Origin of the sequence: Protofrankia sp. Cj5 (assembly GCF_917627405.1) — a bacterium.
Taxonomy (GTDB): domain Bacteria; phylum Actinomycetota; class Actinomycetes; order Frankiales; family Frankiaceae; genus Protofrankia.
Window position 1 is genome coordinate 1 of the sequence record NZ_CAKJTO010000038.1, and the last position, 41,353, is coordinate 41,353.

Genomic DNA, 41,353 nt, shown 5'->3' on the forward strand with positions numbered 1-41,353 from the left:
GCGCGCGCTGTTCGAGCACCGCGCGGTGGTGGTGGCCGCCGACGCGAAGGGCTTCACCGCCGGACTCGATGCCCTCGCCCGCGGCGAGACGGGGCCGAACATCGTCGCGGGCTCGTCCGCCGGAACGGGCCGGCTGGCTTTCCTGTTCACCGGACAGGGCAGCCAGCGAATCGGCATGGGACGGCAACTGTACGATACCTATCCGGTATACGCTCGGGCCTTTGACACGGTGTGCGCCGAACTGGACCGGCACCTGGGCCACGGAGCACTGAGCCGGCATGTCGAGGGCTCGGTTCGCGACGTCGTGTTCGCAACCGAGGACACCGGCCTCCTGCATCAGACGGTGTACACCCAGACGGCGCTGTTCGCGGTCGAGGTCGCGCTGTTCCGACTGCTCGAATCCTGGGGTGTCCGGCCTGATTTCCTTGCCGGGCACTCCATCGGCGAGCTCACCGCGGCACATGTCGCGGGCGTCCTGGCCCTTCCCCACGCGGCCGCGCTCGTCGCCGAGCGAGCCCGGCTCATGCAGGCGCTGCCCACCGGTGGCGCGATGATCGCCATCCAGGCGGCCGAAGAGGACGTACTGCCCGCGCTGGCCGGGTATGAAGACCACGTTGGAATCGCCGCCGTCAACGGGCCCGAATCGATCGTCATATCCGGCGACGAGGAACACACCCTCCAGATCGCCCACGCCTTCGAAAGCCGGGGCCGGAGGACCAAGAGGCTGCGGGTCAGCCATGCCTTCCACTCCCCCCATATGAACGGCATGATCGACGATTTCCGGCGGGCAGCCGAGGGCCTGTCCTACGCCCCGCCGGTGATACCGGTCATCTCCAACCTCACCGGTGCGGTCGCCACCGCCGACGAACTGGGCAGCGCCGGATACTGGGCACGCCACGTCCGCCACGCGGTGCGGTTCCGCGACGTCGTCCGCCGGCTGGAAACCCTCGGTGTCACCACCTACCTCGAGCTCGGGCCGGACGGCGTACTCACCGCCATGGCGGCGGAATCACTCAGCGAACAATCCGGGAAGAACACGCCGACGCTCGTTCCGGTGCTGCGCCGCGAACGCTCCGAACCCGACACCATGATCACAGCACTCGGCCACGCTCACGTTCATGGTGTCGCGATCGACTGGGACGCGGTGTTCAGCGGCCCGCGCCCCCGTCGGGTCGCCTTGCCGACCTATGCCTTCGAGCACCAGCGATACTGGCTGGACGCTGCCGGGAGCACGGCCGAGCCCAGCGTGGCGTCCGCCGGGCTCGGCTCGGCGGACGCCCGTTTCTGGGAATCCGTCGAACGCCAGGATCTCGATGAGCTGGCAACCGAGCTGGGTATCCGCGAGGAGGAACTCCAGACCTCGCTGGGCGCCGTGCTGCCGGCCCTGGCGTCGTGGTGGGACGAGCGCCGTGTGCACGCCACCGTCGACTCCTGGCGCTACCGCGTCACCTGGCGGGCCGCACGCGAGACAGCCAGGCGTCCGCTCTCGGGCAGCTGGCTACTGGTGATTCCCGACAGTCATGTCGGCACCGGACGGGTGCGGTCCGTCGGACGGATGCTGACCGAGCAGGGTGTTCACATCCGCCAGGTCGCGGTGACCGCGCGGGACTGCGACCGGCGGCGCCTGGTGGAGCTGCTGGGCGAAACGCTCAATGATCCGACGCCACCAGGCGAAGCGACAGCCGGCGTCCTGTCACTGCTGTCGCTGGCCGAGGAGCGCCATCCGAACCACGCCGCCGTTGCCTGGGGAGCCGCCGCGAACGTCGCGCTCATCCAGGCGCTCGACGATGCGAACGTCACCGCGCCGCTGTGGTGCGTGACCAGCGGAGCTGTGTCGACCGGCCCGTCGGATCCGGTGACCAGCCCTGTTCAGGCGCTCATCTGGGGTCTGAGCGGGATCGTCGCGGCCGAGCACCCGGACCGCTGGGGCGGCGTGATCGACCTGCCCGCGACCGTGGACGAGCAGATCGGCGCCCAGCTGGTCGCCGCGCTCGGCGGCCTGCGCGACGAGACCGAGATAGCCGTACGCGGATCCGGGCTCTTCGTGCGGCGGCTGGTGCGAGCGCCGGTGGACGGTGCGCCCAGGGCGCGCCGCTGGCAGCCGCGAGGCACAGCCGCGATCACGGGTGGAACCGGTGCGCTCGGCGGTCACGTCGCGCGCTGGCTCGCCCGCAACGGAGCGGAACACCTACTGTTGATCAGCCGTCGTGGCCGCGACGCCCCCGGCTCGGCCGAGCTGGAAGCCGAACTGAACGCGCTCGGCGCAAAGGTCACGATCGCCGCGTGCGACGTAGCCGACCGTGGCGCGCTCGCCGACGTGCTGGCCTCGATACCCACGGCATACCCACTGACCGCGGTGGTGCACACAGCGGCCGTGCTGGACGACACCCTGGTTGCGAACCTGACCACCGAGCGGATGGACCGGGTGTTGCGGGTGAAGGTCGGGGGCGCTCTGAATCTGCACGAGCTGACCAGGGAAACGGAGCTGTCGGCGTTCGTGTTGTTCTCGTCGCTCGCGGGAGTCCACGGTATTTCCGGACAGGGCAACTACGCGCCGGGCAACGCGTTTCTCGATGCCCTTTCCGCCCATCGACGCGCACACGGGCTGGTCGCCACATCAATGGCATGGGGACACTGGGACGGCGGCGGTATCGCCGAGCCCGACGTCGAGCAACAGTTCCGCCGTCAGGGGCTTTCTCCCATGGCCCCGGAGCTGGCTGTCACCGCGCTCGGGCAGGCTCTCGACCACGACGAGCCCCACCTGGTCGTCTGCGACGTCAGCTGGGAAACGCTCGCCCAGACCCGGCGGAACGCGCTCCTGGGAGAACTCCCTGAGATTGCGCGGATGCTCCGCGGCACGGCTGGCAACGCGGCCGAACCAGGCGACGCGGGCTCGTCCGACCTGGCCCGGCAGCTGGCGCACGCGGCCGAGCCGGAGCGGCGGCCGATCCTGCTGCAACTCGTTCGTACCCAGATGGCCGCGGTACAGGGGCACGCCTGCACGGACGCGGTCGACATCGGCCGGACATTCCGCGACCAGGGATTCGACTCGCTCACGGCGGTGGAGCTACGCAACCGGCTGAATGCGGCAACCGGGCTGCGGCTGCCCACCACCCTCGTGTTCGACTACCCCTCGCCGACAACGCTGGTCGATCACCTGCACCTGGAACTACAGCCCCGAGCCACCACGGCGGTGCCGGCGGTCCTGACCGCGATCGACACCATGGAAGCGCTCCTGTCCGCCCTTCCCGCAGACGCGCCGCAGCGGGAGACGGCCGCATCCCGCCTCCAGGAACTGGCAACGACCTTGAACCGTGGTGCCCGTTCCTCCGGCACCACCGAGATCACTGATGTGCTCTCCAGCGCGACCGACGACGAGCTCATCAGCTTCATCGGAAACGAACTCGGGATCTCCTGACCGCGCCCGACACAAAGAAGGCGGAAATATGAGCGACGATCAGATCAGATACCTCCTGAAGCGAGTTACCGCCGAGCTGCACGACACTCGTGAGCGCCTCCGGGAGACCAGGGCGGAACAGCATGAGCCGATCGCGATCATAGGGATGGCCTGCCGATTGCCGGGTGGCGTGGAATCGCCGGATGATCTGTGGCGGCTGGTGGCGTCCGGGCAGGACGCGATATCGAAATTCCCCACCGACCGAGGGTGGGATGTTGAGGATCTGTTCGACCCGGACCCGGCGCGGGCGGGCAAGTCCTACACGCGGCATGGTGGCTTCCTGCACGACGTGGCAGATTTCGACGCCGAGTTCTTCGGAATGTCGCCGCGTGAGGCGTCGGCCACCGATCCACAGCACCGGTTGTTGCTGGAGGCGGCGTGGGAGGTGTTCGAGCGGGCGGGTATCGACCCGGCGTCGCTACGCGGAACGAACACCGGGGTCTTCGCCGGCATGAACGGGCAGGATTACGCCACTCGCCTGAATCCGGTACCCGAGGCGCTGGAAGGCTACCTGAGTATCGGCAACGCGAGCAGTGTGGCGTCAGGCCGGATCGCCTACACCTTCGGTTTCGAGGGCCCGGCGGTAACCGTGGACACGGCCTGCTCGTCCTCCCTGGTAGCGCTGCATCTGGCCACGGGGTCGCTGCGGTCGGGTGAATGCGGCCTGGCGCTGGCCGGCGGGGTGACAGTGATGACCTCGCCACAGGGGTTCGTGGAGTTCTCCCGGCAGCGGGGCCTGGCCGCCGACGGCCGCTGCAAGGCATTCGCCGCGGCGGCGGACGGGACCGGCTGGGCCGAAGGCGTCGGGCTGCTGCTGCTGGAACGCCTCAGTGATGCCGAGCGCCTCGGGCATCAGGTGCTCGCGGTGGTGCGTGGCTCCGCGGTGAACCAGGACGGCGAGTCCAACGGGCTGACCGCGCCGAACGGCCCCGCGCAGCAGCGGGTGATCCGCCACGCCCTGGCCAGCGCGGAACTGTCCCCCGCCCAGGTGGACGCGGTCGAGGCCCACGGGACCGGCACCACCCTCGGCGACCCCATCGAGGCACAGGCGCTGCTGGCCGTCTACGGTGCGGGCCGCCCCGATGACCGGCCGCTATGGCTGGGGTCGTTGAAGTCGAACATCGGTCACACCCAGGCCGCGGCCGGGGTCGCAAGCATCATCAAGACGGTCCAGGCCATCCGCCACGGTCTGCTGCCACAAACCTTGCACGTCGATGCGCCCTCCCCCCACGTCGACTGGTCAGCCGGCAGCGTGCGGCTGCTGACCGAGCCGCGACCATGGCCACGGACCGGTGAGCCCCGCCGCGCCGGGGTGTCCGCCTTCGGGGTGAGCGGCACCAACGCGCATGTGATCCTCGAGCAGGCCCCGGCCGTGGAGGAACCGGCGGAGGAGAACGGCGATCCGCCGCATGCGACGCTGCCGTGGGTGCTGTCCGGCAGGACTCCGGACGCGCTGCGCGAGCAGGCCGCGCGTCTGGCTTCCTTCATCACCGGCGACAGGGATCAGAACCCGGGCGATCCGAACCCGGTGGACGTGGCCTATTCGCTGGCGACCACGCGGGCGCTGTTCGACCACCGCGCGGTGGTCGTGGCCGAGGGGCGGGACGGGTTCCTGGCCGGCCTCGGCGCCCTGGCCCGCGGCGAGGCCGCGCCGGGGCTGGCCGCGGGCTCCGCGACGACGGTGGGCACACTGGCCTTCCTGTTCACCGGACAGGGCAGCCAGCGTCCCGGGATGGGCCGCGAGCTGTATGAGGCGTACCCGGTCTTCGCGGCCGCGTTCGACGCCGTAAGCGCCCAGCTGGACCTGCACCTGGCCGGCTGGGTGGACCACTCGGTCCGCGACGTCGTGTTCGCGCCCGAGGACACCGGCCTGCTGCACCAGACCGTGTTCACCCAGACGGCGCTGTTCGCGGTCGAGGTCGCGCTGTTCCGGCTGCTTGAGTCGTGGGGGGTACGGCCGGGCTTCCTCGCCGGACACTCCATCGGCGAGCTCACCGCCGCGCACGTCGCCGGGGTGCTGTCGCTCGCCGACGCGGCCGCGCTCGTCGCGGCGCGCGCCCGGCTCATGCAGGCCCTTCCCACCGACGGCGCGATGATCGCCATCCAGGCGGGCGAGGAGGAAGTTCTCGCCGCGCTCGCCAGGCGGGACATCGGCGACGCCGTCGGCATCGCGGCGGTCAACGGACCCACCTCGGTCGTCATCTCCGGCGACGAGAGCCTGGCGGTCGACATCGCCCGCGAGTTCGGCGAATCCGGCCACAAGACCAGGCGGCTGCGGGTCAGCCACGCCTTCCACTCGTCCCGGATGGACGGCATGCTGGACGGGTTCCGGCGTGTAGCCGAAGGGCTTTCCTACCATCCACCGCGGATACCGGTCGTCTCCAACCTGACCGGTGGCATCGCCGGCCCCGAGGAGCTCGGCAGCGCCGAATACTGGGTGCGCCACGTCCGTCACACGGTCCGGTTCGCCGACGTCGTCCGCCAGCTGGAAACCGCCGGTGTCACCACATACCTCGAACTCGGCCCGGACGGCGTACTCACCGCCATGGCGCAGGAAACACTCGCCGGACAATCCGGCGGTACCGACGCCGCGGCGCCGGTGCTCGCGCCGGTACTGCACCGCGGCCGCCCGGAACCCGGCACGCTCCTCACCGCGCTGGCCCACGCCTTCGCCCACGGCACCGCCGTGGACTGGCACGCGCTGTTCTCCAGCCTGAACCCGCGGCGGGTGGAACTGCCGACGTACGCCTTCCAGCGCCAGCGGTTCTGGATCGACCCGTCACCGGCGACCGGGGACCTCTCCGCGTTCGGTCTGGGGCCGGCTGGGCATCCGCTGCTCGGCGCGGCGGTAGCTCTGGCCGACGTCGACGGGTTCCTGTTCACGGGACGCCTGTCGCTGCGGACACATCCATGGCTGGCTGATCATGTTGTGCACGGGGCGGTCGTGGTTCCAGGTACGGCATTCGTAGAACTGGCGATCCGCGCCGGTGACGAGGTCAGCTACGACACCCTGGAAGAGCTGATCATCGAATCGCCGCTGATCCTGCCGGAACACGGCGGGGTGCAGGTGCAGGTGGCCGTGGGAGCGCCGGAGCAGCAGGCGGGCCGACGCCCGGTCACCGTGTACTCGCGGCCGCAGGACGCCACCGCGGACACCGACTGGACCCGGCACGCCGGTGGGTTCCTCGGCACCGGCGCGGCAGAGGCATCCTCCGCTCTGAATGAATGGCCTCCGCAGGGCGCGGACCCGGTCGACGTCGGGGAGATCTACCAGAATCTGGCAACGGCGGGCCTGCCGTACGGGCCGCTGTTCCAGGGGCTGCGCGCCGCGTGGCGACGCGACCGGGAAATCTTCGCCGAGGTCGCTCTTCCCGACGAGCTGCAGGCTGACGCCGCCTCCTTCGGCGTGCATCCGGCACTGCTCGACGCCGCCCTGCACGCCGCCGCCGCCGGATCGCATGACACTCCGGCGGGATCCAGTCGGCTGCCGTTCGCATGGACGGATGTGCGCCTGTACTCCTCCGGCGCGTCGGCGTTGCGGGTACGGCTGTCCGACGCCGGTTCCGAGGCCTTCTCCGTTCAGGCGGCCGACGGAACCGGCGCACCGGTGATCTCCATCGGGTCGTTGCTGTCACGGCCTGTCTCAGCCGGCCAGCTGGGCGCCGCGCGCACGGCACGTCAGGACTCGCTGTTCCGCCTCGACTGGGCGACGGTGGCCGTGGCCGTGGCCGTGGCCGCCCAACCGTTGCGGCCGGTGTGGGCTGTCGTCGAAGACGATGCACAGGCGCTGCGCACTGTGCTACGGGACGCCGGTGCCGAGACGAGGGTCCTCGCCGGCCTCGCTGCGGCTTTGGAGCCGGCTGAACCCGCACCCGCGCTGGTCTTCGTATCGGGCCTCCCGCCGTCGCGCCCAGACAATGTCGAAAGCCCGGATGTCGCGCGGGCGGCGCACGCTACGACGCACCAGGTGCTCGCCCGGGTACAGGAATGGCTCGCTCACCCCGGCCGTGAGTCGTCGCGCCTCGTCGTCGTCACCAACCGCGCGGTAGCCGTCGGCAACGAGACGCCCGATCTCGCGGCCGCCCCCGTCTGGGGCCTGGTCCGTTCGGCCCAGTCCGAACATCCTGGCCGGATCATCCTGCTCGACATCGACGATGACGAGCGGTCCATCCGAGCGCTAACGGCCGCGCTGGCCACGGCCGGCGACAGCGACGAACCACAGCTCGCGGTCCGCGCTGGCGCCGTGCACGTGCCGCGGCTGGCCCGGGTACCCGCCCTCAGCGCCACCACCGCAGCCACCGCCAAGAGCGACAGTCACCACACCGACGACAGTGGTGACCCTGGCAGCGAGCACCTCGACGGGACGCCCTGGGAGCCCACGGGCACGGTACTGATCACCGGTGGTACCGGGGCGCTGGGCGCCGCGCTCGCGCGGCATCTGGTCACCGAGCACGGTGTCCGTCATCTGCTTCTGACCAGCAGACGGGGTGCCGACGCCCCCGGTGCCGGCGAGCTGCACGCCGAACTCACCGGGCTCGGCGCGGCAGTCACCATCCGCGCCGGCGACGCCGCCGACCGCGCATCCCTCACCGGCATCCTCGCCACGATCCCCGCCGGCCATCCCCTGACCGCGGTCATCCACACCGCTGGCGTGATCGACGACGGTGTCGTCGAATCGCTGACCCCACAACGGGTGGACGGGGTACTGCGCCCCAAGGTCGACGCGGCCTGGAACCTGCACGAACTCACCGCCGGCAGCGATCTCGCCGCGTTCGTGCTGTTCTCCTCTGCCGCCGGGATTCTCGGCAGCCCAGGCCAGGGGAACTACGCCGCGGCCAACACGTTCCTGGACGCGCTGGCCGCCTACCGCCGCGCGGGTGGGCTGCCCGCTGTCTCGCTCGCCTGGGGCCTGTGGGGCAACGCCAGCGGGATCACCGGCGACCTCACCGAAAGTGACCACGACCGGATCGCCCGCGCCGGGATCAAGCCGTTGTCCTCCGCCGAGGGCCTGGAGCTGTTCGACGCCGCGTTGCGCCTCGACCACGCGCTCCTGGCGCCGGCCCCGCTCGACCTCGCGGGCCTGCGCGCTCGCGCGGCGACGCGGACGGTGGCTCCGCTCCTGCGTGGACTGGTCCGGCCCGCGCGGCGGACCGCCCAGGCCGGGGTGGCCGTCACCGGATCGTCGTCGGTCGCGCAACGCCTCGCCGGCCTTCCGGAATCCGAACGGGACGCCTTCCTCCTCGGCCTCGTACGCACCGAGGTGGCCGCTGTTCTCGGACACGCGGACACGCGGGCGCTCAGCGCGGAACGCGCGTTCTCCGACCTCGGGCTCGACTCCCTCACCGCGATCGAACTCCGTAACCGCCTGGGCGCCGCCACCGGGCTGCGGCTGCCGTCCACCCTCACCTTCGACTATCCAACGTCGGCGGCGGTCATCACCTACCTGCGATCGGAACTGCTGGGTGCCCATGGCGCGTCGCAGGTGGCCGCCGTGGCCGCCGCGTCCGGGCCCGGGTCGGACGAGCAGATCGCGATCGTGGGGATGGCCTGCCGCTTTCCCGGCGGGGTGGACTCGCCGGAGGCGTTGTGGCGGCTGGTCGCGGCCGGCGGGGACGCGGTCTCGGCTTTCCCGACCGACCGGGGCTGGGACATCGAGGAACTGTTCGACCCGGACCCGGACCACACCGGCACGTCCTACACGCGGCACGGCGGCTTCCTGCACGGCGCCGGGGATTTCGACGCCGGATTCTTCGAGATCTCCCCACGCGAGGCATTGGCGACCGACCCGCAACAGCGCCTGTTACTGGAAACCACCTGGGAGGTGCTCGAGCGGGCCGGTATCGACCCATCCTCGCTGCGCGGGAGCAGGACCGGGGTCTTCGCCGGTGTCATGTACCACGACTATGCCCCGCGGCTGGATGAGGCGCCCGCCGCGCTTGAGGGATTCCTCGGCAACGGCAGTTCGGGCAGTGTCGCGTCGGGCCGGATCTCCTACACGTTCGGCTTCGAGGGCCCGGCGGTGACCGTGGACACGGCCTGCTCCTCGTCGTTGGTGGCCCTGCACCTGGCTGCGCAGTCGCTGCGCACGGGCGAGTCCGACCTCGCGCTGGCAGGTGGTGTGACGGTGATGTCCTCACCAGCCGCCTGGGTGGAGCTCTCGCGGCAGCGTGCCCTGTCACCGGACGGCCGGAGCAAGGCGTTCGCCGCCGCGGCCGACGGCGTTGGCTGGGGCGAGGGGGTGGGCCTGCTGCTCCTGGAACGGCTCTCCGATGCCCGCCGCCTCGGCCACCGGGTGCTGGCGGTGGTCCGGGGCTCGGCGGTCAACTCCGATGGCGCGTCCAACGGGCTGACCGCGCCGAACGGCCCGTCCCAGCAGCGCGTCATCCGCCAGGCGCTGGCCAACGCCGGGCTTTCCGGCGCCCAGGTGGACGCGGTCGAGGCGCACGGGACCGGCACCCGGCTGGGCGACCCGATCGAGGCACAGGCGTTGCTGGCCACCTACGGCCAGGACCGGCCCGGCGACCAGCCACTGTGGCTGGGATCGCTCAAGTCGAACATCGCCCACGCGCAGGCCGCCGCCGGCGCGGCCGGCGTGATCAAAATGGTGGAGGCGATGCGGCACGGCGTGCTCCCCCAGACCCTGCACGTCGACGAGCCCTCCCCGTACATCGACTGGTCAGCCGGCGCCGTACAGGTGTTGACCGACGCGCGGCCGTGGCCGCGGACCGGCCGGCCTCGGCGAGCCGGAGTGTCCTCCTTCGGGGTCAGCGGCACGAACGCGCACGTCATCCTGGAGCAGGCCCCGGCGGTCGAAACACCAGAACCGGTAGCCAGCACGGTGACGCCCGCGCCGGCGGCCCTGCCGTGGCTGATCTCTGCTAGGACACCCGAAGCGCTTCGGGCCCAGGCGGGACGGCTGGCCGCACTCGTTGAGCAGGACGGCGAACTCGTCCCGGCCGATGTCGCCTACTCGCTGGCGACGACCCGCGCGGCCTTCGAGGAACGGGCCGTCGTCATCGGCCGTGACCGGGCGGAGTTCCTTGCCGGTCTCGGCGCGCTGGCCCGCGGCGAGTCCGCGTCGAACCTGGCGCGGGGAACCGCCGACACCGCGGGGAAGATCGTGTTCGTCTTTCCCGGTCAGGGTTCCCAGTGGGCCGGCATGGCGGCCGAGCTGCTGGACCGCGCGCCGAGGTTCGCCGAGCAGATCACGGCCTGCGCGGAGGCATTGGCGCCGTTCGTGGACTGGTCGCTGCTGGACGTCCTGCGCCAGACGGCCGGGGCACCGTCGCTGGACCGGGTGGATGTCGTCCAACCGGTGCTGTGGGCGATGCTCATCTCCCTGGCCGAACTGTGGCGTTCGTTCGGCGTCGAACCCGCCGCTGTGGTGGGGCAGAGCCAGGGCGAGATCGCCGCGGCCTACATCGCCGGCGCGCTGTCGCTGGAGGACTCCGCCCGGATCATCGCCCTACGCAGCCAGATCTCCCTCGCCCTGGTCGATCACGGCAGCATGGCCGCGGTCGCGCTGCCCGGCGACGAGGTGGGCGCCCGGATCGCCCCCTGGGAGGCGCGCGTCTCGATCGCCGGGGTGAACAGCCCGTCGTCGACCACGCTGTCCGGCGAGTCGGACCTGCTCGCCGAGCTGGTCGCCGAGTATGAAGCCGCGGGCGTGCGGGCCAAGCTGTTCCCCGCGTCCTTCGCCTCCCATTCCCCGCAGGTCGAGAAGATCCGCACGGAGATCCTGGAAGCGCTGGCGCCGGTGACGCCGCGCACCGGCGCCATCCCGCTGGTGTCGACGGTCACCGGGGGGCCCATCGACACCGCTGGCCTGGACGCCCACTACTGGTACACGAACCTGCGGGAAACAGTGCGGTTCGAAACGGCGGCCCGGACGCTGATCGACCGGGGCCATGACGTGTTCATCGAGGTCAGCCCGCACCCGCTGCTCAACTTCAGCATCCAGGAGATCCTCGACAGCGCCGGGAGGCCCACGGCGGTGGTCACCGGGTCACTGCGCCGCGACGAGGGCGGACTCGAACGGTTCCTCATTTCCCTCGGTGAGGTGCACGCACGCGGGGCTTCGGTCAACTGGGCAGCGGTGTTCAGCGGCCGCAGCCCCCGCCGGGTGGAACTACCCACCTATGCCTTCCAGCATCGGCGGTACTGGCTCGACATCGCGCGCTCCTTTGCCGGCGAGAGGTCCGCCCGCGCGGTGCTGGGCGCGGACGGGACACCGGCCGGGGACGAACCATCGCCGCTGTCCGGACCGCCGCTGCTCCAGCTGCTGGCGAGCCTGACAGCGGCCGAACGCGACGAGGTCCTGCTCGCGGCCGTCCGCGCGGAGACCGCCGCGGTCCTGGGCCATGACGGCGCGACCGAGATCGACCCGGACCGGGCGTTCCGGGAGCTCGGGCTGACCTCGCTGACCGCGGTCGACCTCCGGAACCGGCTGAACGCGGCCTCGGGGCTGCAACTACCCGCCACCCTTGTTTTCGACTACCCGACGCCCACCGCGATCGCCGAATACCTGCGATCACAACTGGCCCTGGACGCTGCGGCATCCGTTCCTTCGCCGCTGGCCGCCCTTGATCAGCTGGAGGCGTCGCTGGCGGCCGGGAGCACCGACGAGGCCGACCGCGGCGAGGCCATCTCCCGGCTGCGTGCGCTGATCGATCGATGGGAAGGCAGCAGGAACAACGGGAGCGCCTCCTCCGGTGACGGCGGGATCGACCTCGATGCGGCGACCGACGACGAGCTCTTCGCGCTCATGGACGACAGCGCCAAAGGTCGCCGAGCTGACGAAGAAAATTCATGAGGGAGCTGTTCCAGAATGGCGAATGAAGAGAAGCTTCGCGAGTATCTGAAGCGTGCACTCGCCGATTCCCGGCAGGCGCAGAAACGCCTCCGTGAGGTCGAGTCGAGCCAGCGGGAGCCGATCGCGATTGTCGGGATGAGCTGCCACTATCCGGGCGGGGTGGATTCTCCGGAGGATCTGTGGCGGCTGGTGGAGACCGGCGGCGACGCCATTTCGGAGTTCCCGGCCGACCGTGGCTGGGACGTCGAGGAGCTGTTCGACCCGGACCCGGACCAGCTGGGCCGGACCTATACGCGCCACGGCGGCTTCCTGCCCGACGCGGCGGAGTTCGACGCGGATTTCTTCGGAATCTCACCGCGCGAGGCACTCGCGATCGACCCGCAGCAACGGCTGTTGTTGCGGACGGCGTGGGAGGTGTTCGAACGGGCGGGCATCGACCCGGCCTCACTGCGGGGAAGCAAGACGGGTGTCTTCACCGGAATAGCCGGCCGCGACTATGCCGCGGGATTTCATCAGGTACCCGACGAGCTGGAAGGCTACGTGCTCACCGGCGTCCTGAGCAGCGTCGCCTCGGGTCGGATCTCCTACACCCTCGGGCTGGAGGGCCCGACGATGACGCTGGACACGGCCTGCTCCTCGTCACTGGTGGCCCTGCATCTCGCGGCGCAGTCACTACGCTCGGGCGAATCCGACCTGGCGCTGGCCGGCGGCGCCACGGTCATGACCTCCCCACTCGGGTTCATCGAGTTCGCCCGGCAGCGTGGCCTGGCACCGGACGGGAGATGCAAGGCGTTCGCCGCCGCGGCGGACGGTACCGGCTGGGCCGAAGGCGTCGGGCTGCTGCTGCTGGAACGCCTCAGTGACGCCGAGCGCCTCGGGCATCAGGTGCTGGCCGTGGTCCGGGGCTCGGCGGTGAACTCCGACGGCGCGTCCAACGGCCTGACCTCGCCGAACGGCCCGTCCCAGCAACGGGTGATCCGTACGGCACTCACGAACGCCCGGCTGTCCCCCGCCGACATCGACACCGTCGAAGCCCACGGCACCGGCACCACCCTGGGCGACCCGATCGAGGCGCAGGCTCTGCTGGCCACCTACGGTCAGAACCGGCCCGACGACCGGCCCCTGTGGCTCGGGTCGTTCAAATCGAACATCGGCCATGCGCAGGCCGCTGCCGGTGTCGCGGGTGTGATCAAAACAGTGCAGGCCATCCGGCACGGTGTGCTGGCGAAAACTCTGCATGTCGACGAGCCGTCACCGTTCGTCGACTGGTCCGCCGGTGGGGTGCGGCTACTCACCGAGGCCCGGCCATGGCCGGAGACCGGCCGGCCACGGCGCGCTGGCGTGTCCTCCTTCGGCGTGAGCGGCACCAACGCACATGTGATCATCGAGCAGGCTCCGGCCGCCGAAGGGAGCGCCGCGGACGAGACCGAGAAGGCGGTGGCTGACGAGACCGGGAACGCCGTTGCCGGACCGCTTCCCTGGGTGCTGTCCGCCAGGTCACCGCAAGCGCTGCGGGCGCAGGCGGCACGTCTGGCGTCGTTCGTGGAAGCCGATGGCGACCTCGCCCCGGTCGATGTCGCGTATTCGCTGGCCACCACCAGGGCCGCGCTTGAGCACCGCGCCGTCGTCGTCGCCGACGACCGGGACGGCTTCCTGGCCGGCCTGGGCGCGCTCACCCGCGGCGAGGCGGCACCGAACGCGGCCGCCGGCCCCGCGCCGACGGCGGGGAAACTGGCGTTCCTGTTCACCGGCCAGGGCAGCCAGCGGCTCGGCATGGGCCGGGAGCTGTACGAGGCCTATCCGGTGTTCGCGAACGCCTTCGACGCTGTCACGCATGAGCTGGACGAGCAGCTGACGGGGCAGGTCACCCGCACCGTCCGCGATGTCCTTTTCGCCGACGGCGACACCGGCACAGACGGCGACACCGGTCTCCTCCACCAGACCGTGTTCACCCAGGCCGCGCTGTTCGCCGTCGAAACCGCGCTGTTCCGGCTGCTCGAATCCTGGCGCGTCCGGCCCGACTACCTCGCCGGGCACTCGATCGGCGAACTCACCGCCGCCCACGTCGCCGGCGTCTGGTCCCTCGCCGACGCGGCACGGGTCGTCGCGGCCAGGGGCCGGCTCATGCAGTCTCTTCCGCCCGGCGGTGCGATGATCGCTATCCAGGCGACGGAGGACGAAGTGCTCACCGCACTCGCGGCGCACGACGACAGCGTCGGTATCGCCGCCGTCAACGGGCCGAGCTCCGTTGTCATCTCCGGCGACGAGATCCCGGCCCTGCGCATCGGCGCCGAGTTCGCGGCCCAGGGCCGCAAGACCAGACGGCTTGCGGTCAGCCACGCCTTCCACTCCCCCCATATCGACGGCATGCTCGACGAGTTCCGCCAGATCACCGAAACGCTCGCCTACGCCGAGCCCCAGATACCGGTCATCTCGAACCTGACCGGCCGGCTCGCCACCGCCGACGAACTCGGTAGCGCCGAGTACTGGGTGCGCCACGTCCGCCACGCGGTCCGCTTCTCCGACGCGATCGCCAGCCTGGACACCGCCGGGGTCACCACCTACCTCGAGCTCGGCCCCGACGGCGTCCTCACCGCTCTTGCCCAGGAAACGCTCGCCGACCGACATGATCGCGTGGCAGCGGCGCTCACACCCACACTCCGCCGGGACCGCCGCGAACCCGCCGCGCTGGTGACCGCGCTCGGCCAGGCCCACATCCACGGAGCCCCGATCAACTGGGACGCCGTATTCAGCGGCCGGCGCCCCCGACGCATCGACCTGCCCACCTACGCCTTCCAGGAGCAGCGGTACTGGCTTGACCCGGTAACGTCGAACGGCAACCCCGCCACGCTGGGGCTCGGGCCCGCGGGGCACCCGCTGCTGGGCGCCACGGTGGGACTGGCCGACGCCGACGGACTCCTGTTCACCGGACGGCTGTCGCTACGGACCCACCCATGGCTGGCCGACCATGCCGTGATGGGTTCGGTGCTGGTTCCCGGTACGGCGTTCGTGGAACTCGCGCTCCGCGCCGGCGACGAGGCCGGCTACGAAAACCTCGACGAACTGATAGCGCAGTCGCCGTTGATACTGCCTGAACGCGGTGCGGTCCAGCTACAGCTGGCCGTCGGACCGCCGGACGCGGGGCGGCGCTCGATCACGGTGTACTCACGGCCGGCGGACGCCCCGGCCGGTTCGGAATGGACCCGCCACGCCAGCGGTATTCTCAGCGCCAGCGGTATTCCCAGCGGTATTCCCAGCGGTATTCCCAGCGCCACCGTCCAGGACGCGCCCTTCACCCTGGACGAATGGCCCCCAGTGGATGCCACCGCAGTGGATATCGAGGACATCTACAGCATTCTGACCACGGTGGGCCTGGAATACGGGCCGGTGTTCCAGGGCCTGCGCGCCGCCTGGCAGCGAGAGCACGAGTTTTTCGTCGAGGTCGCGCTACCCGGCGGACAACGTGCCGACGCCGCGCTGTTCGGCGTGCATCCCGCGTTGCTCGATGCCGCGGTGCATATCACCGCCTACGACGGGTTGCGAAACTCGCCGGAGGGCCGGACCTATCTGCCGTTCGCGTGGACGGGCGTGCGCCTGCATGCGTCGGGCGCCTCGGCCCTGCGTGTACGGCTGGCGCTGAGCGGCCCGGAGAAACTGTCCATCCAGGCGGCCGACGAGACGGGCGCACCCGTTCTCTCGATCGAATCACTGGTCGGGCGCCAGGTCTCGGCTGAGCAGATCAACGCCGCCCGGCCGGTGAACCAGGACTCGTTGTTCCAGGTCGACTGGACGGCGATCACCCTACCGGAACCACCGTCCACCAAAGCGTGGTCGGTCATCGGTGACAACGACCAGAACCTGCGCTCCGTTCTTGCCAAGGCCGGTGCCAAGACCAGGGTCTTCACCGATATCGCCGCTCTCGGCACAGCTGTTGACCTGGGTGAGCCCGCGCCCACCCTGGTATTCGTCTCGGGCATTCCGGAAGCGGTTGCCGACGACGAGGACCGCCCGGCTGTCGTGCGCACCGCGCATACGACGGCACACCAGGTGCTCGCATGGGTACAGACGTGGATCGCCGAGCGACGGGTCGAGTCCTCACGGCTCGTGGTGGTCACCCGTGGCGCTGTCTCCGCCACGGACAGCGAGGCGCCGGACCTCGGCTCCGCCCCCGTCTGGGGCCTGGTCCGTTCCGTCCAGGCCGAGCATCCCGACCGGATCATCCTGCTCGACATCGACGACAGCGACGCGTCCGCCCGCGCGCTGCCGGCCGCACTGGCCGCGGCCGGCAGCGGCGGCGAGGCGCAACTGGCGATCCGCGGCGGTGTGGTGTCGGTGCCACGGCTCGTGCGGGTCACGACCTCCGGGCAGCCAGCGGCGACCAGCGTCCCGCGGGACGTCCCGGCGCTGGAGAAACACGATGATCATGCGCCCGTTGGCCTACCAGAGTCCCTGGACCCGAACGGCACGGTGCTGATCACCGGCGGTGTCGGAGTACTCGGCGGTCTGCTCGCACGGCACCTGGTCACCGCACACGGTGTGCGCCACCTCGTCCTCACCAGCCGGCGCGGGCCCGACGCCCCTGGTGCCGGCGAACTCCGCGACGACCTGACCGGCCTCGGCGCGCAGGTCGTCGTCGTGGCCGGCGACGCGGCCGACCGCGGCTCCCTCGCGGCCATCCTTGCCGCCATCCCCGCCGAACACCCCCTGACCGGGGTCGTCCACACCGCCGGAGTGATCGATGACGGTCTGGTCGGATCGCTGACCCCGCAACGGCTCGACGGGGTGCTACGTCCGAAGGTGGACGGCGCCTGGAACCTCCACGAGCTCACCCGGAACGACGACCTGGCCGTTTTCGTCCTGTTCTCCTCGCTCTCGGGGCTGACCGGCGGCCCGGGGCAGGCAAGCTACACCGCCGCCAACACATTCCTCGACGCCCTCGCCGGGTACCGTCGTGCCCACGGTCTGCCGGCCACCTCCCTCGCGTGGGGCCAGTGGGCACAGGCCAGCGGAATCACCGGCCAGCTCAGCGAGGCCGACTGGAGCCGGATCAGCCGCGCCGGTCTGAGGCTGCTGTCCTCGGCCGAGGCCCTGGAGCTCTTCGACACGTCGCGGACGCTCGACCGCGCGGTCCTGGCCCCGGCCCCGCTCGACCTCGCGAGCCTGCGTGCGCGGGCGGGGACCCACACGATTCCGTCACTGCTGCGCGGGCTGGTCCGGCCCGGACGACGCGCCGCGCGGCCCGGCGCGATCGGCACGATCAGCGCGGCATCGTCGATCAGGACGCGCCTCGCCGGCCTCGGTGAATCCGAGCGTGACGCGGTCCTCCTCGATCTCATCCACACCGAGGTCGCTGGAGTGCTGGGCCATGCCAGTACGGACACGCTCGGTGAGGGACGTGCATTCGTCGAACTCGGGCTGGACTCCCTCACCGCCGTCGAGCTGCGCAACCGTCTCAACGCCGCCACCGGGCTACGGCTGCCGGCCACCCTCACCTTCGACTTCCCCACACCAACGGCACTCGCCGGGTTCATCCGTGCGGAACTCGGCGATGCGGGAGACCAGTCGGCCGGACGACCGGCGCCCGGCACCGCCGGAAGGGAACAGCACAGGGACAGCGGCGGGCTCGCTTCGCTGTACCAGCAGCTGATCAAGGCGGGGAGGGCGGACGCGGCAGCACAGCTGATCATCCTCGCGTCCCACCTCCGGCCGGCCTTCGACGCAGCCGCCAGGCACGAGCACGCCCCGCACCCCCTGCACCTGAGCAGCGGGGAGGCACGGCCGAAGCTGGTGTGCTTTCCCGCGCTCAGCGCACTGTCCGGTCCCCATGAGTACTCACGGTTCAGCAACGCCTTCCAGGACGACCGGGACGTGTTCGTGGTGCCGGCGCCCGGCCTCCCGGAAGGGGACGTCCTCCCGGACACCGACCGGACGTTGATACAGATGCACGTGGAAGCGGTGGAACAGATCGTCGGTGACGAGCCCTTCGTGATCCTCGGTCGTTCGATGGGTGGATGCGTCGCGAACTCCGTGGTTGCCGGCCTGGAAGCGCGCGGGATATTCCCGGCCGGGCTGGTCCTGGTCGACTCCTACCCCATCGACGCCCCGCTCGTCCCGGGCATGGAATGGTGGAACACCGCTTTGTTGACCGCCCTGCTGGAGCGGCTCGACCGCTACGACATGACCACGCATGACACCAGGCTGAGCACGATGGGCACCTACAACCGGATCTTCGCCGGCTGGCAACCGGAGCCGATCTCGGCGCCTACCCTGCTCGTCCGCGCGGAGGAACCGCTGGTGGGGATGCCGAGTGATCCCGACAGCAAGCAGGACTGGCGGGCGTACTGGCCCCTGCCCCACGACGTAGCCGATGTCCCGGGCGACCACTTCACCATCCTGGAGGAGCACACGGGGACGACGGCCGCGGCGGTCAGGAAATGGATCGACGCACTCGACTGATCCCGGTTGCCCCGGCAACAATCGACTTGCGCCGTCTCCTCTGGTCGTGATACCGCTGCCAGCGCGGCGGCGCAACGTCGGCCGCGGCCGACCACAGCCACCTCACAGGTCAGCTGGGCCGCCAGCGCGAGGTCCTTGGAGACGAAGAAGCAGCGGCCTCACGGAGCAGCCCGGGTGATCGCGCTCGGTCCGTCGGGAAGCGGCAGACCGAGGTGATCACGTAGGGTCGTGCCTTCGTACTCGCCGCGGAACACGCCCTGTTCCTGCAGCAGCGGCACGACCGTGTCGGCGAACTCGTCCAAGCCACCAGGGGTGATGTGCGGGACGAGGATGAATCCGTCGCTGACGTCCTCCTGCACGAACCTGTTGATCGTCTCAGCGACGGTGGCCGGCGTGCCGATGAACGACTGCCGGCCGGTCACCTCGATGACCAGCTCGCGGATGGAGAGTTTCTTCGCTTCAGCGAGTGCACGCCACTGTGCGGCGACCGCCTGCTGATCGGAGAACATCCGTACGCTGGCGCGGCCCCGTGCGACAGTGTTCTCGCCCGGCTTGGGGTCGATCTCGGGCAGTGGGCCGTCCGGGTCATAGGAGCTCAGGTCACGGTTCCACAGCTGCTCAAGGAGCCGGATCGCGGTCTGCCCGCTGACCTGCTGCTGGCGGACGATGGCGGCCTGTTCGTGGGCGTCGGCGTCGGTGTCGCCGAGGACGAAGGTGGCTGCTGGCAACACGAGCAGCGCCTGCGGTGGCCGGCCGTAGCGGGCCAGCCGTCCCTTGACGTCGGTGTAGAACGCCTTGCCGGCCGCAACGGTGCTGTGCCGGCTGAAGATGGCGTCGGCCGTCGCCGCGGCAAATTCACGGCCTTCGTTCGAATCGCCGGCCTGGAAGATCACCGGCCGGCCCTGCGGGCTGCGGGGAACATTGAACTGGCCGGCAATGTCGAAATGGCCGCCGTGATGCTCGAACGTACCCGCCGACGCGTCGGTGACGAAGATTCCCGATTCCTTGTCCGCGGCAATCGCGTCGTCGCGCCAGGAGTCAAACAGTTCCCACGCCGTCCGCAGGAACTGCTCGGCTCGTTCATAGCGCTGCTCTTCGCGCAGAAAGCCGCCGCGGCGGAAGTTTTCACCGGTGAACGCGTCCCAGGAGGTGACGACGTTCCACGCGGCCCGGCCACCGGAGAGATGGTCGAGGCTGGCGAACTGCCGGGCGACCTCGTAGGGCTCATTGAACGTGGAGTTGATCGTGCCGGCGAGCCCGAGCCGGTCGGTGACGGCGGCCAGCGCGGCGAGCACCGTGAACGTGTCCGGGCGGCCGACCACGTCCAGGTCGTAGAGGCGGCCGGCCTGCTCACGCAGGCGCAGTCCTTCGGCCAGAAAGAGGAAGTCGAACTTCGCTCGTTCCGCGGTCCGCGCGAAATGCACGAATGAGCTGAACTCGATGTGGCTGCCCGACCGCCGGTCGCTCCACACGGTCGTGTTGTTCACGCCCGGGAAGTGCGCGGCCAGGTGGATCCGCTTGCGTGGTCTGCCCATCTGGGGTCCTCTGGAATCCTTGAAGGTCAGGCAACGTCAGGCAACGGCGTAGCGGCTGGCGGGGCGGCGTAGACCAAGCAGGCCGCGCAGCGTGCCCGCCTCGTACTCGCTACGGAAGGCTCCGCGGCGCGCCAGCTCCGGCACAAGCCCACGGGTGATCGCTTCGGAGTCATGCGGGATGGCGGCTGGACGCAGCCGGAAACCGGTCAGGCCGGCCTGCTGCCACTCCTGCAGCAGATCGGCCAGCTCGACTGGCGTACCGGTGAAAACACGCGCGTCCGAGCTGTACCCGGTACCGGCGAGGGAATCCAGCCGCGCCTTTCTCTCGGCCGCCTGCCCCGCATCGACGTCGAGGAAGACGACAAGGTCGCCGAAAACGTGCAACGGCTCATCCTCACGGCCGGCGGCAGCCTGTTCCGCGCGGACCTCCTGATCGATCGCGCGTGCCTGGCCGGCATCATGCGGGGTCACGTACACGACATCGGCTGCCCGCGCAGCGAGCCGGTAGGCGACGGCGGCATGCGCGAGTACGGTGACCAACGGCTGGCCCTGCGGCGGGCGCGGCGTGATCGACGGACCGCGGACCTTGAACCATCTCCCCGCGAAGTCGATATGGTGCAGCTTGTCGCGGTCGATGAACCGCCCGGTTGCCGCGTCGCGGATCTCAGCGTCGTCCTCCCAGCTGTCCCACAGCCTGCGGACCACCTCAACGTAGTCGGCGGCCTCGTCAAACAGATCCCGGATCAGCTCGGCGACTTGGGGCGCATCCCGGTCCGCGAACCGGAACGCGGGGATATCGCGCCGGCCGACATGAGCCGCCTCGGCCTGGGCCGCGCTGACCTGGATGCGCGAGCCGGCACGGCCGGTGCTGACATAGTCGAGGGTGGCGATCGCTGTGGCGATGTGGAACGGCTCGGTATGGGTGACCCGCACGGTCGGTACGAGCCCGATGCGGCTGGTCCGCGGGGCGACCCGGGCGGCGACCAGAACCGCGTCGAGGCGTCCGCGGACCTGGTCCGTGCGGCCGTCCGGGCCGTGGTAACGCGAGGACTGCCACGCCAACGAGTCCTCGATCGTCACAAAATCGAGCAGGCCGCGTTCGGCCTCCTGCACCAGGTCGACCCAATAGCGGGCGGTGAACAGCTCGTCGGCCCGGGCATCCGGTTCCCGCCACGCCGCGGGATGCCAACCCGCGCCGTCAAGCGCAACGGCGAGGTGCAGTTCGGACGATGTGGTCATCGGGTCTCTTCCTGCTCTGACTGGGTCCTGCCCTGACCGGTGGGAATCCGCCGGGACAATGACCGTGCGGGGCTGGCTTCGGGCACAGGGGCACAGGGGCACAGGGGCACAGGTAGGCCGTCAGTCGGGCCGTGCCCATGCCTGGGCGAGCAGCTCATAGGACCGCACCCGGTCGGCGTGGTCGTGGGTGATCGTGGTGATGAGCAACTCGTCGGCTCCGGTGGCATCGCGCAGTATGCGCAGCCCCCGCACAACGGTCGCGGGCGAGCCGACGAACTGGGTGTCGAGCCGATCGGCGACCAGCGCACGCTCCTGGTCGGTCCATGGGTAGGCCGCCGCCTCGGCAGGCGTGGGGTAGGCGGCGCCTTCGCCGGAGCGGATGTTCGCCACCCACGGGCCGTACCCGCTTGCCAATCGGCGGGCGGTTGCGTCATCGCCTGCGACAACGACATCCGCGGAGACCATGACCCGTGGTTCCCGCAACGTCGCCGACGGCCGGAACGCGGCCCGATAGGCCACGACGGTGTCGAGCACGGTGGACGGGACGATGTGGTAGTTCGCGGCCAGCGGCAGCCCCAGTTCGCCCGCGGTCCGCGCACTGTCGCCAGCGCTCGCGGCAAGGATCCACAGCTGCGCATCGGCGTCCTCAGCGGCCGGCGACCGCAGGTGCGTCCCGTCCGGTGTGCGGTAGTCGCCGCGGATGAACGCCTGAATGTCCCGGACGTCCTGTCCGTAGCGCTCGGCCGCATCGTCGCGATGGCCGACCACATCCAGCTGCCGCTGAAGCCGACCGGGATCGAACACGATTTTCGCTGGCGCCGGGATCAGCAGGCCGTCGATCACGGAAGGCCTGGCGGTCGTACCGCCTCGCGGCGACGACTCGGCGGCCGACCGGTTCGCCCGTTCGATCAACCTGCCCACGCCCGACCGACCGAGACCGAGGTCGATACGCCCGGGATGGATGTGCGCGACGGTCCCGAACTGTTCCGCGACGATGACCGGCGTGTGGTATCCGGTCTGCACCGCACCGGACCCGACGCGGATCGTCTGGGTGGCGTCGGCAACCAAGGCGATCAGCACGGCAGGCGCGGCGGAGACGACACCCAGAGTCAGATGGTGTTCGGCGAGCCAGTACCGGGCATAGCCGAAACGCTCCGCGTGCCGGGCAAGGTCGATCGTGTTGCGTAATGCCTCAGCGGCGCTCGACCCAGAGGTCGAGGGCGCGAGGTCGAGCACCGACAACGGGATGGGGCCTCGGACAGGCATGCACGCCACCGCCGGCCCGTCAGTGATCCGTATCCGTGGCGGCGATGCCGCGGCGTCGGCCGTGACAGGTCAGCGGTGCGATCGACGGCGGCATTCTCCGGCCTTTCGTTCCTCGTTCGAGCGGCGAGTGGAAAGGTGCCCCGGGCGGTACCCGCCGCGCGCGGCGGTCGGGCCGCCCGGGGAGTGCGGAAAGATGTTTCGTTCGATGTACGACCGGGTCGCGCGACTGGTGGGCCAGCTGGTGAAGCAGATCTACCCGGCGATGGCCGGCCTGCCGCGCCCCGGCACGCGCGGCCTGCTGGGGCGCGGGACTCCCGAGCCTGGTGGACTGACGGATCAGCGACAGCGAGCGCTCGCGCTCCGCCCGAAATCGACGCAGCGCCGACACGTCAGACGCGGAGAAGCGAGCATATCCAACACTTTCGGTAAAAGAACATTGTCGAGTCAATAAGTAGAGAAGTGATTTACATCACAATGTTCGCTTGGAAATCCGTCCAGAGATCCAGCCAGGACGCCCGACTACAGGAAAGTGGATCAAGAAATGGGGCTGGAGTGCGTGCGACGCGAGAAGCACAGGGAATCACCCTGGCCCTTGGGGTGTCACCGACGAGCAGGGGCACCCGTGCATCGCGCGGTGATCGATGGGAAGCGATGCGACGAGAGGCGTGCCCCAGCCCCGCTCCCTGATCCACGCCCCTGTTGCCGGGCGCTCTTGCCGGAGCGGGCGCGGATGAGCCGCCCACTGGCCGAACGCCCTGTCCTCGGGCGCTCTAAATAGCAGCTCATTTTGGACAAACAACGAGCGGGCGGAGATCTCCGCGTGGGCTCCCGCGGGCCCCTGCGCACGATCTCCTCAAGCGATCCGCGGTTATCGCGGGCACGCCGCGGCTCCTCACCATCTCCATGACGGCCAGGTCAGCGGCCTCGAGCGGACGACCGGACCCGAGTAGCACAAGTGCTATCCTGGGAGCGTGGACGAGATAGGACTGCGTGAGGTGCGGCAGAACGCAAGCGAGCTGGTGAGACGGGCCCAGGCCGGCGAGCGACTGACCATCACGGTCTCCGGCCGACCAGCAGCCGTTCTAGGCCCAGTGGCCCCACGCGCGTGGCGGCGTTGGGACGATCTCGCCGAGGTCATCGCCCTGCCGGCCGACGCCGACTGGCCCGCCGATCGCGCACTCGTGGACAACACCGTGACGGACCCTTGGGAAGATCGATGAATCGGGGTGTCCTCGACACAAGCGTACTGGTGGCCACGGACGTCCTCCCGATCCCTGGCGAGCTGGCCGTCAGCGTCATCAGTATCGCCGAACTCCAGTTCGGTGTTCTCGTCGCCAAGACACCCGAGGCCCGCGCGAACCGACTCGCCAGACTCAGCGCACTCCAACGAAGATTCGACCCGCTCCCGGTCGACGACGCCGTCGCCGACAGTTATGGACGGCTGGCCGCCCGAGTGGCCGAAATCGGCCGCCAGCCACGGGCGCGGACGATGGACCTGTTGATCGCGGCAACGGCGCACGCACACGGAGCCAGCCTTTATACCCGCAACTCCGCTGACCTGGCCGGCCTCGAAGATCTCATTACAATAGTGATAATCTAGGAAAAATCGCCAGATGCCGGCCCAGCCTCCCGCCGTGGTCCCTGGTGGTGGTCACCGTGACCTCCCAGCGGATCACCCGGAATTCGACCGGGCCGATCCGCGAGATCCACGACCCGTCGGGCAATGTCCGTAACACCGGTAGCCGCCGGTTACCCGTGACCCGGATGAGCAGGTCGGCGCCGGTCACCGCGATCGCCTTGATCGTCGAGGTGCCAGCGGACCCGCGGTCCGCCACCCCGGCCAGCGCCGCACCGTGGCCATATACCCCGATATACCCCGACGGGAAAGTGCTGCTCAACCCGGTCCGGATCCTCCCGGCACGCCAGCGTCAGCCCGTCCGCACCCGGCTGCTTGCCCCGCTTCTTCAGTTCCTTCGTGGAACGGAGTGCCGCCCGGTGGGGCTGCGTCGCCGAAGATTCCCGCCGGGATGCTCGCCTCGAACGGGATCATGCGGTCCAGGAGAGAACCGCGACCTCACGCATGGCCAGATCCTATCGCATATTGACCTATATCCTCCTTTCCAGGCCGCGGGCGATGAGAAATCCTTGTGGGGTGGATACGGGCAACGCACGAGGCGGAAGATGCGGCGTGGGCAGCGGCGGCGCCGCATCTTCGCCGGGTGCGAGCGCCGAGCCCATGGTCCCGGGATGAGCCGGTGGCCGGTGTGGTACCAGCATTGAGTTACGTGCGGTAACTGGCCGGCTCGGTCCCGGACGTGGCGGCCTCATGCTTGTCCTGGCAGTTTCCGGCGGCGGGAACACACCCGAGCGGTGGCAGGCCAGCGGGCACAGGCTCCTCATGATGTGCCGCTGGGCCCGAGCATGCGGGAATGATGGGGACGGTTCGAACGAACTGACGAATGGAAAACTGTATGTGCGGCATCGCAGGCTGGGTAGATTTTGACCGGGATCTGACCAGGGAACGGACTACGGTGTCCGCCATGACCGCGACCATGGCCTTGCGGGGACCCGACGACACAGGGATTTGGTTAAGTCCGCACGCGGCGTTGTGCCACCGGCGGTTGGCGGTCATCGACATTGCGGGCGGCCATCAGCCCATGGCCGCAGAGGACATGGCAGTCCTCACCTATAGCGGCGAGGTGTACAACTTCCGCGAGTTACGGACGCAGCTGGAGTCGAAGGGGCATCATTTTCGTACCCACAGCGACACCGAGGTCGTGCTACGCGGTTATCTGGAGTGGGGCGAGGGCATTGCCGAGAGGTTGAACGGCATCTACGCGTTCGCCCTGTGGGACTCCCGAAGCGAGGAACTCCTGCTTGTCCGCGACAGGATGGGTGTCAAGCCGCTCTTCTACTACCCGCTACCGGGTGGCGGGCTGCTCTTCGGGTCGGAACCGAAGGCTATCCTGGCGCATCCGCGGGTCGATCGGGTGGTGGACGCCGACGGCCTGCGCGAGGTATTCACCATCGCCCAGACGCCCGAGTTGTCAATCTATAAGGGCATGCACGAACTCAGGCCCGGGCAACTGCTGCGGTTCAGGCGGGAGGGCCTGCGCAAGTGGCGATACTGGGCGCTCCAAGCCCACGAGCACACCGACGATCTCCACACGACCATACGCGTGGTGCGCGAACTTCTCGAGGACATCGTGGAACGGCAACTGGTGGCGGATGTGCCGTTGTGCAGTCTGTTGTCGGGTGGCCTCGACTCCAGCGCGATCACCGCGCTGGCCCTCAAGCACGGGGACATCCGTTCATTCTCGGTCGACTTCGCCGGGTACGGCGACCACTTTCAGCCCGATGAGATGCGCGGTTCCCCCGACGGGCCGTTCGTACAGGACGCCGTGCGGTATCTGCGCCCCGAACACACCGACATCATACTCGACACCGCCGAGCTCACCGATCCACGATTGCGCTCCAGTGTGATGCACGCGTGGGAGTATCCACAGCTCAGCGGGGACATGAACACCTCGCTGTACATGCTGTTCCGAGCGATCCGCGGTCACTCGACCGTCGCGCTGTCAGGGGAGTCAGCCGATGAGGTGTTCGGCGGATACGCCTGGTTCCACCTGCCGAAAGTGGTGGAAGCCCCCACGTTCCCCTGGCTTGTCGTCATGATGCAGAAGCAGCGTCCCGACGACCTCTTCGACCCGAGGCTACGTAAGCAGCTCGATATTCTCTCCTACGAGCGCGACAGATACCACGAGGCACTGACAGAGGTGCCTCATGTATCCCGGGCGGACTCCCGTGAACGGCGGATGAGGGAGATCTCCTATTTCCACCTGACCCGTTTTGTGAACATGCTGCTCGACCGCAAGGATCGACTGAGCATGGCCCATGGCCTGGAAGTTCGTGTGCCATTCTGTGACCATCGACTGGTGGAGTACCTCTTCAACGTTCCCTGGTCGTTCAAGACCTTCGACGGGCGGGAGAAAAGCCTGCTGCGCGCCGCGGTCTCGGATCTGTTGCCGCAGTCGATCCTGGAGAGACGCAAGAGCCCGTACCCCGCTACACAGGACCCCGCATACGGGCTCGCTTTGCGTGGCACTCTCACCGAACTGATCGCCCACGGGAGCGCCCCGGTGCTGCCACTGCTGGACCAGAAGGCTGTCGAAGCGCTGCTCGCGACACCAGCCGAGGCGACGTCGAGTACCGTCACACGCGTCAGCCTGGAGATGGTGCTGGACCTGAACGCCTGGCTGGAATCCCAGGCGCTCCGCGTCGATGTGTGACGAGCCCCGCTACCCGCGCCGCAGCACGGGTAGCCACATCGCTGGTTCATCGCATGCCGCCGAATCGGGAAATTCCACATCCATTTTTTCCTTGCGATCATGCAATGCGCCCTGTTCGGGGAGCCCACACCACCCGCCGTCACCTGTCCGATTGGAGTGGTTTCTATATGCGTACGCATGAACTGAAGACCGGAAGGTCGTTTGGCGTCAATTTCGATCACGGAGAAGATTTCTTCCAGGCGTTGGCGGATTTCTGCCGGGAGAACGATGTCCGGCAGGGATACATTCCGATGTTCCTCGCAGCCTTCGCCGAGACCGAGATCGCGGGAACGTGCCAGCGGGTCGAGGACCCGGCAGCGCCGGTGCGTCTTCCTGTCTATCTGGAGAAGGTCGAAGCCGTTGGATCCGGCACTTTCTCCTACGCGCCCGAAAAGAACGAGACCGTGCCGCACGTCCATGTCACGGTTGGTCTGAAGCAGCACTCGGCGCTGGCGTACTCGAGCCACCTCATATCCGCCAAGGTTCAGTACCTCACTGAAATGCTCGTCACCGAGGTCCTCGCGCCCGAGATGCGCCGTCCGGTGCACAGCGAGCTCTGGGACGTCCCCCTCCTCACGTTCGAAAGCTGAGTGTCGTGCCACCTGAATCCTTTCCCTTCCCGGAAGAGCCGCTCGGTAAGCGTCCGCCGAGCTGCATGTGGCGCCGTGAGAACGATCCGCTGGGGCAGGTTGAACTGCCAAGTGGTGACGTCGTGCGGCTTGCGGTGCGCTTTGACGACGTCGAGGCCGTGCTCACCGATCCACGATTCAGCCGGGACCTGAGCAAGCCTGGGGCGCCCCGGCTGCAGCCCGGTGCGGACATGTCCGACGACCGCGATACTCTGATCAACCTGGATCCGCCACGGCACACACGGGTACGTCGCATTCTCAGCCGCGCGTTCTCCGCGCGCAGTGCCGAAGGATGGCGGACGCGCATCCGGAAGATCGCGCAGGACCTCGCCGACAGCATGCTGGCAGCCTCGCCACCCGCCGATCTGATGACGGCATTCGCGGAACCGCTCCCGCTTATGGTGATCGCTGAAATACTCGGAGTCGCCGACAGCGATCTCGACCAGTTCCGTTACTGGTCGGCTGTGGCCATGCGCATCGGCCCGGACAGCGTGGCCGAGCGCGGACGAGGGCGCGACGAGTTTTTCGCCTACTTGACCGCGCTCATCGAGCGTCACCGTCGTGAGCCAGGCACGGACCTGCTGGACGCCATGATCGAGGCAAGTGACGGTGACGATCGCATGAGCGGGGCGGAGCTGTGCGACGTCACCCGCTCGCTCCTGCTGGCCGGCTACGAGACCACTATGACAACCATCGGGCGCGGAGCGTTCACTTTGCTGCGCCACCGTGAGCAGTACGAGGAGCTCGTGGCGGACCCGAGCCTGGTCCCTCTAGCGGTCGAGGAGATTCTCCGGCACGACTTTCCGGCCGATGTGGGCTTCCTCCGTCTCGCCATGGAAGATGTCGAGCTCCCGTCCGGATGTGTGCGCGCGGGCGAAGGAGTCATGCCGCTGATCTCCTCGGCTCATGGTGACTCCACCAAGTTCCAGGACCCGGACACGTTCGACATTCATCGAACAGACAACGGGCACCTGGCTTTCGGGAAGGGGCCGCACTACTGCATCGGCGCCCATCTCGCGCGTGTGCAGCTGCAAGAGGGGTTCGCCGTGCTCGCCCGTACCATGCCGAATCTGCGTTTGACGGTACCCGCGGACGAGGTGATCTGGAAACCGGACATGATGACCCATTCCATTGCAAATCTCCACGTTGCATGGTGATTCGAGGGGAAGTCGAAGGTGAATACCACAGCTGAGGATTCCGCACTTCACCGACCGGATGACCCGGCCCGGGCAGCAAGGGATCAACCGTTTATCGAACGCATCGCCAACTGGTGCGAAGAATTCCTGTGTCGACCGCATCCCGAACTCGGCCGCAGCGGCTCGGTGTGTCCCTTTGTCCCGCGTGCCATGTCCATGAACAGGATCAGTTTCGTGGTCGTGCGTACGGAGAACCGCCCGGCAGCCGCGATCGATCAGGAGATCGCCGAGTACCAGGACGTCTTCCTGCGTATGGAACCGCGGTCCGGACCGGAGGCCATGGACAAGGCGATCCTGGTGATCCTGCCCGATGTGAGCGATGAGGACGCGCCTACCATGGTGGACGAAACGCACCGCAGATTGAAAGCGCAGTTCGTCGAATCAGGTCTCATGATTGGCAGGTTTCATCCGCGGAGTGAGCAGGGTGGGCTGCACAACCCCGCGTTCCGGCCGCTGCGCAGCCCGATTCCGCTGCTCGCCATCCGGTATATGGTCGACTCCGACCTGCCTTTCTTGAATCGCGTCGACGATCCTGTACCCGATCGCATCAAATTCCTTAAGGCATACGGACGGCGTTTCGACGGTGCCGAAGAGTCCCGCTGGTCTGAGCGAGGCCAGGCAGCGCTCAGTGAGATCCGGCTGAATCCGGAATCGGCACAGTGACGGCCGACGTAACGCGCAGGGTCGCGATTGTGGCAGGCGGCACCCGCGGGATCGGTGCGCGGATCTCCCGACGGCTCGCCGACGACTTCGACGTGGTCGTCGGTTTCGTCGAGGACACTGTATCCGCTGACAAGCTGGTTGCTGAGATCGTCGGGACCGGGGCCGGACGAGCGCTGGCGGTTCGCGGCGACATCAGCGAGCCAGACGATGTCGACCAGCTGTTCGCGGCGGCGGAGAAGGCGTACGGCGGTGTGGACATCGTGGTCAGCTGTGCGGGGGCGCACGCCGACCGGCGAGGCCCCTTGGCCGACACCGATGACGAGAGCTTCCGTCGTGTTGTGGATGTCAATTTTCGCGGCACGTTCAACATGCTGCGGGCCGCATCAACCCGGGTGCGGCCTGGCGGACGCATCATTACCTTCTCCAGCTCGGCTGCCGCCCTGGGTGCGCCGGGGCAGGCGGTCTACAACGCGTGCAAGGTCGCGGTCGAGGTGCTGACACGTCAACTCGCCAAAGAGCTGGCGGGGCGGAACATCACGGTCAACGCCGTCGCCCCCGGTCCCACCGGCACTGAGCTCTTGCTGCGCGGCAGGTCCCCGGATGCCATCGAAGCTTTGGCCCGGCAGATTCCGCTCGGCAGGATTGGACGTCCGCAGGACATCGCCAAAGTGGTGGAGTTTCTCGTTGGCGAACAGGGCGGCTGGGTCAACGGGCAGGTCATCCACGCCAACGGCGGGCTCGTCTGACAACGCGCCCGCCGGAGTCCAGGCACTGGGAAACACACTCTCTCGGAGAGGAGCACCATCATGCCAGAAACCCGGATGTTGCCGGGAAATTGTGCTGGAGTCTTTGATGACGTCGAGGTGGTGGTCGCCGACCCGGAGGTGTTCGCATCTTTCATCGAGGATGCTATAGGGGAGTATCGCCTTGGTCTTGAGTCGGTGGCCGCGGGCGGTTCACGCCTGCACCGCCCCAACAGTTTCGGGCTTCTCGGTGGAACTGTGGAAGGCGACGCGATGGTGCTTCGAAGGATCGCTTTCGCCGACAATGTCCGAGCCGTTGACTCGGTGCCGATGGAGGAGTTCAAGAAGAACATCGCCCCCAAGTTCGGAAAGCAGTACGATGATGGCGAGAGGGGATTCTGGTGTGACTCGCGCCAGCTCCTGAAGGTCGTGCGTGAATTCGAGGACAACGGACTCGAGATGCTCGGGTCAGTCCATATGCATCCTGACTGGCACCGGGTGGGGCCGCCGCACGAACGGGGCACGGAAAACCTGAGCGAGAATCCCAGCCGTATGGATGAGTACCTTTTCCGAAACGCTGGCTGGCCGCTTAACATCATCTGCTATCTGGAGAGCCGGGAGGGTGGCGTCACGCACACGTACGGCGCGTGGCGTCCGCCCGTATCCGAGGGCGCGAAGGCCGCGAAGATGCCCATCAGGTTCTTCGCATAGGGCCATAGCGGCGCCAGCCGAACCAAGGCGCCAGCCTGAACCAGGGCGCCAGCATGTCGAATTCAGCCGAATGCGGAGGCAATATGGGAACCTATCCTGACACCATTGGTCTTGTGGTGACGCCATCCGACACGAGGTACGACACGGCGCGCAGCATCTGGAACAAGCGTTTCGACTGCCGGCCCCAGGCTGTCGTATACCCACGGGACGCCGAAGAGACAGCAGCCGCATTATGTTATGTGCGCGACCATGGCATCCCCTTCCGTATCCGTTCCGGTGGCCACAACGTCGAGGGCTTCTGCACCCTCGACAACGGCATCGTGATCGACGTGTCAAGGCTGGGGTCTGTGGCCGTGAACAACGACCGGAGCCGGGCTGTCATCGGCCCCGGTGTCCTCCTGGGCGAGGTATACGCGGCTCTGTGGTCTGTCGGCGGCACGATCCCGGCGGGAGTCTGCCCAGACATCCGGATCGGTGGTCACGTCCTCGGTGGCGGGATCGGGATGCTCGTGCGGTCGCGGGGCCTGCTCATCGACAGCCTTGTCGGTCTCACCGTGGTCGATGCGCGGGGCAGGATCCTGGCGGTCGACGAGACGAACCACGCAGACCTGCTGTGGGCCTCGCGGGGCGGCGGCGGCGGGAATTTCGGGATCGTCACCTCCTATACGTTCAAGATGCGGCCTATTTCCGAGGTGACGCTGTTTACGATGAAATGGGACTGGGACGACGGCATCGCGGTACTCGATGAATGGCAGCGCTGGATCCTTCGAGCGGACGAGCGCGTGAACGTCAGGTTCAACCTGTTCCCCAGGTCTGCCGGAATGGCCATGACGACCGGGCTGTTCGAAGGCTCGGCCGACGAGCTGAAATCAATCATCAAGCCGTTGGTCGACGCACATCCGCCGCGCGAGACTTCCATGCGCACCGTGCCTTACATGGACAGTGTGGGCACGTGGACTCAGCGGGTTCCGTCGATACGGGCAAAATTCGTCCCCGCGCTCGCCGCGAGACCGCTCGACTCATACGCCATGAAAATCCTCGATCGCTGGCACAGGACTGCGCCCGCCGGAGTCAGGACGGGGTTCTACGGACTCGGCGGCGCGGTGCTGGGTGACGTTCCGCCGGAACACTCGGCATTCGCGCACCGAAACGCGTCCATCTGCGTGGAGTACCTCGGGCACTGGGACGACGCGGAGTCCGATCGTGAGCATCTCGACTGGCTGTGTGGAATCCGCGACGAGATGCTCCCGTTCATGACGGGCGGCGCCTACGTCAACAGCCCGGACCGCGATCTGGCCAACTGGCTGCACGCCTACTACGGGGACAGACTTCCCCGGCTGATGGATGTGAAACGTCGGTACGATCCCCATAACGTCTTCAGTTTTGAGCAAAGCATCCCGACATCTCTGACCCTGCCGGAAGCCCACGCCGCGGGCCTGACCGACGCGGTCATCGCCGAGCTGCGTTCCAGGAATTTGCTCTCGGCCTGAGAGCGCGTTTGAGATCGTCATTCCGGCTCGCCGTGCCCAGGCCGTTGCGATTCACAGCTGATCGATCGTCCACCTGCCATCTATTCACCTATTCACCTACCGATGCCAGCGCTGCCGGTGTGGGCACGTAGGCCACCGGCGCATGCGCTCGGATCCCGTCCGAACCAATCACATCCCCATCTGATCAGGGAGACACCATGGACAGCCGCATCAAGACGGTTGTGATCCTCGGCGGGGGTACCGCTGGCTGGATGACCGCAGCCTACCTCGGCAAAGCGCTTCAGAACACGGTGAAGATCGTGGTGCTGGAGGCCCCGAGCATTCCACGGATCGGTGTCGGAGAAGCCACCATCCCCAACCTCCAGCGCGCTTTCTTCGACTACCTCGGTATCGCCGAGGAAGAGTGGATGCGCGAGTGTAACGCCAGCTACAAGATGGCCGTGAAGTTCATCAACTGGCGCACCCCCGGGGAGGGCAGCCCGCAGCCGCGGTGCGGCTATGGCCACGTGGACGCCTTCCACCACCCGTTCGGCCTGCTGGCGTCCGCCGACCAGATCCCGCTCTCCCACTACTGGGCGGCCAAGAGGCTGCGGGGCGAGACCAACGAGCCCTATGACTACGCCTGCTTCACCGACACCGCGATCATGGACGCCAAGAAGGCCCCGCGCTGGCTCGACATGCGTCGGGCGACCACCTACGCCTGGCACTTCGACGCCCAGCTTGTCGCCAGGTTCCTGCGCAACTTCGCAGTGACCAAGCAGGCGGTCGAGCATGTCGAGGACGAGATGACCGAGGTGCTGACGGACGAGCGGGGCTTCATCACCGCGCTGCGCACCGCGTCGGGGCAGCTCCTTGAGGGTGATCTGTTCGTCGACTGCTCCGGATTCCGCGGACTTTTGATCAATCAGGCGATGGGCGAGCCGTTCATTGACATGAGTGACCACCTGCTCTGCGACAGCGCGGTGGCCACAGCCGTGCCGCACGACGACGAGGCGAACGGCATCGAGCCCTACACCTCCTCGATCGCCATGCCGGCTGGATGGACGTGGAAGATCCCCATGCTGGGCAGGTTCGGCAGCGGCTACGTTTATTCCAGTAGCTTCGCCAGCCGCGACGAGGCCACCGTGGACTTCGCGCGGCTGTGGGGGCTCGACCCTGACCAGACCACGTTCAACCACATCCGCTTCAGGGTCGGCCGCAACCGCAGGGCCTGGGTGCGCAACTGCGTCAGCGTCGGCCTGTCCTCCTGCTTCGTCGAGCCACTGGAGTCCAGCGGCATCTACTTCATCTATGCGGCCATACACATGCTGGCCAAGCACTTCCCCGACCGGAACTTCGACAGGGTGCTCATCGACCGGTTCAATCGCGAGATCGAGGAGATGTTCGACGACACGCGGGACTTCCTCCAGGCACATTACTTCTTCTCGCCGCGCGTGGACACGCCGTTCTGGGCGGCGAACAAGAAACTGCGGCTTGCCGACGGCATCAAGGAGAAGGTCGAGACCTACCGGGCCGGGCTGCCGGTGAACCTGCCGATCACCGATGAAGGAAACTATTATGGCAACTTCGAAGCCGAGTTCCGCAATTTCTGGACCAACGGCAGTTATTATTGCATATTTACGGGACTCGGTATGCTGCCCCGCTCCCCGCTACCCGCCCTCGCCTACAAGCCCGAGTCGCTCGCCCGGGCCGAGCTGCTGTTCGCCGACATCAAGCGGAAGCAGACAGACATGGTGGCTTCACTGCCGTCCACCTACGATCTGCTGCGCCAGCTGCACGGTGTCTCATGACCAGCGGGACACGCCAGCAGCGCTACCGCGACCTGATGAGCGCCTTTCCCACCGGTATCGCGGTGGTCGCCAGCCTCGACACCGAAAAACAGCCACGGGGCATGACGTGCTCGTCGATCACTAGCGCCACCTTGGATCCACCGACGCTGCTGGTCTGCCTGCGGATCGGCAGCGCCACGCTGCAGGCGGTAACGTCCCACGGCAGCTTTACCATCAACCTTCTGCACGAGGGTGGGCAACATGCCGCGGAGGTGTTCTCGGGCCCCGACCCCGACCGCTTCGCACGGGTGACCTGGAAACAGTCGTGGTCTGGTTTGCCCTGGCTGGTCGAGGACGCATTCGCCATGGCGGAATGTCAGGTCAGCGGCATCCTACGGGTCGGCGATCACGCTGTGGTGCTCGGGGTGGTAAACATGATCTATCAAACCACGGGTACTCCCCTGCTCTACGGCCTGCGCAGTTTCGCCGCGTGGCCGCAACCGGTGACGAGTGATTGTCTCTCGCTCTGTGCCGAGTGACGCAATACACGCTTTCACGAAGTAACGAGCTACCGAGAAGGAGGCTCATGGCAACGAGTCCTGTCCATCGCCCGGCTGCCCGGATTTGTGAGCTCGACAGGTTCTCCGCCTACCGCTCCACGGACGCACCGGTGGATGACGACGAGGAGATCCTGGATCTGTCGAACAACGAACTCATGCTGCCTCCGCTGCCGGCGGTGGCGGAAGCGCTGTGTCAGAGCAACAAAAAGATCAATCTATATCCGGACCCCACCGCACGCTTGCTGCGGCACGGCCTCGCCCGATACTTCGGTGCTGATGCAGAGGAGATCACGGTCGGACCGGGCAGCGCCGGGGTGCTGCAGCAGCTTCTCCTTGTCCTGTGCGGCCGTCACGACGAGGTGCTCTACGCCTGGCCTGGCTTCGACGCCTATCCCCTGCTGATCGCAGTGGCGGGTGCCAGGGGCGTACCGGTTCCGCTGACCTCCACCGGCGAGCACGATCTGCCGGAACTGCTGGCAAGCGTGAATTCACGTACCCGTGCGGTCATCCTGTGTTCCCCCCACAATCCCACGGGCTGCCGCATAACCCGGCGCACTCTTCGTTGGTTCCTCGACAGCCTTCCGCCCCATGTGGTAGCTATCCTTGACCAGGCATACATGGAGTTCAGCGAGGAAGACGATCCGCGCGACCTCGACATCGTCCGCGAGTGCCCGAGAGTCGTCCTGCTGCGGACGTTCTCCAAGGCCCACGGGCTCGCGGGGCTGCGTGCCGGCTACGCCTTCGCCGCATCGGACATCGCGCGCCTTGCCCGTAAGACGGTCATCCCGTTCTCTGTCACCCGCATCGCCGAGAACGCGGCGGTGGTCTCGTTGGAGCAGAAGAAAGAGCTGGCCACCAGGATTGACCTGGTGCGACGGCTGCGTACGGATCTCCACACGGGCCTGGGCGCCTGTGGCCTCGCACCCACACCTTCGTACGGAAACTTCGTCTGGATTCCACTGGGTACGTCGTCGGAGCGTTTCGCCGCGTCGGTGTTGAAAGCGGGAGTGAAGATCAGGTCTTATCCCGAACACGGCGTGCGGATCTCAGTGGGTACCGAAAACGCCCATCGGCGTGTGCTCGATGCCGCCAGGGAATATGCTGATTCCGAGATTTCGCCTAAATCCGCGGTTTCCGCCGGGGGCGTGGCACGATGAGATTTCGATCTCACGAGCCTGCCGGCCATTGGGGACAGGTGCGCTGGTAAGGCTCGCCGGGGAGGTAGCTACGCCACTCCACCTGAGTGAGGTTGCGCCCCGCGATACGGCAGGCGGTGGCCACCCAGCCCTCGATGCCGACGTCCCAGATCTGAACGGTTCCTCCGGAGGTGCCGGCCAGCGCGATGGTGCCGTCCGGGCTGCGCGAGAGTGAGTACGCGTCATGCGGCAGTGGCAGGGGCTCGCCTATCGGCGCGAGGGTGGTGGTGTCCCACAGCTGTGCAATGCCGCGCCCGTTGACGGTACTCGTCGTCATCACGACCCGGCCGCCACGGAGGAACTCGACCCCACCGAGACTCGGCGTCGGCAGCCTGCGCCGCACGGCCCCGGTTTCGACAGCGCGGAACTCGACGACGCCGGCCGGTACCGTCCCGTAGCCGACCGCCAGTGTCGTGCCGTCCGGTGAGAACACCACCGCCGGAGGGCCGACCGCGTCCAGCTCGAGCCGCTGCGACCACACCGTCCGGCCGGTGGCGGCGTCGAACAGGCTGATGGTGCGGCCTGGGACGTCCTCGGCGGCGAGCCAGCGCCCGTCGTGGCTGAAGACGAGGCGCAGCGCGTCCGGCGCGCCCGGCGCGCCTGGGCTTGGTGTGGCCGCCGTGGCCGACTGCCCCACCAGGCGGGGCCGCTGCGGGTCACCGATATCCCAGAGCAGGACCGAACCGCCGGCGGCCACGGCGACCCGGCGCCCGGCCGGGCTCCACGCGACGGCGTCGGCGCGCGCTGCCGGCCCGGTGCCGGCAAGCACCGCCAGTTCGGCGCCGCCGGCCCGCTCCCACGACACGGGGATGTGGGACTCCGGCGGGGCGGCTGTGCCATCATCACGCCGCCGTTGGCCCCAGAGCCGGACCGTACCGTCCCGGCCCGGTGCGGCGAGCAGGGTGCCGTCCGGGCTGAACGCGGCGGGGGCCTCGACGGCGCCGTCGAGCAGCGGCCCCTCGAGGCGGCCGGTGCCCGCATCCCACAGCAGGACCCGCCGGTCGTCAATGCCCTGGGTTGCGATCTCGGTGCCGCCGGGGATGAACGCGGCCACGACGCGGCCGTCATGGCCGTCATGGCCGTCCAGGGTCCGGCCGAGCGGTGATGTGGCGGCGTCCTGGCGCCAGATGTCGGCCTCGGCCACGCTGCTGGTGAGCAGCCGTCCGCCGGGCAGGAAGGCGACCGGGACGATCCCAGGCCGAGAGAATGTGGCGGCCAGCCGGCCCGACGGCAGGTCGAACACCCGGGTGAGATCGGTCTCCTCGTCGTTGGCGACCAAGCGCCGGCCGTCGCTGCTGATCACAGCGCCGGCGCCAGCCCTGGTGAAGCCGGTCAGCGGTGCCTGACGCAGCTGCCCGGTGTCGACGTCCCACAGCATCACATGGTCACCGAGGGCGGTTGGCAGTGTGACGCCGTCGGGGCCGAAGAAGCCGAGGCGTCCGGGCAGCTCCCGCAGGAACTGTCCGGTATGAGCGTCCCACACCCGCGTCGATGAGCCACCGGTCCCTACCCCGGCGAGCCGGCTCCCGTCCGCGTTGATCACGACAAGCGGGATATCGCCGGGTTTCATCGGGACCTGCAGCGGTGGCCCGACCTGTCGGGGCGCGTCGGGAACAGAGCGGTCCCACAGGACGATCCGCCCGCTGTTGTCGACCGCGAACAGCCGGGACGGGTTGTCCGGGTCGAACTGCCCGTAGGCGAGGCCGTCCCCGGCCCGGATGGGTGCCCCGACCTGTTCGCCGCGCATGACGTCCCAGACGACGATGGTCCCGTCGTTCCCGCCGACAGCGAGCATCGTGGCGTCCGCGCTGAAGACGGCGAGCTGGCGGCCGGTGGGCCAGTGCAGCGTGCGCTGGACTCGGCCGGCGGTCAGGTCCCACACGGTGACCGTGCCGTCTCGCCCCGGGACGGCGAGCAGCCGCCCGTCCCGACTCACCGACGGGGGCACGATCGGCAGCAGGCCGGGGGCGCCGAACCGGATGATCTGATCGAGGTTGGCCGGGGTGTGGACGAGCGCGGTCACCAGACCGCCTTCGGTGTCCCGGGAAGGGGCGAGCCGGTAGCCCTCCACGCCGAGCAGCAGCGCCAGGTCGACCTGGTCGGTGTCGAGGCCGGCGGCCAGCGTCGCCAGCCTGCTGCCCTGCGCCGACCGGGTGGCCCCGCGGGCCATCTGTGCCTGCTGGTTGGCCGCGCCGCGCTGCATGACCGCCACGCCGACGCTGGTCAACGCGATCACCAGCAGCCCGGCCAGCACGGCGGCCAGCACCCGCAGCCGCCGGGCGCTGCGCCGGGCGTGGTGCAGCGCGCGTTCCTGTACGGCGGCGGAGGCGTCCAGGAAGGCGCGCTCCAACAGGTTGGCGTCCCCGAGGTGGGCGGTGGCCCACTCCTGGGCAGCGTCGAGACGGGCGCCGCGGTAGAGGTCGGCCGGGTCGCGGCCGGCCGCGGCCCAGGCGCCGGCGGCCTCGGTGAGGTGGCGGTGCACCCGCCGGCCGTCGCGGTCGGCTTCCAGCCAGGCCCGCAGCCGGGGCCACTCCCGCAGCAGCGCCTCATGGGCAACCTCCACCGTGTCGCCGTCGGCGGTGACCAGCCGCCGCTCGACCAGCGCGGCGAGCACGGCGTCCTCTGGCCCACCGCCGGCCAGCTCGGCCCGCGGCGCCCGGCGGCGCAGGTCATCGGCGGCGCCCTCGCCGGGGGTAGCGAGCCGGAGAAACACCTTCCGGGCAGTCGCCTGGCCCTCGGTGTCGAGTGAGTCGTAGACGCCGTCGGCGAGCCGGGTGATCGCCCCTGCCATCCCACCGGCTTCGCGGTAGGCTGCGGTGCGCAGCACTCGGCCGTCGCGGCGCTCCCAGGTGGCGAGCAACGCGGTGGACAGCAACGGCAGCGCCCCCGGCTCGTGGCGGACATCGGCCAGGACCGTGTCGGTGAACCCCTCCTCGAGCTCGAGTCCGGCGACGTGGGCGGGTTCGGAGATCGCCCGCCGTAGCTCGCTTATCGTCATCGGGCCGATAAGTACATGGTTGCCACCGATGAGGTGGGCGAGCGCCGGGTGGCGGGCGAAGTGGCCGTAGTAGTCGGCGCGGACCGTGAGGACGGCGCGCAGGCGGCCGTCGCCCCGCTCGAGCGCACCGGCCAACACGTCGATGAACTCCTCCCGGCTCTCCCGCGCCCAGGTGGTGAACGCCTCCTCGAACTGGTCCAGAACGAGGAGCTCGTTCCCACCGCTATCGACGTCGATTGCGGCCGGGTCGACCGTGCCGGCCCGCAGCAGCCGGATCCGCCACCGCTCGCTGCCGGGTAGCACGCCCGAACGCAGCGCCGGCACCAGCCCAGCCCGCACCAGCGACGACTTCCCGCCGCCCGACGGGCCCACCACTGTCAGCAGCGGCGCGGCCACGCAGCGGGCCACCAGCTGGGCCACCAGCCGTTCCCGGCCGAAGAAGTACGGGGCGTCGGACTCCTCGAAACGTGCCAGCCCCTTGTACGGGCACAGGACGGCAGCCCTCCCGCCGGCTAGGTCGGCGGGCCTCTCCGGTGCGGTGGAGCCATCAGGTGCCGCAGCGCGGCGGCGGAGCCTCGCTCGCTGCAGGTAGAGGACGTCGGCGACCATCGCGTGCTCGGCCGCGCCCAGCTCCCGCCGACCGCTGACCAGCCACGCGGCGCTCCGGCCGACCCGCTCCCCGCCCCGGGTATCCGCCCAGCCGGCCGCATGCTCGTGTACCCGCGCGGGGACGCCGCCGGAGGACGCGGCCACCGCTTTGGCTGCCTCCGCGAGTTCCTCGTCAGTCACATAGCCGGCCACAATCGTCCTGACCTGCTCCAGCCCGAGTGGACCGAGCCGCAGTACCTCCTGAGAGCCGGCTTCGGCCGCACCGGGCGGGCGGTCCGTCTCTTTTTCTTCCGTCCGGTCGCCGACGGGTCCGGTGACGGCGACGACGAGTACCGATAGCCGCACGGCTGCGGCCGCCAGCCGCTGCAACTCAGCTGGGTCCGCCCCCGGCGGGTCGTCGAGGACGACCAGCACCGGATGCTCCGCCGTGGTTCCCACGAGCATCTGGGCGTCCACTGGGCCAAGGACGACCGCGGCGCCCCGGCTGCCCACCCGGCGTGCGAACTCTGCCACCAGCCGGCTGGCGCCCATCCCCGGTGCGCCCTCGACGATCACGACCCCGCCCGAGCCGTCGAGGGCACGCCCCCACGCCAATTCAAGGTGACGCAGTTCCCCCTCCCGCCCGACCAGCGGGTTCCGGTCCGCGTCCAGTCTGGCCGGCAGCTCCTGCGGACGCACCGCGTCCGGGCGCAGGCTGGGCTGTTCGGCGAGGATGGCCGCTTCCAGCGCCCGCAGCTGCGGGCCGGGCTCCACACCGATTTCGTCCACGCTCCGGGTCCGGGCCGCGCGGTAGGCATCCAGCGCCTCCGCCTGCCGCCCTGATTCGTACAGCGCGACTATCAGCTGGCCTCGTAACCGCTCCCGCAACGGGTACTCGGCCACCAGCCGCTGCAGCTCGCTGACCAAGGCCGAGGCATGACCGAGCGCCAGTTCGCCGTCGATGCGGTCGGCCACGGCGGCGAGCCGCAGCTCCGCCAGCCGGTCCCGCTCGCTTACCACGAACTCGGCGTCGTCGAGGTTCTCGTACGCCTCCCCCCGCCATAACCCCAGCGCACGCCGGAGGCGGGCGAGCGCGAGTTCGGGGGCACCGGCCGCCAGTGCCTGCCGCGCCTGCCCGGCGAGCTGTTCGAACACGGCCGCGTCCAGGGCCGCCGTGCCGGCCCGGAGGCTGTAGCCGGGCGGTGAGGTGATCAGGATGCGCCAGCCAGCCCGTGGGCTGTCTGGTTCCAACAGCCGGCGCAGCCGGGAAATATAGCCCTGCAGCGTCTTCTCCGCCGTCAGCGGCGGCTCCGCCCCCCACACCCCGTCCACCAGCCGCGACACCGACAGGACCCGGTTATGCTCGGACAGCAGCAAACCGAGCAGCGCCCGTTCCCGCGCGCTCCGCAGCGGCAGGAGTTCGCCGTTCCGGCGGACCTCCAGCGGCCCGAGCACCCCAAACCATAACCCGGGCGGGGCGGCCCCGACGCCGTTGCCGACGGACCCGTGCGGTGCCGCCGTCGATCCGTCGACGGTGGCGCCCGTACCCTCTCGAGCCATATTTCGGTTACCCTTCCGCCGTCGGACCCGTCTCGAGCTGCCCGGCGACGCCTCTCAGCCGCCACTCGCAGCTCGGCTCGACCAAATTTTCGCCCCGTCGACCGTCAGCACACCGACAGTTTGAATGATCTCAAAGCTTGAATTAAGAGCGACCGGC

The 41,353-nt window shown here is 68.7% G+C and carries 18 protein-coding genes and 3 pseudogenes; 16 read left to right on the forward strand and 5 right to left on the reverse strand.

Annotation, left to right across the window (positions count from 1 at the left end):
• Positions 1 to 175: 175 nt before the first annotated feature.
• From MJ777_RS10530 to MJ777_RS10540, 4 genes and pseudogenes are all read left to right on the forward strand, one after another.
• Positions 176 to 2,581: pseudogene (locus tag MJ777_RS10530) on the forward strand (SDR family NAD(P)-dependent oxidoreductase); the annotation flags it as partial.
• Between the two features lie 465 nt (positions 2,582 to 3,046).
• Positions 3,047 to 11,627: pseudogene (locus MJ777_RS10535) on the forward strand (SDR family NAD(P)-dependent oxidoreductase); the annotation flags it as partial.
• Between the two features lie 216 nt (positions 11,628 to 11,843).
• A pseudogene (locus MJ777_RS23085) lies at positions 11,844 to 12,269 on the forward strand (phosphopantetheine-binding protein); the annotation flags it as partial.
• 45 nt (positions 12,270 to 12,314) lie between these two features.
• Positions 12,315 to 18,725 (forward strand): type I polyketide synthase, encoded by a 6,411-nt coding sequence (locus MJ777_RS10540; protein WP_370652696.1) that lies wholly within the window; start codon positions 12,315 to 12,317, stop codon positions 18,723 to 18,725.
• Positions 18,726 to 18,883: 158 nt separating this feature from the next.
• Here the strand turns inward: MJ777_RS10540 and MJ777_RS10545 are convergent, their stop codons facing one another.
• The 3 genes from MJ777_RS10545 to MJ777_RS10555 form a co-directional block, all read right to left on the reverse strand.
• Positions 18,884 to 20,260 carry an NtaA/DmoA family FMN-dependent monooxygenase gene (locus MJ777_RS10545; protein WP_239375631.1) on the reverse strand — a complete coding sequence of 459 codons (1,377 nt, stop codon included), beginning with the start codon at positions 20,258 to 20,260 and terminating at the stop codon, positions 18,884 to 18,886.
• Between the two features lie 36 nt (positions 20,261 to 20,296).
• Complete coding sequence (locus MJ777_RS10550; RefSeq protein ID WP_239375633.1) at positions 20,297 to 21,499, reverse strand: LLM class flavin-dependent oxidoreductase; 1,203 nt, start codon at positions 21,497 to 21,499, stop codon at positions 20,297 to 20,299.
• Positions 21,500 to 21,619: 120 nt separating this feature from the next.
• Positions 21,620 to 22,765 carry an LLM class flavin-dependent oxidoreductase gene (locus MJ777_RS10555; protein WP_239310445.1) on the reverse strand — a complete coding sequence of 382 codons (1,146 nt, stop codon included), beginning with the start codon at positions 22,763 to 22,765 and terminating at the stop codon, positions 21,620 to 21,622.
• Between the two features lie 971 nt (positions 22,766 to 23,736).
• Between MJ777_RS10555 and MJ777_RS10560 the strand changes: the two genes are divergently transcribed.
• Entirely contained in the window at positions 23,737 to 23,985 is a 249-nt protein-coding gene (locus MJ777_RS10560; protein ID WP_239310444.1) for a type II toxin-antitoxin system Phd/YefM family antitoxin, read from the forward strand.
• Positions 23,982 to 24,365, forward strand: a complete 384-nt coding sequence (locus MJ777_RS10565) for a type II toxin-antitoxin system VapC family toxin (RefSeq protein WP_239310443.1) — start codon at positions 23,982 to 23,984, stop codon at positions 24,363 to 24,365. Before MJ777_RS10560 ends, MJ777_RS10565 begins: the two co-directional genes overlap by 4 nt.
• Here the strand turns inward: MJ777_RS10565 and MJ777_RS10570 are convergent.
• Positions 24,346 to 24,663, reverse strand: a complete 318-nt coding sequence (locus tag MJ777_RS10570) for a hypothetical protein (protein WP_239310442.1) — start codon at positions 24,661 to 24,663, stop codon at positions 24,346 to 24,348. The genes MJ777_RS10565 and MJ777_RS10570 overlap by 20 nt on opposite strands.
• A gap of 573 nt (positions 24,664 to 25,236) precedes the next feature.
• Here MJ777_RS10570 and asnB point away from each other — a divergent pair.
• From asnB to MJ777_RS10620, 10 genes are all read left to right on the forward strand, one after another.
• Entirely contained in the window at positions 25,237 to 27,054 is a 1,818-nt protein-coding gene (gene asnB, locus MJ777_RS10575) for an asparagine synthase (glutamine-hydrolyzing) (RefSeq protein ID WP_239310441.1), read from the forward strand.
• Positions 27,055 to 27,221: 167 nt separating this feature from the next.
• Positions 27,222 to 27,683 carry a PPC domain-containing DNA-binding protein gene (locus MJ777_RS10580; RefSeq protein WP_239310440.1) on the forward strand — a complete coding sequence of 154 codons (462 nt, stop codon included), beginning with the start codon at positions 27,222 to 27,224 and terminating at the stop codon, positions 27,681 to 27,683.
• A gap of 5 nt (positions 27,684 to 27,688) precedes the next feature.
• On the forward strand, positions 27,689 to 28,879 hold the full coding sequence (locus tag MJ777_RS10585; RefSeq protein ID WP_239375644.1) for a cytochrome P450: 1,191 nt from the start codon (positions 27,689 to 27,691) through the stop codon (positions 28,877 to 28,879).
• Between the two features lie 18 nt (positions 28,880 to 28,897).
• Positions 28,898 to 29,581 (forward strand): DUF6875 domain-containing protein, encoded by a 684-nt coding sequence (locus MJ777_RS10590; RefSeq protein ID WP_370651602.1) that lies wholly within the window; start codon positions 28,898 to 28,900, stop codon positions 29,579 to 29,581.
• Positions 29,578 to 30,327 (forward strand): SDR family oxidoreductase, encoded by a 750-nt coding sequence (locus MJ777_RS10595; RefSeq protein ID WP_239310437.1) that lies wholly within the window; start codon positions 29,578 to 29,580, stop codon positions 30,325 to 30,327. The genes MJ777_RS10590 and MJ777_RS10595 overlap by 4 nt, the downstream gene beginning before the upstream one ends.
• A 60-nt stretch (positions 30,328 to 30,387) precedes the next feature.
• On the forward strand, positions 30,388 to 31,035 hold the full coding sequence (locus MJ777_RS10600; RefSeq protein ID WP_239375648.1) for a hypothetical protein: 648 nt from the start codon (positions 30,388 to 30,390) through the stop codon (positions 31,033 to 31,035).
• Positions 31,036 to 31,118: 83 nt separating this feature from the next.
• A complete protein-coding gene (locus MJ777_RS10605; protein WP_239310435.1) occupies positions 31,119 to 32,525 on the forward strand; it encodes an FAD-binding oxidoreductase in 1,407 nt (468 codons plus the stop codon).
• A gap of 197 nt (positions 32,526 to 32,722) precedes the next feature.
• The gene (locus MJ777_RS10610) at positions 32,723 to 34,315 is read left to right on the forward strand and encodes a tryptophan halogenase family protein (RefSeq protein WP_239310434.1); all 1,593 of its coding nucleotides are present in this window, start codon (positions 32,723 to 32,725) and stop codon (positions 34,313 to 34,315) included.
• Positions 34,312 to 34,833: a flavin reductase family protein gene (locus MJ777_RS10615; protein ID WP_239310433.1), complete on the forward strand. Its 522-nt coding sequence runs from the start codon at positions 34,312 to 34,314 to the stop codon at positions 34,831 to 34,833. The genes MJ777_RS10610 and MJ777_RS10615 overlap by 4 nt, the downstream gene beginning before the upstream one ends.
• Positions 34,834 to 34,880: 47 nt before the next feature.
• The gene (locus MJ777_RS10620) at positions 34,881 to 36,011 is read left to right on the forward strand and encodes an aminotransferase class I/II-fold pyridoxal phosphate-dependent enzyme (protein ID WP_239310432.1); all 1,131 of its coding nucleotides are present in this window, start codon (positions 34,881 to 34,883) and stop codon (positions 36,009 to 36,011) included.
• Positions 36,012 to 36,021: 10 nt separating this feature from the next.
• On the opposite strand, the gene MJ777_RS10625 is transcribed toward MJ777_RS10620, so the two are convergent.
• Positions 36,022 to 41,196: a BTAD domain-containing putative transcriptional regulator gene (locus MJ777_RS10625; RefSeq protein WP_239375650.1), complete on the reverse strand. Its 5,175-nt coding sequence runs from the start codon at positions 41,194 to 41,196 to the stop codon at positions 36,022 to 36,024.
• Positions 41,197 to 41,353: the final 157 nt, after the last annotated feature.

Coding starts and splice junctions, on each gene's coding strand:
- MJ777_RS10545 (WP_239375631.1), bottom strand. CDS start 20,260: ATGGGCAGACCACGCAAGCGGATCCACCTGGCCGCGCACTTCCCGGGC.
- MJ777_RS10550 (WP_239375633.1), bottom strand. CDS start 21,499: ATGACCACATCGTCCGAACTGCACCTCGCCGTTGCGCTTGACGGCGCG.
- MJ777_RS10555 (WP_239310445.1), bottom strand. CDS start 22,765: ATGCCTGTCCGAGGCCCCATCCCGTTGTCGGTGCTCGACCTCGCGCCC.
- MJ777_RS10565 (WP_239310443.1), top strand. CDS start 23,982: ATGAATCGGGGTGTCCTCGACACAAGCGTACTGGTGGCCACGGACGTC.
- asnB (WP_239310441.1), top strand. CDS start 25,237: ATGTGCGGCATCGCAGGCTGGGTAGATTTTGACCGGGATCTGACCAGG.
- MJ777_RS10580 (WP_239310440.1), top strand. CDS start 27,222: ATGCGTACGCATGAACTGAAGACCGGAAGGTCGTTTGGCGTCAATTTC.
- MJ777_RS10600 (WP_239375648.1), top strand. CDS start 30,388: ATGCCAGAAACCCGGATGTTGCCGGGAAATTGTGCTGGAGTCTTTGAT.
- MJ777_RS10605 (WP_239310435.1), top strand. CDS start 31,119: ATGGGAACCTATCCTGACACCATTGGTCTTGTGGTGACGCCATCCGAC.
- MJ777_RS10610 (WP_239310434.1), top strand. CDS start 32,723: ATGGACAGCCGCATCAAGACGGTTGTGATCCTCGGCGGGGGTACCGCT.
- MJ777_RS10615 (WP_239310433.1), top strand. CDS start 34,312: ATGACCAGCGGGACACGCCAGCAGCGCTACCGCGACCTGATGAGCGCC.
- MJ777_RS10620 (WP_239310432.1), top strand. CDS start 34,881: ATGGCAACGAGTCCTGTCCATCGCCCGGCTGCCCGGATTTGTGAGCTC.
- MJ777_RS10625 (WP_239375650.1), bottom strand. CDS start 41,196: ATGGCTCGAGAGGGTACGGGCGCCACCGTCGACGGATCGACGGCGGCA.